This window comes from Pseudoduganella sp., assembly GCF_041914865.1.
In the GTDB taxonomy this organism is placed as follows: domain Bacteria; phylum Pseudomonadota; class Gammaproteobacteria; order Burkholderiales; family Burkholderiaceae_D; genus Rugamonas.
Genome location: NZ_JAYSCO010000048.1, coordinates 1 through 42692 on the forward strand (window position 1 = coordinate 1; position 42692 = coordinate 42692).

Genomic DNA, 42692 nt, shown 5'->3' on the forward strand with positions numbered 1-42692 from the left:
GCGCGGCCGATGGTCTGGATCAGGGAGCGCTCGGAGCGCAGGAAGCCTTCCTTGTCGGCGTCCAGGATCGCCACCAGCGACACTTCGGGCAAGTCCAGGCCCTCGCGCAGCAGGTTGATGCCGACCAGCACGTCGAAGGTGCCGATGCGCAGGTCGCGCAGGATTTCCACGCGCTCCACGGTATCCACATCGCTGTGCAGGTAGCGCACCTTGATGCCGTGGTCGCCCAGGTATTCGGTCAGCTGCTCGGCCATGCGCTTGGTCAGCGTGGTGACCAGCACCCGCTCGTCTTTTGCGATGCGGTCGTTGATTTCGCCCAGCAGGTCGTCAACCTGGGTGCGGGCCGGGCGCACGATCACTTGCGGGTCCACCAGGCCGGTTGGGCGCACCACCTGCTCGACCACGGCGCCGGCGTTCTTCTTTTCGTATTCCGCCGGGGTGGCGGAGACGAAGATGGTCTGCCGCATCTTGGATTCAAACTCCTCGAACTTGAGCGGGCGGTTGTCCAGCGCCGACGGCAGGCGGAAGCCGTAGTCGACCAGGTTGGTCTTGCGCGAGCGGTCGCCGTTATACATGGCCGACAGCTGGCCGATCAGCACGTGCGACTCGTCCAGGAACATCAGCGCATCGCGCGGCAGGTAGTCGACCAGGGTCGGCGGCGGTTCGCCGGCCTTGGCGCCGGACAGGTGGCGCGAGTAGTTCTCGATGCCCTTGGTGAAGCCGACCTCGGACATCATCTCCAGGTCGAAGCGGGTGCGCTGCTCCAGGCGCTGCTCCTCGATCAGCTTGTTCTCGCGGCGGAAGAAATCGAGGCGTTCGCGCAGCTCTTCCTTGATGGTCTCGATGGCGCGCAGCACGGTGGCGCGCGGCGTCACATAGTGCGAACCCGGGTAGACGGTGAAGCGCGGGATCTTTTGCTTGACCTTGCCGGTCAGCGGGTCGAACAGCTGGATGCTTTCCAGTTCGTCGTCGAACATTTCCAGGCGCACCGCCAGGTCGGCGTGTTCGGCCGGGAAGATGTCGATGGTGTCGCCACGCACGCGGAAGGTGCCGCGGCCGAAGTCCATTTCGTTGCGCGTGTACTGCATCTGGATCAGGCGCGCGATCACGTCGCGCTGTGAGACGCGGTCCTTGGCGCGCAAGGTCAGGATCATCTGGTGGTATTCGTTCGGGTTACCGATACCGTAGATGGCCGAGACGGTGGCCACGATCACCACGTCGCGCCGCTCCATCAGCGATTTGGTGCAGGACAGGCGCATTTGCTCGATGTGCTCATTGATGGACGAGTCCTTTTCAATGAACAGGTCGCGCTGCGGCACATAGGCTTCCGGCTGGTAGTAGTCGTAGTAGGAAACGAAGTATTCGACCGCGTTTTCCGGGAAGAACTCACGGAATTCGGAATACAGCTGCGCCGCCAGCGTCTTGTTCGGCGCGAACACAATGGCCGGGCGGCCCATGCGTGCGATCACGTTGGCCATGGTGTAGGTCTTGCCCGAGCCGGTCACGCCCAGCAAGGTCTGGAACGACAGGCCGTCCTCGATCCCCTCGCACAAGCCGTCGATAGCGGTGGGCTGGTCGCCGGCAGGCGGGAAGGGCTGGTGCAGGCGGTACGGCGAGTCCGGGAAAGTGATGACAGTCGGCGCCGCAGCGCCGGAATTTTGCGAATCAGACATGAATGCAGACCTTTGATAGAATATGCGATTGTCGGTGGCCCTGACCGGATATTCTTCGGGTGCCGGCAAGCTTCTGCATCGCCCCGCTCCCAAACGTAAATAATCTAATCATGACGAACCCTTCCGTTTTCAGCGCCATCGAAATGGCCCCGCGCGACCCGATCCTCGGCATCACCGAAGCCTTTAATGCAGACACTAACCCAGCGAAGATTAACCTGGGCGTAGGCGTCTATTATGACGACAATGGCAAAGTGCCGCTGCTCAAGTGCGTAGAAAAAGCGGAAGCAATCCTGATCGAACAGCACGCCCCGCGTACCTACCTGCCGATCGAAGGCCTGGCTGCTTACGACAAGGCTGTGCAAGAGCTGGTATTTGGCGCCGACAGCGCCGTAATTCAAGAGAAGCGTGCCGTGACCGTGCAGGCTCTGGGCGGCACCGGTGCCCTGAAGCTGGGCGCTGACTTCCTGAAGCGTTTTTCCCCGAATTCCGAGGTTTACATCAGCAACCCAAGCTGGGAGAACCACCGCGCGCTGTTCGAAAGCGCCGGCTTCAAGGTCAACAACTACGCCTACTACGACGAAACCACCCACGGCGTGAACTTCCCGGCCATGCTGGCTGCGCTGAAAGCCATGCCGCGCGGCGCCATCGTGGTGCTGCACGCCTGCTGCCACAATCCGACCGGCGCCGACCTGACCCAGGCGCAATGGGATGAGGTGATTGCTGCCGTGGTCGCGGGCGGCCTGGTGCCGTTCCTGGATATGGCCTACCAGGGCTTCGGCGCCGGCATCGCGGAAGATGGCGCCGTGGTGCGCCGCTTCGCCGCCACCGGCGTGGCGCTGCTGGTGTCGAACTCCTTCTCCAAATCCTTCTCGCTGTACGGCGAGCGTGTGGGCGCCCTGAGCGTGGTGGCGGCATCGGCCGACGAAGCGGCGCGCCTGCTGTCGCAGCTGAAGCGCGTGGTGCGCACCAACTACTCCAACCCACCGATCCACGGCGGCAAGGTCATTGCAACCGCGCTGTCCACCCCGGAACTGCGCCAGCTGTGGGAAGACGAACTGGCCGGCATGCGCGTGCGAATCAAGGAAATGCGCGAAGCCTTCGTGCAGAAGCTGAAAGCCAAGGCCCCGGGCCATGACTTCGACTTCGTGCGTGAACAGGTTGGCATGTTCTCCTACTCCGGCCTGACCAAAGAGCAGGTGGCCAAGCTGCGCGAACAGTCGATCTACGCGGTGGATACTGGCCGTATCTGCGTGGCGGCACTGAATTCGAAGAATATCGATGTAGTAGTTGACGCCATCGCCAAGGTTCTGTAATATCTTGGTCTCTGATCGCAACGCGGTCAGAAATGATCCCTGATAGCTCAGTCGGTAGAGCGACGGACTGTTAATCCGCAGGTCCCTGGTTCGAGTCCAGGTCGGGGAGCCAGAATATAGAAAAGCCCAACCACCACCGGTTGGGCTTTTTGTTTTTCACGGCGCATAAACAGTTGAAGTGTCGGAAAACTTTACAGTCCTGCGGGCAAGGTGTTTTGCCTATCGGAATAAGTAGTTGATTTCATTCACTATTGGCCTGTGAGTTTTTGGTTGGCATGATGTTTGCTTCTTGGTTAACTTTCAAAATGTAACCATGGAATCACGCATGCAAGTCCAAAAGTTTCTTCGCACCATCACTTTCTTCGCAGCTTTCGCTGCCGCCAGCCTGGCCCAGGCAGGCGTAGTGACCATCCACTCGAGCGCCAACAGCATTGGCGGCGGCACTGCGCTGAACACCGGCATCGAACTGGAAGCCGGCCAGCACATGAATATTTCGGTCGATCCATCCCAGCTCTGGAATTTTAGCCATGGCAACGCCGGCTACTTCAGCAACGCTGATGGCAAGGACGGCTGGTACATGCAGGTGCAGAACGCGGACGGCAGCGATTTCAATGCCCGTATCGGTAGCCTGGTTGGCAAAATCGGCGACGGCAACTACTTCACCATCGGCACCAAGTTCGATGGCTATGCCAACGCCAGCGGCAAGCTGAACCTGTACTACTGGGATTCCGATGCATGGAACAACGTCGGCCAAGTCAACGCCAGCGTGAACGTACCTGAGCCAGGCTCGATCGTTCTGCTCGGCCTGGGCCTGCTGGCGCTGGCACGCACCCGCCGCCGCGCCTGATCCGGCGGCCTCTTGCAAAAGCCCAACCGTTGCCGGTTGGGCTTTTTTACGTCTGCCGCGCGCCCGCCTTGCAGCAGCACCAGGCGGGTCACGCGGCCATCCGCGCCGTGTTCAAAGCGGATATCTGCCTCCATCACCCTGGCAAGAAGCAGCTGCCCCGTTTGCGGGAAAATCTCGGCTGGTTCCTGGCCCGTGGCCTGGGCAAAGTACTTGCCATCCTGGGCCGAGATCGCGGGGATGAAGCCAGGCGCCAGTCCGTAGCGGCCGGTGCAGGGGGGGGCGCACGCCGGGGCGCCCACGCCACCACAGGGTGCTGCTACGGATTGCCGGCGCCGATAAGCGGGTAGGGCGTTTCCGGCCCCGAGCCCGTGACCACCATGCTGTCCACTTTCCCTCCCTGCGTTTTCCTGAAGCGAACTTCCACCAAGGTATTGGGGATGAAGAAGGCGTCGCTCGCATAAGGCGTGATTTCGTGGCGATCCCCGCCGGTCTGCTGCATATACAGCCGCTTGCCTTCGCGGATGACCTGGCGATTGGTCTTGCTGTCCACCATGTAGGTGCCAACCATGGCGTCGAGTGCCTGTTCGCTCAACTGGATTGCCTCGCGCTCGGGGAAGGGCTTGCCGATGGCCATGGCGGCGACCTTGTGGGCAACGAAATCGGCATCGGCGATGCCGTCGTCGCTATTGGTCAGTACGGCGACAAAGACGCGCTCCTCGGGCAGGCGAATCGCATGGGTGGCAAAGCCGTTGATGCCGCCGCCGTGTTCAATCGCGGTGCTGCCGCGCAGGGTGGTGATTTCCCAGCCATAGCCATAGCCGGTCGCGTTGCCGTTGGCCAGCACGTAGGGTGTGAATGCGCGCTGCCAGCTTCGCTCCTGCAGCAGGCGGGACTGGCTGATGGCCTGGTCCCAGCGGGCCAGGTCGTCGACGGTGGAGACCAGCGAGCCGGCGGCATAGGGTTGGGTCATGCTGAGCGGCGCGGCGGGGCCAAACTTGCCTTCTTCATGGCTGTGGCCGCTGGCCTGGACGACCGCGTTGCGCTGGTGGCCTTCATAAGCGGTGTGCCGCATGCCCAGCGGTGTGAAGATGTGCTGGGCAAGGAAACTGGCATAAGTCTGCCCCGACACCCGTTCGATGATGGCGCCGAGCAGGAAATAGCCTGAATTATTGTAGGCAAACTGTTCGCCCGGCGCGAATTCGAGCGGCATGTCTTTAAAGCTGGCGATCATCTCGTCCACCGTCATGTCCCTGGCCATATTGCCCAGGTAGCTGAGTTGTTCGGTGTAGCAGGGGATGCCGGAGGTATGCGTCAGCAAATGCTCGATGGTGATGCGTTTGCCTTTGTCCGGGAAAGCGGGCAGGTATTGGCGGATGTCGTCACTGGTCTCGAGTTTGCCTTGCTCGGCCAGCAGCAGGATGGCGGCGGCAGTGAATTGCTTGGTGATGGAACCGAGACGGAAGGCCATGTCCGGGGTGGCCGGCTTGTGGGTCGCAAAATCGGCCAGGCCGTAGCCTTGGCGGAACACCGTCTGGCCGTCTATGGCAACGATGATGGCGGCGCCAGGCGCGTCGTCCTGGAACAGCGGACGGACGCTTGCGTCGACCATGCTGCCCAGGCGGGCAGCGAATGCCGGCAGCGCAGCGGTGGCGGGAAGAGTGGCGTGATGGGGCGGCATGGTGAACCTCGTTGTTTGCAAAATCGCAACATAACGATAGCAGATTGTCTTTTAGGCAGGCTTAAGAAAAGCTAAAGCATGCAAATTCATGCAAATTCTTCAATATTCCACTTCCAAGTCTTGCATGAATGACCAAGAATACGGTCATTCAGTTACTTTTTGGAAAGGTTGTCATGAATTTCGGCGAAAAGCTCAAGCAATTGCGTACCGAGCGCGGGCAGACGCAGCCGCAGTTTGCGGAAGCACTCGGGATCGAACAGTCCTATCTTTCGAAACTGGAAAACGATAAGTCGGTGCCATCGGCGGAGATGTTTTCCACCATTGTCGCCGGCCTCGGCATGGATGCGGCGAGCTTCCTGAAAGACCTGCACCAGGAGGTATTGGAGACGACTTTGCGCCATATCCCGGCAGTTGCCCAGTTCACAACCCAGGCCGTGGCCCAGCAGGCCGACCACTCGCGCCGCTGGCTGGTCGGCTCGGCGCTGGCCTGGATTCTCGGGTTTGCGCTGATGCTGGCGGCCAACGACGGCATCTTCTTCCCGAACCGGGTGTATCACTACACGTCGCCCGGCGTGATCCAGGCGGGCGAGGCGGAGAACATCTTCGACACCTTCGAAGAGATCCTCAGCTTGCGCCAGACCGCCAACCTCATCACACGCGAAGAGTTTGCCAAAACCATGGCCGACTTCAAGGCGCAGCGCGTACGCCCAATGAATGTCGAGACGACCGAGAACCGCGGCCAGTTTTACTTCGCCAGGGCGGACGGTGGCCAGCGCCGCTTCAGCCTGGTCCGTTATGAACACGTTGCCGCCACCGGCAACCGCATCCTGCAGTTTATCGGCGCCGTCATTTTCGCTGCCGGCTTCGTCGGGATGTTCACCGAATGGCGCTTGCGCCGCCTGAAAAACAAACGCAAAACCCCCTGACCACTATAAAGAGGAGATTCATATGTCGCAGATCCGCACCTTCCTGTCCGGCGCCACCACCATGGCAGCCGCCCTGGCCGCCGTGTTTGCCCTGACTGCCGCCAAGACTGAAAAGAAGGAGACTTTTGACGAAATTACGGTTGGACGCATCAATATCGTCGAGCCGGACGGCACCAAGCGCATCGTCATTTCGAACAAGGCCCAGTTCCCAGGCGACTTCAAGGAAGGCAAAGAGGGCGCGCGGCCGGATCGGCGTTCCTTCGCTGGCATGCTGTTCATTAATGAGGAAGGCACGGAAAACGGCGGCCTGATCCAGAAGGGCAGCATCACGGCCGATGGCAAAGTGTCGTCCGGCCTGTCGCTGACGTTCGACCGTTTCCGCCAGGACCAGACCCTGCAACTGCTCACCAACGACAGCGCGGCCCACCAGATGACCGGCATCAAGATCAACGACGTGCCGAACTTCAAGGTCAGCTCGCTGGAGGATGTGACGCGTTTCACCGAGGAGGCGCGCAAGCTGCCTGAGGCGGAGCGCGAGGCCTTCTACAACAAGCTCAACGACGAAGGCCGCCTGAGTGCCAACCGCATCTGGCTGGGCAACACGCGCGACAAAGGTTCGTCGCTGCAGCTGAAGGATGCCAAAGGCCGCGTGCGCATGATGCTGCTGGTGTCGGCGGACGGCAAATCGCAGATCCAGATGCTGGACGAACACGGCAAAGTGGTGAAATCAATCGAATCCGCAACCGTCAATTAAGCGCCCGCCGCAGCTTGCCGCCCGCCGCGCCTGCGCCCGGCGGCCCACGCCCGCGCCACCGAAAGGCGCAAAGTGTTAAAAACGCATTGGACTGCCATCCGCCTGCTGTGGCGGCAACAGCATATTGCCACTTTACATTTTTGCTTTTGCCACGGGATAAGTTATTCTTTGGATATTCCGGCTTTTTTGTGGCCTGGACGATCAATTGCGGAGCTATTTTTATAATGATTACAAAAGAAGAGCGGGTGGTGTACGGTACCGAAGACCTGCTGACAACCCTTTGCTCATCGGTCACGCGGGTGCTGAACGTGGCATCGCAAAGCCGGATCACGTATTCGGCCATGGTCCAGCGTATTACCAAAATCGGACTGAAACCTGATATCGGCTGCTTCGTGCTGTTCGATGGCGGCTTTACCGGCCTGGTAGTACTGAACTTCTCGGCCGAAGCGGCCATGGAAATCTACGAGCGCTACATGCTGAGCATGGGCATGCCGAAGTCCGAGCTGGCCAGCTCCTTCACGTCCGACGAAGTGTCGAACATCATGGGCGAGCTGATGAACCAGATCGTGGGCGACTTCACCGGTAAAGTACGCAGCGAGCTGCACACCAACATTACCCAGAACCAGCCGAAAATGCTGGTGCTGAACAAGCAGGTGATGCTGAGCGTGGATACCCCGCTGGACCGCCCGGAAATGCGCCGCGTGTCCTTCTTCACCGAACGCAACAACATCTTCTACCTGGAACTGGCGATCGACCGCACCGAGTTTATTAAACTGCACGATTTTGAGAAGTCGGAAGATATCGATCCGGATGCGCTGCTGGAGCGCGAGCAGGCCGCCAAGCCAGCGGATGCGCCAGCCGAAGCGATCTCGTCGGACGACGCCGATGAGCTGCTGAAGTCCCTTGGCATGTAAGATACAGAGGGGTTTGCAAATTTTGGAACGGCAGATATAATATTGCCTCTTTTCCCTGATAGCTCAGTCGGTAGAGCGACGGACTGTTAATCCGCAGGTCCCTGGTTCGAGTCCAGGTCGGGGAGCCAGAATACTGAAAAGCCCAGCCTTTACCGGTTGGGCTTTTTGCATTGCGAGGTAGGAAAATGGAAAACAGCGATCAGCGCTATATGGTCCAGCAGGACAAAATCAAGGAACCGAACAAGCCGCCGGTGTTTGCGCGGGTCATGCGCAGCAAGGAGGGCGTGTTTGAAGGCGTCTCCTTCATCAAGAACAAGGAAAAGGCTTCCATCCTGACGATGGCGCAAGCAAAAGAAGCGGTGGCATGGGCGGTGAAGAAGAAATCGGCTGCCCATGAGTACGCGACGAAAATTATCCCGGCCGATCAATAAACTGGGAATTGCAATTCGCGGAGTTGGCCGCTATACTCACGCCTCTTTTCCCTGATAGCTCAGTCGGTAGAGCGACGGACTGTTAATCCGCAGGTCCCTGGTTCGAGTCCAGGTCGGGGAGCCAGAATTCTGCAGCATGCCAAGAACCCAGCCCTAACCCGGTTGGGTTTTTTGCATTTTGGGGGCGAGGCCGTCGGCAGGCAGGCGTGGCAGGGGCTACCGCTTCCATTCGTCAGGGCGGCGTCAACCTACTCGCATGCTAGAATGGCCGTCGATTGGAGTAAAGCATGGCTAAGAAAAAAGAAGAGTTGGATCCTGAAACGCTGGAACTGATCCAGTGGTGTATCGAAGTGGAAGGTTTCCTGGTCAAGGGCGGCGCCACGGTGGAGCAGGCGCAGGACCATATTGAAGAACAGATTGAGTGGTTCACGGACCTGTTCTACGACGGTTTAACGCCGGAAGAAGCCGCTAAAGAAGCCTTGGCATAAGGTTTCGTCGCAAATCGTTTGCAAGGCAGGCGCCGCAGAGGCGAAAATGCTTGCCATGCAGACAATCCTCCCATTTTCCCGATTCCCCTTGCGGCGCATGGCCATTGACGGCCTGTATGTCGCCCTGTTCAACGTCATGTGCGCGGTGCTGATCACCTATGTGTTCGGCAGCGGCCGCATGTTCGGCGTCAATCTCGTCGTTTCCATGTGCATCGGCTTGTCCACCTGGCTGCTGATCGACCTGGCGCGCTTCTCGTTATGGGGCGAGCAGGGGAAAACCAACTGGCTGCTGTTCCTGCCGGTGCTGGCGGGCGGGATCGTTGCCGGCGTGTTTGTCGGTTCACACCTGGCGGCCTGGCTGCTTGGGTTCAAAGTCAACATCATGGGTTCGCTCAGTGGCCAGCGCGGTGTCAGCGCTTTGCTGTTCACGGTGTTCGCGACCGGGGTGGCGACCTTGTTCTTCGCCGGGCGGGACCGGCTGCTGCAGGCGCGCGCCGAGGCGGCGATGGAGAAGGCGCGGGCGGAGGCAGTCCAGCGCCAGGCCTTGCAGGCGCAGTTGCAGCGGCTGCAGGCGCAGATCGAGCCGCATATGCTGTTCAATACCCTGGCCAACCTGCAGGGGCTGATTGCGCTGGATCCGGCGCGCGCGCAGGCCATGCTGGACCAGTTGATCACCTACCTGCGTGCGACCCTGAGCGCGGCGCGGGCCGAGCGCACGACGCTGGGGCAGGAGTTTGCGCTGCTCGATGCTTACCTGGGCTTGATGTCGGTGCGCATGGGAGCGCGCTTGAGCTACGGGCTGGATATGCCGGATGCCTTGCGCAATCTGGAGCTGCCGCCGATGCTGCTGCAGCCGCTGGTGGAGAACGCCATCGCGCACGGACTGGAGCCGAATGTGGCGGGTGGCCATGTGCAGGTGTCGGCACGCGCGCTGGATGGTGCGCTTGAACTGCTGGTGTCCGACACGGGGCGCGGGCTGGATGCCGGTCCGGGCAAGCCGGGCACGGGGCTCGGCCTGGCCAATATCCGCGAGCGCTTGCGTGGCCTGTACGGCGAGCGTGCTTCCTTTTCCCTCGATGCCGCGCCACAGGGCGCGGTGGCCCGCATCGTTTTGCCTGCTTGATTATGACGACTGTACTGATTGCTGAAGACGAACCTATCCTGGCTGCCACGCTGGCGGCGGCATTGCAGCGCCAGTGGCCCGGCCTGGACATCGTTGCCAATTGCGGCAACGGCATCGAGGCGCTTCAGCAGGCGCTGGCTTTGCAGCCGGAGGTGCTGTTCCTCGATATCAAAATGCCGGGCAAGTCCGGCCTGGAAGTGGCGGAGGAGCTGGCGGAGGCCTGGCCCGGCCCGGCGCCGTTCCCGCAAATTGTGTTCGTGACTGCTTACGACGAGTTCGCGGTGCAGGCATTCGAGCGCGAGGCGGCGGACTATGTGTTGAAGCCCGTTAGCGATGCCCGCCTGGCGCGCACGGTGGCGCGTCTGCAGCAGCGGTTGCAGGACAAGCCGGCGGCGGGCGCCGGCTCGCTGGAGACGCTGGCGGCGCAGTTGCGCGCACTGGGCGTGCCGATGGCGGCGCCGGCTGCGCAGCGCCTGAGCGTGATCCGGGCGGCGGTGGGCAACCAGGTACGCATGGTGCCGGTGGCGGATGTGGTGTACTTCGAGGCGGCGGACAAGTATGTGAATGTGGTGACGGCGGACAGCGAGGTGTTGATCCGTATGAGCCTGAAGGAGCTGTTGCCGCAGCTGGATGAGCAGCTGTTCTGGCAGGTGCATCGCGGCACCATCGTCAATTCCTCCTGCGTGCTGAGTGCTGTGCGCGAGGAGGGCGGCAAGATGTCGCTGGCCCTGCGCGGGCGCACGGAGAAGCTGCGCGTGTCGCCACTCTACGCGCACCTGTTCCGGCAGATGTAAGGTCAGAAGCCGCGCTGGATGCTGGCCAGGGCAGTGTCCTGCATATAGCGGCCGGCCAGCCCGCCGTAGCGGCGATAACTGGCCGCCAAAGTCCAGGGGCCGCTCTTCCAGCTGGCCGAGAGCGTGCCGATACGGCTGCCCGTCTGCGGCTGCCAGAGCAGGTCGGCGGCCACTTCCACGTCATCAAAATACTGTGCGGCGCGCAGCATGCGGTTGCGTTGCTGGCCGGGGCCGGCGCTGCGGTCGGTCCACATTTCGCCAATGATGGATAGTTTGCTTTCCGTGGTCCAGGTGAAACCGGCCAGCGCTTTGCCGCCATGCGCCGGGCGCTGTTGCCAGAGCAGGGAGGCGTGCAGTTCCAGCCCGTCGCTGGCGACTTGCGAGAAGGACGCGCCGGCTTCCATGACATTGCGGCGCGACAGGCGCAACACGGCATACTCGTCGCGCGCGCCGCGCTGGCGGTAATGGCGGATGGCGATGGCTTCATCGTCGCGCGCCTGGTCGGCGCGGCCGCGCGTGGGATTGGCCCAGGCGAAGGTGGTGGCGCTGTCGCTGTCGAAACGCTCCCAGGCAAGCATGGGGATGCCTTCCAGCGCCAGTGGGATGAGGGCGCGGCGGTCTTCGCGCTGCACCACGTCCAGCGGACGGAAGGCGTAGCCCACGTCCCAGCTCATGACCTTCTTGCCGACGGTGAGGAAGCCGCCGGCGAAGGCGCGGTCGTAGGTGAGTTCATTCAGGCGCGGGCGGATGCCGCCGCCGTCGATGCGGGTGGCGGTGAGCACGCTGCGCAGCGGGCCGTCGGCCCAACGCAATTCGCCGGCCTGCAGCGACTGGCTGCCGAACTGGGCGCGCACGCTGGCGGCCAGTTCGCCTGCTTGTGCGGCGGGCTGCAGGGCCAGCGCGGCGAACAGCGCTGCGGCGGCCCGGGCTGGCTTATGGTGCGGCATCGGAGCGGCTCAGGAACATCGGGTTGAACAACTCGTCGCCGAACTGGCGCGGCTTGCTGGACAGGGTGGTGATGACGGTTTCGCGTCCCGTCTGGATCTCGTCCAGCAGCACCATGCGGTCCTGGCTGAAGCGCGCCTGCTTCAGGCGCTTGCTGGAGCTGGCGTACAGGTCGGCGTGCAGCGGCCGGTAGTCGGCTTTGGCGACGTGCAGCACCAGGCGCTGGTAGCTCAGGCTCTTGCGCGTGGCGGCCAGCTCCAGTTCGAGGCAGGGCACGCCGTCGACCTCGACTTCACGCGCGATGCTGCCTTTGTAGTCGCCGGACCAGGTCATGTTGGCGATGTCGCCGGTGGAGGCGTCGCCCAGCAGCTTTTGCAGCGGCGTGATGCGGATCGGCCGGGCGCTGCCGGGCAGCAGCAGCCAGAAGTCGTCGCCCGACATCAGCACCTTCTGCCCGGTCTCGCCGGGGGAGCGGAACAGCACCAGCGATTTGCCGCCTGGGCGGATCAGCACCTGGTAGCGTTTTTCCTTATCCAGCTTGCCGTCCTTGAAGGTTTGCACCAGCGTCTCGAGTTGCGATGAGCCGTCGCGCAGGCGGTAGGTGTCGGCTTTGCGCAGGATAGCGTCGACATCCTGCGCGGCGGCAGCGCCGCAGGCGGCCAGCAACAGGGCCGCGATCGTGGTTTTAAACATGGGCGAGGGCCTCTACGACAGGTTGGTTGGCGGCCTTGCGGCTGACGAGCAGCGAGGCCAGGGCGGCGAGCGCGGTGACAGCCAGTGCGGCAGCCGCGTACATGGCGGGCGATACGGTGACGACCAGGGGATAGCCGCCGGTGCGTCCGGGTGGCGGCGGCATCTGGATGCCGAGACGGACCAGCGCCAGGGCGACGCCTGCCGCCAACGCCATGCCCAGCACGGCGCCGCCACTACCGAGCACCATGCCTTCCAGCGTGAACAGGCGGGTGACTTCGCCGGGCGTGGTCCCCATGGCGCGCAGGGTGCCGATCTCGCGCGTGCGTTCCAGCACCGCCATCGACTGGGTGTTGGTGATGGCGAACAGCACGATCACCAGCACGATCACGCCGAGGAAGCCGAAGATGCGGTTGTACAGGCCTTTGACGCTCTGGTAGAACACGGCCTGCTCCAGCCAGGAGCGGATTTCCAGCCGGCCGGCGTACTGGCGCCGCCAGGCTTCGCCCACGGCGTCGCTGTGTTCCAGCTCGTCGAGGTAGACGCTGAGGTAGCTGACTTTATCGGTGACCAGCAGCTCCTGCGCGGTCGCCAGGTCAACCATGGCGAGCCGTTTGTCGATGTCGGCGATGCCGCTGCTGACGATGCCGGTGACGGTGACGTCGATGGCGTTCAGGCTGCCGGCGGTGGTGGTGGACATGAGCGTGAGCGAGCTGCCCGGCCTGGCGTTCAGGATGCGCGCCAGGCCTTTGCCGAGGACGATGCCGGGACCATGCGCCGGGGCGGTGCCGGTGCTGCCGCCGTCGTCGAGCAGGGCGCCTTCCTCCACCTTCATGAACGGGCCTTTGACGAGGAACTCCTGGCGTGCATCGACGCCGGTGCCGAGGAAAATTTCGCTCTTGTCGCCATTGCTCACCAGGCCGGAGAACTGCAGGCGCGGCAGCACGCGCGTTACCTGCGGCTGCGCCAGCAGCTCGCGCGTGAGCGCGGCGCGGCCGGACAAGCCGTGCTCCAGCGGCATATTGTCGATGCCGTCGAACTGGCCGGGCGCGGCCAGCACCAGGTGGCCGGTATCGCGCGCGCTGGCCTGCGCCAGCGATTCGTAGGTGTGCAGGGCAAAGCCGCCGCCCAGCAAGGCCGCTGCGGTGCCGGTGGCGGCGATGGCCAGCGTGACCAGGGAACGGCGCCGGTTGCGCATGGCGTTGCGGCAGGCCAGGGCGAGCCATTTGAAGTCAATGCGCATGGACGCCTCCGTGCAGTACGCCGTCATCCAGCAGCAGCGAACGGTCGCAGTGCGGCAGCATGCGCTCGTCGTGGGTGGCGACCAGGAAGGTGGTGCCGTCGTTGTGCGCCAGGGTGCGCATCAGGCTGACGATCTGGGCGGCGGTGTGGGCGTCGAGGTTGGCGGTCGGTTCGTCGGCAATGACCAGGCGCGGGCGCTTGACCACGGCGCGGGCGATGGCGACGCGCTGGCGCTGGCCGCCGGACAGCTGGTCCGGCTTGTGCCCGCCCAGGCCTTGCAGGCCGACGCGTTCCAGGGCTTCCCGCACGCGCTGGCGGCGCTCGGCGGCGGTCACGCCCAGCAGGTAGAGCGGGTAGTCGATGTTGTCGTGCGCCGTCATGACCGGCACCAGGTTGAAGCCCTGGAACACGAAGCCGATGGCCTGGCGCCGCAGTTGCGTACGGCGCGCCTCGTCGCCGGCCGGCAGCGGCTCGCCGTCGAATAGCAGTTCGCCGCCGTCGGCCTTGTCCAGCAGGCCGCACAGGTTGAGCAGGGTGCTTTTGCCGCTGCCCGAGGGGCCCGTGATGGCGGCGATTTCGCCGCGCACCAGGGCCAGGTCGACCGACTTCAGGGCGCGGATCACATTGCCGCCGAGGGCGTAGGATTTGCTGGCGCCTTGCAGCGACAGCAGCGGTTCGGCCGCCTTCATTGGCCCAGCTCCTTCAGGCGGGCGGCGGCTTTGGCGACGTGCGGGGTGGTGGCCTGGGTCGCTACCACCTGGCGCAGGTAGCCGATTTCGTCGGTGCTGCGCTTCTCGTCTGCGGCGACGCGTGCGGCCAGGCTGAACAGGTTGGCGCGCACCGGGGCCGGCGCCTGGGCCAGCGCTTGCGAGTCGAGCGCTGCTTGCAGGGCGCGCTTGCCGCCGCTGCGGCGGTTCATGAAATCGGGCAGGGCGAGCAGGGTGTTGGCTGCGACCAGGCGGGTTTCGATGCTGGCAGGGGTGCCGGCCAGCAGTTGCGTGTCGTGTTCGGGCGCCAGCAGCGAGAGGGCCTTTTCAATCAAGTCGGCGCCTTTTTCGGTGAACTTCATTTTGTCCCACGGCATCAAGGCGTCGCGCCCGCGCAGGGTCAGGCCGGCGCCCTGGTAGGCCAGGTAGACCGGGTTGCCGGGCTGGCTGCCGGCCAGCTTCTCGAAGGACTCGATTGCCGCATCGCGCGCAGCCGCATCGCCGCCGGCGCCGGCAACGAATTGCTGGCGCGCGGCGCTGAACACGCTGGTGTCGGGGGTGGCGGCAGCCCAGGTGGCGCCGCAGGCAAGGGCAAGGGTGAGGGAAAGGATGGCGTGCTGCATGGTGTGCTCCGTAGTCGTTGTTGATGGTGCAAGACTACGAAGCCGGCGCCAGTGGCGCTATGGCGATGCGACGAAACCGGTGCTGGGCGGCGCGAAACTGGGCGGCGCGGGCATAAAAAAGCCCGGCAAGGCCGGGCTGTTGGGCTTACTCGTCGCAGAGCGCCGCGTTCATTCGCCAAGGCCGGTCTGGCCGGCGTGGTACACCATGGATGCGCCGCCGACCGGCGTGCCCGCAGCGTTGAGCTGTGCCACGTTGATGGTGAACTGCTCCCCGGCGGCGGCGCTGGCCGGGATGGTAGTGCGCAGGGCCAGCGGATACATCATGGCCGGCTCTTTCTCCATGGTGATCTTGACCACGGAGTTGCGGATCTCGACGTAGCGCTTGCCGTTGCGCAGCACGACGTCGCCGCCTTCCACGCTGATGTTGCCCAGGGTGCGTTTCGGCAGGCAGTCGAAATGGGAGCCTTTGCTGAGCGTCAGGATGCCGCAGCAGCAGCCGAAGCGGGTCTTGACCTTGGTGTCGTGCAGGAAGACCAGGCCGCAATCCTTGTCCATATCGTCCTGCCCATGACCGTGGCCCTGGTCGGGCGCCGGATCGACCTGGTTCTCGAAGTCGATGGCCGGGAAGGCCGCACCGTCTTCGTCCAGCGACAGGGTGAGCGGCATGTCGTGCGGCAGGCGGCTGCGGTCAATCGCCAGCGTCATGCGCGTTTCGCGGTTGTAGCGGCTGCCGGCCACGAAGGGGAAGTTGGCGCTGGCGCCGGCCAGCACGTCGATCACGCTCAGGTTGCGCTGCGCCAGGTTGTTCAGGCGGGCGCTGATCGGATCGCCCGTCAGCGGGGCGGTGGCGAAGGCGTAGTCGTTGTCGGAGTTGACCACGGCCAGCAGGCAGGGGTGCCAGGGGTGGTCGGTCTGCCAGCCGTACAGCGATTCCACCTGCGAGGCTTCGATGCGGAACTTGGCCATGACCGTGGCGCCAGCCGGCACGCTGGCGAAGCTGGTGGTGATACCGGTCGGGCTGACGTGGGTGGCGTCCACGGTGGTCCAATCGGGCGGGTAGACGAACTGCAGCCCGGCGTACGGCATGATGCGGGTGCTGACGGTGACGTTGCGTGCGTCGCGCGCGCCGTTGTTGGTGACGCGCACGTAGATATAGTTGGCCTGGCCGCGCTCCACGTTTTTCGACTGCAGCGGGTCGCTCGGGATGAAGACATTGTCGTCGTTGATGCGCACCACGATGTCGGAGAAGTCCCAGAAATTGCCGCCGGTGAAGGGCTCGGCGCCGGTGTCGGCCGGGGCGTCCTTGATCATCACGTCCGCCTCGTCGAGGGCGCGGAAGACGTTGATGCGGCCGTAGCCCATCTCCTGGTTCCAGCTGCCGTTCGGGTAGCCCGCCGTGCCGGCATAGGCCACCGCGCCGACCTTCTGCGCCGTGCGTTCGATGTGGGCGCGCACCTGCACATTGTTCAGCGTTGGGTAGACGCTGCGGATCAGGGCCGCCAGGCCGGCCACGTGCGGCGTGGCGGAGGAGGTGCCGTTGAACAGCAGGTCGTAGTCGCCCGGCTCATAGCCGCCGCCGCCCTGGATGTCGGTAGTGGGGATATGCACGCCGGGCGAAACCACCGAGATCTGCGGGCCGAAGTTGGAGCCCCACGCTTCGCCGTCCGGGCTGAGCGGGGTCTTGCGGTTGTCGATTTCATCCGATGCGCCGACCGCGATCACCAGCGGATTGGTGGCGGGGTAGGTGATGGGGCCGTTGTAGTTGTGGGTGGCGACGCACATCACCAGGTCGTTGTTGAAGGCGTTCTGGATGGCCGGGTCGATGATGGCCGGGCTCCAGGCGTTCCAGCCGAAGCTCATGCTGATCACGGTGGCGCCGTTGGCAGTAGCGTAGTTGATGCCGTTGGCCACCTCGACATCGGTCCAGGCGTCGAAGGCAACCGGCAGGATGCGCGCATCGCCCGCCACGCCGGTGACGCCGGTGCCGTTGTTGTAGGTGGCGGCCACGATGCCGGCGCAGGCCGTGCCGTGGTTGCCGGTGGGCGAGCCGTCGCCGCTCATGGTGCCGAGGTTGATGCCGTTGGCGGAAAAGCGCAGGTCGGGGTGGGTCAGGTCGCAGCCTTCGTCCAGCACGCATACGACGGCGGTGGCGATGCCGGTGGTAATGTCCCAGCCGGTGGTGCCGGCGCCGCCGGCTTCAATGCGCGTCATGTCCCACTGCTGCGGGAACAGCGTGTCGTTGGGGGCGATCGAGGTCGGCGTCAGCAGCGGCATGGTCTCGAACTGGAAATCGGCGATCGGCGCGTTCGGCATCTGGCGCAGGCGCTCGCGCAGCTGGTAGGCGTTGATTTCCTTGACGTTGGCGATCTGGAAGTAGCGGTGGCCGTTCAGGTAGCGCGATTTTTCCGCCACTTCCTGGATCATCGGCTCGGCCGCGCCTTTCGTGCCCAGGCCTTCCGGCAGCTTGAGGGCGTTCTCGCGCGGCTGGCGCAGCTTGATCACTGCGACGTGCGGCAGCGGTGCGGCCAGGCCGCGCCGGCCGCGCTGGCCGGCCATGCGGTAGATCGGGCCGATCCAGTCCAGGCCCTGCGCGGCGCCGGCTTCCTCGATCCTGGCCAGGTGGCCGTCGTCCAGCGGGCGGCGCGACTGCACGAAAAAGCGCGTCCTGGTGTGGTTGACGCGCTCGCCGGGCACCATGCCCTCGTCGGCTTCGTCTTCCAGGAACAGCTCCAGGCTATGCAGGAATGCTTCGACGGCGCTGCGCTCTTTCGCCTGCTTGAAGGCGAGCAGCAGGCGCGTGCGGTCCAGCACCAGGGTGGCGCCGGACGGGTGGTTCATTTCTTGCGGGAAGTTCTTCATGATGGCTCCTAGCGGATTCGGGGAAGTCCCCCTTTTGTTGCGGGGCTCAGGCCAGTCTAGGAGGCTTATTTGATCTGGTTTTGACCTGCGTCTATCATGCGCCATATACCAACCGGGAGACCTATGAAAACCTTGACCGCCACCGTGGCCGCGCTCGCCATGTTCGCCGCCCAGCCTGCTTCTGCACTGGACCAGTCCGCCTCCGTCAAAGTCACCAGCCTGCTGAAATCGAATGCCAGCTGGAACGGCGCGCCGCTGGCCTGGCCGGCGGGGCAGGCCGAAGTCACCGCTTTGCAGATCGAAATCGCCGCCGGCGCGGAAACCGGCTGGCATATGCATCCGGTGCCGTCCTTTGCCTATGTGCTGGAGGGTGAACTGGAAGTGGGGCTGAAAGACGGCTCGCTGAAGCGCTTTGCGGCGGGCCAGGCGCTGGCGGAAGTGGTGGGCACCATGCATAACGGGCGCAATGTGGGCAGCGGCCCGGTGAAGCTGGTGGTGTTCTATGTGGGCGCTGCTGGTAGCACACTCACAATCAAGTAGTAGTGCTGAAATCTTATAGTGGGTATATAATGCGCGCTATTTTCGCGGCTACAGACCGCGTCCTGTGGGGGGGAATAAGGAGACAACCATCACATCACCCACAAGGAAAGAACATGATGAAGTTGTCCAAGATGCATAAGCGTCTTCTGGCAATCGGCGCCACCGTGCCGATGGCCGCCCTGGCCCAGGAAGCAACCCAGGCCCCAGCTGGCCAGCTGGAAGTAGTGACCGTGACCGCACAGCGCCGCGCAGAAAATATCCGCGAAGTGCCGGTTTCCGTGTCCATGATCAAGGACGAAAAGCTGGACATCCTGCTGTCCGGCGGCCAGGACATCCGCGTCCTGGCGGGCAAGACCCCATCGCTGAACGTCGAGTCGTCGACCGGCCGTGTATTCCCGCGTTTCTACATCCGTGGCTACGGTAACGCCGACTTCGCCGTGTTCGCATCGCAGCCAGTTTCCCTGATTTACGACGACGTGGTGCAGGAGAACCCGATCCTGAAGGGTTACCCGATGTTCGACCTGGCCAACGTGGAAGTGCTGCGCGGCCCGCAAGGCACCCTGTTCGGCCGTAACACCCCGGCCGGCGTGGTCAAGTTCGAATCGGCCAAGCCAAGCCTGCGCGGCGTGGAAGGCTTCTACAACGTTTCCTACGCAACCGACGCCACCGTCAACCTGGAAGCAGCCGCCAACGTGCCGCTGTCGAAAGAGTGGGCCCTGCGCGTGTCGACCCTGCGCCAGCACCGCGACGACTTCGTGGACAACACCTACACCGGCGAGAAGAACGCGCTGGAAGGCTACAACGAGCACGCCGAACGCGTGCAGGTGCTGTACCAGCCGAACGGCGTGTTCAACGCCCTGTTCAACGTGCACCAGCGCCAGACCACCGGCAGCTCGCGTCTGTTCCGCGCCAACATCATCAAGAAGGGTTCCAATACCTTCGTCGACGGCTTCGATCCGGACAAGATCGCCATCAACGCGCGTGAAGACCAGGAACTGAAGACCCAGGGCGCCAACGTGCGCATGAGCTGGGACCTGGGCGCGCACAAGCTGTACTCGATCACCGGTTACGAGACCGTGGCCAAGTACAACTCGCGCGGCGACATCGACGGCGGCAACCCGACCAACGCGCCAGCAGTGCCGTTCCAGGTGGCGACCGGCTCCTTCGTGCCGGACATCAAGCAGTACTCGCAGGAGTTCCGCGTTGAATCGAAATACACCGGCCCGCTGAACTGGCAGGCGGGCGTGTACTACTTCGACGAGAAGGCAGTGGCAGGCCAGGACAACTTCAATGTTGCCGGCGACCGCACCTCGCGCGTGAAGTCGCAGCAGAAGAACGAAGCGTATGCGCTGTTCGGCTCCGTGAACTACGCCGTGAACGATGCGTTCACCGTGCGCGGCGGCCTGCGCTACACCGACGACAAGAAGGACTTCGACGTGCTGGAAACCACCGGCACCGTGCTGGTCGGCCCGAAGAGCGCCAACCTGGCCAAGGACAAGTTCAACTGGGACCTGAGCGGCACCTATAAGCTGAACAAGGACGTCAGCGTGTACGCGCGCTACGCCACCGGCTTCCGCGCGCCGTCGATCGCCGCCCCTTCGACTTCCGTGCCGATCAGCGTGGCCGATGCTGAAACCATCACCTCGATCGAAGCCGGCGTGAAAGCCGACCTGTGGAACCGCCGCGCACGCGCTTCCCTGAGCGTGTACGACTACGACGTGAAGAACCAGCAGCTGACCGTGGTCGGCGGCAATTCCAACGTCACCAAGCTGATCAACGCTGCCAAGACCAAGGGCCGCGGCATTGAAGGCGAGATCGAAGGTTTCGTGACCAACGACTTCAAGGTCTCCGCCAGCGCGTCGTACAACTTCACCGAGATCCGCGATCCATCGCTGTCGCTGAACAAGTGCCCAAGCTGCACCATCCTGGACCCGATCAACGGTGCCGGCCGCGTGGTCATCGACGGCAATGCACTGCCGCAGGCGCCGAAGTGGATCATCAACCTGAACGCCCGCTACAACTACCCGCTGGCCGACGGCAACCTGTTCGTGCTGACCGACTGGTCGTACCGTTCGAAGGTGAACTTCTTCCTGTACGAAGCAGTTGAATTCACCGGCGCACCGCTGACCGAAGGCGGCCTGCGCGTGGGCTACAACTGGGCCGGCGGCAAGTATGAAGTGGCGGCCTTCGCACGCAACATCGCCGACCAGCGCCGCATCACCGGCGCCATCGACTTCAACAACCTGACTGGCTTCATCAACGAGCCACGTCAGTTTGGCGTGCAGTTCAAAGGCTCGTTCTAAACTTTTTCGGGGCTGACCCTTGTCAGCCCCGAAATCGGTGGCTATAATACGGCCTCTTTTCCCTGATAGCTCAGTCGGTAGAGCGACGGACTGTTAATCCGCAGGTCCCTGGTTCGAGTCCAGGTCGGGGAGCCAGAACACTGAGAAGGGCCCCGCGAGAAATCGCGGGGCCCTTTTCTTTTGCCTGGGGCGCCAGCTGGCAATGGGTGTAGACTTGACAGCCAAGGAGGAGGGCGCCATGAAAGCTTGGATCCTGGCCGTTCTAGCGGCTACCACCCTGGCAGGATGCAGCACCCCGCAACACCAGCCGCCCGGCGAAAACCATGTCTACGACAAGGGGCCGCAGCCGGGGCAGCAGCAACCCTTCATCTGCCGCACCGAGGAATCCGGGCTGGGACAGCCTCTGGTCGACAACCAGCAGGGCATCGGCCACCCGGTGCGCGATGCCGGCGGTGGGGTGATCGGCTATAGCAGCCAGTGCGCCATCCGGCCGCGCATCCAGCATTTCTACTTCACCGGGACTGAATTCAAGCCTTGGGCGCCCGGCGGCGACAAGGCGCTGCCGGCGGACGTGCAGACGATTACCGTGAACGGTGCTGCCGTTCCTTTCGTGGTGCGGGTGGAGGTGGGCACCATCAACCGCTTTATCTATACGATTGCGATGCTGGAACGAGCGGCGTGGAACCGCAAGCTGGTGTACTGGATGCGCGGCGGCGTTGGCATCGGCCACCAGCAGGGCACGGCGATGTGGATGAACAATGGCTTGAACGGTTCGGAGAAAAAGCTGATGCCCAGGCTGCTGGCCGAGGGCTATGCGGTGGCCAGTTCGTCCGGCAACCAGACCGGGGTCCACTACCATATGCGGCTGGCGGAGGAGACGGCGGCCCAGACCAAGGCGCACTTTGTCGCGACCTATGGCCAGCCGCTGTACACAGTCGCCATCGGCGGCTCGGGCGGCGCGGTGCAGCAGTTCTTGTTTGCTCAGAACCGGCCGGGGATTTTCGATGCGGGCATTCCGGTGCAGCCTTACCCGGACATGGTGACGCAGTCGATCCCGATTTCCGACTGCCCCTTGCTGGGGCAGTACTTCCGCGACGAGGTGGCGCGCAATCCGTCTTCGCGCTGGGCTGTCTGGAGCGCCCAGTCGCTGGTGCAGGGCATGAACGCCAGCGATACCGCGCGCAACCCGATCACCGGCAAGGCGGGCAGTACGGAATGCATCAACGGCTGGCGCTTCGCCATGCCGACGGTGCTGAATCCGCGCTATCGCGACGCGCGATTCGACAAGGCGCTTGAGTTCTACGGCTACCGCAAGGATGCGCTGGACAAGGTCAAATGGACGCATTGGAATGACCTGGAGGATGTGTACGGCGTGGATGCCGAAGGCTATGCGCCAATCCCGATCGATAATGTGGGCGTGCAATACGGCCTGGCCGCGCTGGCGGCGGGCAAGCTGGATGCCGCCGAATTCCTGCAGCTGAACGCTTGCGTGGGCAGCTGGAAGGAGCAGCGCGATTTTGTGCCATGGAAGGCGGACAGCGATCCCTTCGATTCGGCCAATATGCAGCGCAGTGCGAGCTGCCGCGATCCGGCCGGCATGCCGGCGCCGCGCCGCGCGGGGGAACAGAAGGCGATCCGCGCCGCATTTGACTCCGGCCATGTCTTCAGCGGTAAACGCCTCGGCATGCCGGTGGTGACCGTGCTGCCGTACCTGGAGGCCGAGCTGGACATGCACAATGCGCGCCAGCCGTTCTCGGTGCGTGCGCGCCTGCTGGCTGCCAATCCAGCCGAGGCCAGGCGCCAGGTGATCTGGTTCGCGCGCGCCGACACCGATTTGACAGGGCAGGTGATGCAGGCGCTAGCGGTGCTCGACCAGTACCTGTCCAGCGGCAGCGCGCCGGCGGAATTTGCCGACCGCTGCGTGGATAGCGCCGGCAAAGTGATCGGTACCGGGCCGGAAGCCTGGAACGGGATCCTGGATGGCGGCAAGCCGGGAGTCTGCACGCAAGCCTTTCCCATCCATGGCAGTCCGCGCATGGTGGCCGGCGATTCGATCCGTGGCGACACCTTCAAATGCCGCCTGAAGCCATTGGCGACGGCCTTTGCGGATGGGACTTATGGACCGGCTGTGCGCTTCACGGACGCGCAGAAAGCCTGGCTGGCACGCATCTTCCCGCAGGGGGTGTGCGATTACAATAACGGGCTATGAAGATCCCACCATTGAAATACCTTGTCCCCGGCGCGGTTGCGGGGCTGCTGCTGGCGTATACCGGCATCGGCTTCCTGGCTGTGCCGGCGATCGTGAAGTCGCAGGCCAGCCAGATGGCAGCGGAAAAACTGCACCGCCAGCTGAGCATCGAAGAAGTCACGTTCAACCCGTTCACCCTGAGCGCCTCCGTGCGCGGCCTGCGGCTGATGGAGCCGGATGGCGCCACCGTCTTTGCCAGCTTCGAGCGCCTGGCGGCCGACCTGTCCTGGCAATCGGTGGCGCGCCTGGCGCCGGTGGTGCAGGAAGTGCGCCTGGGCCGGCCCTACGTCCACCTGTCGCGCAACGAGGCGAACAAGTACAACATCGACGATATCCTGCAGCTGGTTGCCAGCCAGCCGCCGTCGCCGGAGCCAGCACGCTTTTCGGTGAACAATATCCAGGTGGAAGAGGGCAGCCTGTCGTTCGAGGACAAGCCGGCCGGCGTAACGCATAAGGTGCAGGAACTGAAACTGGGCTTGCCTTTCGTTTCTTCGCTGCCGGCGGATGTGACGATTTTTGTGGAGCCGCTGTTCAGCGCGAACGTCAACGGCGCGCCGCTGCTGCTGAAGGGGAAGGCGCGGCCATTCGCAGAGCCGAAGGATTATGCGCTGGACCTCAAGCTGGATAAGGTGGACCTGACGAGCTACCTGGGCTATCTGCCGTTCAAGCCGGGCTTCCGCCTGCCGTCGGCGCAGCTGGAGGCGCAGCTGAATTTGACCGTGGTGCAGCCGAAGGACAAGCCGGCATCGCTGATGCTGGGCGGTGAAGCCAGCCTGACTGGCGTGCAGTTGCAGCAGCTGGACGGCAAGCAGGTGGCCAAGCTCGATGCATTGAAAGTCAGGCTGGCCAAGCTGGACTTGCTGGCCCAGCGCTACGAGATCGCGCAGCTTGACCTGGATGGCCTGGAGCTCGATGTCCTGCGCAACAAGGACGGGCAGCTGAACCTGGACCAGCTGGTGCCGGCTCCCGCGCCGGCCGCGGCCCCAGCTCCGGCCCCGGCACCCGCCCCGGCCCCGGTCCCGGCGGCGACGACCGGCCCGGTGGTGGTGCTCAAGGAGCTGAACCTGTCCAAAGCAGCCTTACGTTACGCGGACGAGACGCCGCAGGCGGCCCTGCGCGCCAACCTTGCCAAGTTCGGCTTGCGCGTGCAGGACATTGCCTTTGATGGCGCCAAGCGTACGCTGGATATCGCAGCGGTGACTTCCGGCAGCGCGGAGATCGACGTCCACCAGGGCAAAACCAGCGGCAAGGCCGCACCGGCCAAGCCAGCCGCCACGGGCAAGGATGAAGCGCCGCTGCAGATCAAGCTGGGCAAGCTGGCGATCAGCGAGTGGTCGGCCAGGGTGCGCGAAGACTTCCACGACGAGCCGACGGTGTTCAAGCTGTCGCCTTTGTCGCTGTCGATGGACGGCTACTCCAACGCCCCCGGCGCTGCGGCGGAGGTGGCGCTGAGCACCGGCATCAACAAAGGGCAGCTCGATATCAAGGGCCAGCTGGCGCCGGCGCCGTTCAAGGCCGACCTGGCGCTGGACCTGAAGAACTTTGACCTGCTGCCGCTGCAGCCGTATGTGACGGACTATGTGAACCTGCGCCTGGTGCAGGCCGCTGTGAGCAGCAAGGCCCGCCTGCAGCTGGAGACCGGCAAGGATGGCGCGGTAAGCGGCGGCTTCAAGGGCGACGTCAGCGTGAACCGTCTGTCCACGGTCGATAAAACCAGCGCAAATGATTTCCTGAGCTGGAAGTCGCTGGCTTTCGGCGGCATGGACGTGAATTTCAAGCCGTTTGGATTGAGTATCGAGCGCGTCGCACTGGACGATTTTTTTGCGCGTGTGATCATTGACCCGAACGGCCGCATCAATGTGCAGGACGTGGTGCGCAAGGAGGGAGAGGAAGGCAAGAGCCTGACGGAGGCCGGGGCACGCGCCCAGGCGGCGAAGGATGCGAAAGCGGGCAAGGGGACGCAGCCGGGTGAGGCGCCGAAGCCAGGCGAGACGCGGCTCGCGCAGGCGCCCGCCAAGCCGGCCGAACCGCTGCCGCCGATCCGCATCGGCAAACTGGTGCTGTCGGGAGGGCGGGTGCGCTTCACCGACAACTTCATCAAGCCTAATTACACAGCTAACCTGAAGGACCTGGCGGGAACCGTCAATCGCCTGTCATCGGACCCGGCGCACGATGCCACCGTCGATTTGCGCGGCCATGTGAGCGGGGCGCCGCTGCTGATCGCCGGCCGCGTCCATCCGTTGAAGCAGGAGCTGTCGCTTGACCTGCGCGCCGATGTGCGCGGCATGGAGCTGTCGCAGCTGTCCGCCTATTCGGACAAGTACGTCGGCTACGGCATCGAAAAAGGCAAGATGACGTTTGAAGTGGCCTACCAGCTGGAGAACCGCCAGCTGAAAGCCGAGAACCGGCTGGTGCTCGACCAGCTCACTTTCGGCAAGGAGAGCACCAATCCGGAGGCGACCAGGCTGCCGGTGCAACTGGCGGTGGCGCTGCTCAGCGACCGCAATGGGGTGATCGACATCAACGTGCCGATTGGCGGCTCGCTGGACGACCCGCAGTTCTCGCTGGGCGGGATCATCCTCAAGGTGATCGGCAATGCCATCATGAAAACCGTGACCGCACCATTTGCCCTGATCGGATCCCTGTTCGGCGGCGGCGAGGAACTGTCGATGCTGGAGTTTGACAAGGGCCGCGCTGTGCTGCTGCCGGCATCCGAGAACAAGCTGAAATCGCTGGCCAAGGCGCTGACCGAGCGTCCCGGACTGAAGCTGGACATCACCGGCCGCTTCGACGAGGAAGCGGAGACCGATGCGCTCAAACGCGTAGCGCTGGAACGCAAGCTGCGCCAGCTCAAGACGCGCGACCTGCAGGCGCGCGGTGCGGCCCTGCCGGAAGGCGGCGTGGTGGTCGCCAGGGAGGAGCAGGCGGCCTTGCTGGCGCGCGCGTACAAGGACGAGACCTTCGCCAAGCCGCGCAATGCACTGGGCATGGTCAAATCGCTGCCGCAGGAGGAGATGGAGAAGCTCATGCTGGCTAACATCCGCTTCGAGCAGGATGACTTCATCACGCTCGGCAACCGCCGCGCGCAGGCCGCCAAGGACTGGCTGGTGGGGCCGGGCCAGGTGGCGCCTGAGCGCATCTTCCTCGTGGCGCCGAAGGCCGGCGCGCCCGCCCGCGTCGATTTCGCGCTGCGTTAGGGAGGCCGCATGCTGCTGGAGCTGGATGGCGCCTTCCTGCACTACGCGCTGATCGATGGCGATGGGCGCAAGCCCTTGCTGGTGTTCCTGCACGAGGGCCTGGGCTGCACAGCGATGTGGAAGGGCTTTCCGGAGCGTTTGTGCGCGCAGACCGGCTGCGCGGGCCTGGTGTATGACCGCATCGGCTACGGGCTGTCTTCCCCGTCCGGCGCGCCGCGCAGCATCCATTACCTGCACCAGTCCGCGCTGCACGAGTTGCCTGCCTTGCTGCAGCGCGTGGCGCCGGGGCGCGAGCATATCGTCATCGGCCATTCGGATGGCGGCAGCATCGCCCTGATCTACGCCGCCGGCCGCCCGGCGGGCCTGCGTGCAGTCGTCACCGCAGCGGCCCACGTGTTCGTGGAGGAGATCACGCTGGAGGGCGTCCGCGAAGCAGTGCAGGCCCATGCAGCCGGCAAACTGCGCGGGCTGGCGCGCTACCACGGCGACAAGGCGGCACAGGTGTTTTCCGCCTGGGCCGATACGTGGCTGGCGCCGCCCTTCCGCTACTGGAACATCGAGTACCTGCTGCCGTCGATTGCCTGCCCGCTGCTGGCAGTGCAGGGCGCAGACGACCAGTACGGCTCCGGCGCCCAGCTCGGCGCCATCGAGCGCGCGGTGCCGGGGGCGCGGCAATTGCTGCTGCCGGGCTGCGGACATAGTCCCCACCTGGAACAGCCGGAAAGCACGCTGCAGGCCATGGCGGCCTTCATCAATCCTTTGGCGGCGGGCTGACGGGCGGCTTCTGCGGCTTGGCGTGTTTGAGCATTGCGGTCAGCAGGGTCACGTCTTCATCGTTCTCCACTGGTGCCGCGCTGCGCTGCGGCGTGACGGCCGCTGGCGCCCCGCGCCGGGCAAGCTTCGCCGGCTCCCGGGCTGCCGCAGCGGCCGGCCGTGCCGTACCCGTTTGGGGTGGCGTGCTGGCTGCGTGTGCCGGCGCGGCTGGCGGGGGAACAGGCGGTTCCACCTGGCTGACGATTGTCGCCGCCACAGGTTGGGGGATGTCAACGCGTTCGCGCGGTGCCGGACCGGGAGCGGTCGGCGCTGCCATCTCGCCGGGGGGCGGCTGTTTGTGCGCGCTTCCCAGCCACACCCAGGCCACGGCGCACAAGGACAGCAATCCCCCCGCCACGACCAATCTCGATCGCAGTGTCGCGCCCAGGCGCCAGCTGCGCGCCGGCGTCGGCAAGCTGCCGCCGTGCGCCAGGCGCGCCAGGATGCGATAGCTGTCATCCCGTTGCGCAGGTCCCGCAAACAAATCTGGCTGCATAAGCCCTCCCAAAGCTTGATTTCCGTCGACCCGCAAGCGCGCGGGCCAGCCTAGGATGGAAGTGTCGCGCGCCGCATGCGCTTTCGTATTGATGGAACGCACCATGTTGCTATTTTTCGTGGCGATTCTCTTTACCGGGGCCGTCGCAGCCGGCTGGCTGTTGCTGTTTCCACCCAAGCGCAAGCCTGGCCCACGCCAGCGGCGCCACTTCCTGATCGGCGCGGGCGCCCTGGCCCTGGCAGGAATGCCGCCGCTGCTGGTGCGCCTGATGCGTCCGCAGCAGATGCTGCCGGCCTTCGAAGCCAGCGCACGCCCCGTCGACCCGCAGATTGAAGCACTGCTGCAAGGCGAGCAGCTGGTGCCACCGCCGCCCTTGCCGCCGCTGGCCTTCTCCACGGCAGAGGTGGAGCTGCTGCGTCCCATGCTGTCCCTGGCGGACCGCGACTGGCAGCGCCTGGAGCCGGATTTCGCGCGCCGGCTGCTGCTGGTGTTTAACCTGATGCGCGAACGCCACGGATACGACATGGCGCTGCTGGAGGGCTACCGCAGCCCCGAGCGGCAGGATAGCCTGGCCGCAGCGGGAAGCCACGTCAGTAACGCGCGCGCCTTCCAGAGCTATCACCAGTTCGGGCTGGCCGCCGATTGCGCCTTTGTGCGCGATGGCCGCCTGGTGATCAGCGAACGCGATCCCTGGGCCATGCGCGGCTACCAGCTGTATGGCGAAGTGGCTGAATCGCTTGGCATGGTGTGGGGCGGCCGCTGGACGATGATGGATTTCGGCCACACCGAATTGCGCAAACGCGACGCCAGGACTTGAGGCGGCTCAAGGGCAAGCGTCCAGCTTGATGGCAACATCGGCCAACCTGCCTCCTTTTTTCTGCCCATCATGCTGCAACGAATCTGGTACGCGCTCACCGACCGCCGCCTGCTGAACATCCTGGCCTTGCTGCTGCTGGCCGGAGTGCTGTTCCTTGGCGCCGAACTACTGCAGCTGGCCCTGATCTGGGCTATCGGGGCGCTGCTGGCGATCGCGCTGCTGGCGCTGGCGATATGGTGGCTGAGGCGCTATCACGCCGAACGGCAGCAGGCCGTCCCTGCGCCCGAGCCGGCACCTGCCGAAGCGCGCGCGCAAGCGGACCTGGAGGCGGTGCGCAGCGCCATGCTGGAGGCGCTGGGGACGATCAGGAATTCGCGCCTGGGCCGCGCCTCGGGCGCGCGTGCGCTCTATGCGCTGCCGTGGTACATGGTGATCGGCAATCCGGCCGCAGGGAAGAGCAGTGCAATCACCCAATCGGGCCTGCAGTTCCCGGTGGCCGGGGCAAAGGCGATCCAGGGCGTGGGCGGCACCCGCCACTGCGACTGGTTCTTCGCCGCCGAAGGCATCCTGCTCGACACCGCAGGCCGCTACGCGGTGCAGGACAGCGACCGCAGTGAATGGCATGGCTTCTTGGGACTGCTGAAGAAGCATCGGCCGCGCGCGCCGGTCAACGGCATCATCATTGCCGTCAGCATCGCCGAACTGCGCGGCGAGGATCCGGAAGCCGTGCTCCAGCTGGCGCGCAGCCTGCGCCAGCGCGTGCAGGACCTGATCGAGCGGCTGGAAGTGTTTGCCCCGGTGTATGTCATGTTCACCAAGGCGGACCTGATTGCGGGCTTCGGCGAGTTCTTCGCCGACGCGGAAGCGGCGGAGCGCGAGCGTGCCTGGGGCGCCACCATGCCGTACAAGCACAACTCGGGCAGCCGCGACTTGCTGGCCTTCTTCGAGCAAAGCTTCGACGAGCTGTGCGAAGGGCTGCAGGAGATGGCCATCGCTACCATGACGCAGCGCCGGCGCGAGCTGGTTCCCGCCGGCGTGCATACCTTCCCGCAGGAGTTCGCGGCGCTGCGCGCGCCGCTCAAAGCCTTCCTCGCCACACTGTTCGAAGACAACCCGTTCCAGTTCCGTCCCGTGTTCCGCGGCTATTACTTCACCAGCGCGCTGCAGGAGGGGCAGCCATCGTGCGCGCAATCGCTGCATGTGGCGCGGCGCTTCGGCCTGATCCGCCCGGCCGAAGCAGCGGCGCGGGTCGCCGCCCAGGCCGGGTATTTCCTGCCCAAGCTGTTCCGCGAGGTGATCTTCGCCGACAAGGACCTGGTGACGCGCTACGCGAGCCGCAGGCAGCGCCTGCTGCGCATGGGCGGCTGCGCGGCCGCCGTCCTGCTGCTGGGGGCAAGCCTGGGCGCATGGACCTGGTCGTATTCCGGCAACGCCCAGCTGGTGGCCAACGCTGGCGCGGACCTGGACAAGGCTGTCAAGCTGCAGGCGCTGCGGCCGGACCTGCAGGCGCGCCTGGAAGCCCTGCAGCTGCTGCAGGACCGCATTGAGCAGCTGGAGCGGCTGGACCGGCATACGCCGTGGCAGCTGGGCATGGGGCTGTACCAGGGCGAAGCGCTGGGCCGCAAGCTGCGCAGCGAGTACTTCAAGGGCATGGCGGAGATCCTGCTCAAGCCGGTGGCGGGCAGCATCGAATCGCAGTTGTATGCCATGGGCCGGCGCGAGGCCGGCAGCGTGGAGGATTCCTATAACGCGCTCAAAGCCTACCTGATGCTGGCCGATAAGTCGCACGTGGAAACCGGCCACCTGGGCGACCAGTTGACGCGCCACTGGCGCGGCTGGCTGGAGACCAATCGCGGCGCCATGCCGCGCGAAGAACTGCTGCGGCGCGCCGAAGGGCTGCTGGCGTTCTTCCTGGCCCAGGTGAACGATCCCGCCTGGCCGCGCATCGAACCCAAGCTGGCGCTGGTGGACTCCGCGCGCGAGCAGCTGCGGCAAGTGGTGCGCGGCATGACCGCGCGCGAGCGGGTGTACGCCGAGATCAAGGCGCGCGCCAGTACGCGCTACCCGGCCATGACGGTGGCGCGCATGGTCGGCGAGCAGGACCGAGAGCTGGTGCAGGGCAGCCACGCGGTATCGGGCGCCTTCACGCGCGAAGCGTGGGAAGGCTATGTGCGCGGCGCGATCCGCGATGCCGCCAACAGCACCCTGCAATCGAGCGACTGGGTGCTGAAGACCGCCGAGCGCAACGACCTGACGCTGGAGGGTAGCCCAGAGCAGGTGCAGAAGGCGCTGACGGAAAGCTACAAGGCGGAGTACAGCAAGGAGTGGCTTCGCTTCCTGCAAGGGGTGGTGGTGGCCGGCATGCCGGACTTCCCGCGCATGGTCGAGGCGATGAACCGGCTGGGCGATCCCGCCATGTCGCCCCTGCTCAAGGTCTGGAGCGGCGTGGCGACGCAAACTGGCTGGGACAATCCGGCCCTGCTGAACAGCGCCATGCAGCAGGCCGACCCCGGCCTGGCGCAGTGGTTCAAGGCACGCTTGTTCGAGCGCGCCCCGAGCGGCAGTGCGGCCGTCGTCAATGCGGCGCTGCCGCAGGCGGCCGGCACGCTGGGCCGCGACTTCGCCCCGATCGCCGGCCTGGTGGCCAGCCGCGACAAGGATGGCTCGCTGCTGCGCGCCTACCTGGACAACCTGTCGCGCCTGCGGGCGCGCCTGAACGCCATCCGCAACCAGGGCGACCCCGGCCCCGGCGCGCGCCAGCTGATGCAGCAGACGCTGGAGGGCAGCGGCTCCGAGCTGGCCGACGCCTTGCGCCATGTCGACGAACAGATGATGGCCGGACTGGGCGATGCGCAACGGCAGGCGGTGCGGCCTTTGCTGGTGCGGCCGCTGCTGCAGGTGTTCGCGGGGCTGGTGGGGCCGGCCGAGGCGGAGATCAACAAGACCTGGCAGGCGCAGGTCTTCGAGCCCTTCAACCGCACGCTGGCGGCCAAGTTCCCCTTCGCGCCGGCCGGCAGCGCCGAGGCCAGCGCCGCCGAAATCGGGCAGGTGTTCGGGCCGGAAGGGGCGATCGCCAAGTTTGTCGCCGCATCGCTCGGCCCCCTGGTGGTGCGGCGCGGCGATGTGCTGGCGCCGCGCACCTGGGGCGATATCGGCATCACGATCCCGGCGCCGACCCTGCAGCGCTTTCCATCCTGGATGGCGCCGCTCGCCGCAGGCGGCGTGGCGGCCAGCACGCAGACCGTGTTCCAGCTGTTGCCGTATCCCGCCATGGGGCTGGCGGAGTATTCGCTGGAGATCGACGGCCAGGTGCTGCGCTTCCGCAATGGCGTGCAGCAATGGACGAATATGGTGTATCCGGGGCCGCAGGGCACGAGCGGCGTGCGCATCAGCGGCGTGACGCCGGACGGCAAGGCGATTGAGCTGTTCAGCGAGGCGGGGCCGGCCGGCTTGCGCCGCATGATCGATTCAGCAGCGCGCAAGCGCAAGGAGGAGGGCGTGCATGAACTTCGCTGGAGCAGCGGCAGCGCTGCCGTCGTGGTGGACTTGCGCATCACCAGTGCGCCCGGCAGCAGGCCGGAGGAGCGCGGTTTCCACGGCATGCGCCTGCCGCAAAGCGTGGCGGGCAAGGGAGGCATGCCATGACAGCCGGCGCACACGCCACGCAGCGCATCGCCTATTTCGGCAAGCTGCCCGGCCACGGCGACTTTGTGCGCTCGGCGGGCGACCAGGTGCTGGTGGAACTGACGGACCAGTGGCTGGCCAGCGTAATGCAGCGCCTGTCGGCCAACCCGCGCTGGCGCCAGCATTACGACGCCTGCCCGCCACTCGACTTCGCCTTCCTCGGCACGCGTACGCGGCAGGTGGTCAGCGGCCACCTGCTGGCCAGCCGCGACCAGTCGGCGCGCCGTTTCCCCTTTGCCTGCATGGCCGTGCACCAGGTCGCGGAGCCGCGCAGCTTCCTGCCGTGCAGCCCGCTGGCGCTGGCGCCGGCCTGGGCGCTGCTGGCGTCGGCGGCGGCCGCCGCACAGCCGGGCGACAGCAAACTGCCGCCCGCGCTGCCGGACCTGCCGGCGGCGCGCACCGCGCTGGACGATTACTTCGCCGTCGCTTCGGTGGCATCGCTGCAGGCGCAGTTGGACGGCGTGCCGGTGCGGCGCCTGTTGCTGGCGCTGGGACAGCTGCTGGCGCCGCTGCGCAACGGCGCGCCGCCGCCATCGCGCTGCCTGGCCTTGCCGTTGCCGCTGGACGCGACGCTGCGCGCGCCGGTGGCCGCATTCTGGATGACGCTGGCCGCACCGCTGCTGGCGCGGCACGACCTGGAGCTGGCGCTGTTCATGGCGCCGCTCGGCGGGCGTCCGGCATTGGTGCTGGGGCTGGACGGCGCCAACCCGGCCAGCCTGCAGGCGGTGATCGATCCGGAGGCGGCGCCCGGCGCCATGGTGCTGCTGGCCGACAGCGCGTGGGTGGAAGGCACGCTGGCCAGCGCGCCCGCGCTGCAGCGCCTGTCGGCCTGCCTGGAGCAGGGGCAGCTCGGCTTGCCATCCGCCATCCAGCTGTATTGCGAAACTTTTTGCTGAGCGGGAGCCTGCCATGCGCATGCTTGCATTGATTTTCGGCCTGGCGTGCGCGCAAGCGGCGGCGCAGGCAGGACCGGTGGTGGCATCGGGCACGGTGCCGGACGAGGCGACCAAGGCTGCCATCCTGCAGCGCCTGCGCGCGCTGTACGGCGCCGGGCAGGTGGTGGACCAGGTTGCGGTGGGCAATGTGGTGGCGCCGCCCAACTGGGGCAGCCATATGCAAAAGCTGCTCGGCGAGCCGCTCAAGCAGGTGCGCAGCGGCCAGCTGACGGTGGAGGGCAACCGGGTCGGCATCCGCGGCGACGTGGCGAATGAGGCCATGCGCCAGCAGGTGGCCAGCGACCTGGCCACCAGCCTCAATCCGACCTACACCATCAGCAACGGCTTGCGCGTCAACGCGCCGGCGCAGAAACTGCTCGATACGGCGCTGGCGAAACGCATCATCGAGTTCGAAAGCGGGCAGGCGGTGATACGGCCGTCCGGCATCCAGATCCTGGACGAGATGGCGGCGGCCATGGCGCAGATCAGCGGCCGCCGGGTGGAAGTGATCGGCCATACCGACAATACCGGCGCGCGCGAGGCCAACCTGGCCCTCAGCCTGGCGCGCGCCGGCGCGGTGCGCAGCTACCTGGCGGGCAAGGGCATTGCCGCGGCCAGCATCGCGGTCGCCGGGGCCGGGCCCGACCAGCCGGTGGCCGACAACAGCAGCGCGGAAGGGCGGGCGCGCAACCGCCGCATTGAATTCCGCGTGCTGGACTGACGGCGGCTAGGGCAGCGTGACGCTCAGGGTGGCCGGCCGCGCCGGCGGCTTGACCACGTCGTGGTAGGCGGCCAGGGTGGCGCTGGTGGAGCTGTCCAGCGTGAGCCGCATGGCGCCGAACGCCAGTGCCGCGGCCAGGGTGAAGACGCCGGCGGCGATCCAGTAAGGTGTGTTCGATTGCAGTTTGTGGGCGATGTTGTCGGGCCGGGCGGCGCGCGGCGCGAATCCTTTTCCCTTGCCTTGCAGGTGGGCGATCTCGTCGCCCAGGCGCGCCGCCAGGTAGGACAGGCGGTCGGCACCCTCCAGCGCGTAGCGCCCGCGAAAGCCGAGCAGCAGGCACATATGGAAGACCTGCAGCGCCTGCAGCCGCTCGCCGCCTTTCAGGCGCAATTGTTCCAGCTTGTCGAAGAAGTGTTCGCCGGCCAGCTGGTCGCCGAACAGCAGCAGCTGGAGCGGGCGGCGCTCCCAGGCATCGCGCAGCGGGAAGGCCGAGGCCAGGATGATTTCGTCAAGCGCCGCGCAGAACGCATACTTGGCATCCTCGATGTCGTCCACGGCGATGCGCTGGGCGCGCGCTTCGTTGCTGACGGCGTCGAGGAAGGTGCGGATGGCGGCGCCAAACTCCGCTTCCGCCGGCGGTGCGCTGCCATGGCGCAGCATAGACAGCATGTGGAAGCCCTCGTGCATCAGTTCCACCAGGCTCGGGATGCGTTGCTGCGGCGCCGCCGCGCGGCGTTCAACGAACTGGCTCATGCTGTCACCACCAGGAGTTCGAGCCGCAGGTCCTTGATCCCTGCCGGCACGTAGATGGAAATGGATTGCGCCTTGATCATCTGTTCGTACAGCACGCCGCGGTTCTCAAGGGCGAAATAGAAGGTGTCCGGCCGCACCGGTATGGCGGACGGCACCTGCGCCGCGTGCAGCAGCTTCACGCCGGGCATGGCCGACAGCACGCATTGCTCCACGTCGTCGGGCGCGCCGACTTTCACGCGCAGCGGCACCGCATCGACCAGCTCCAGGGCCGGCATGGCGGCGGCGATCGCCAGGTACAGTGCGGCGCCTGCGCCGATCTTGCCCGAATCGAGCTTGCCGGTATGGTAGCCGGGCTTCTCCTCATTCAGGGCGATTGCGAAGTAGCGGGCCGAGATAACGGTGTCGAGCAGTTCGCGGATCAAGCCATCGAGCTGCAGGAAGGACGGCCCGGGCGCGCCGTGCTCGTAGGCCGGGAGGCTGCCAAGGTGCACCAGCCGCGAATACGTCATCAGCCCGCCGGCCAGTCCCAGCATGGCCTGGTAGAGCCGTTCCGGATGCAGCCCCGGGTGGCGCAGGAAGTGCAGCAGCGTGGCGGCGGCGGTGGAAACCGTGTGCAGCAGCCAGAAGGAGGATACATCGCCGCTGCGGTACTCGATGACATTGCGGCTTGGCTCGCGCATATGGCCCTGCAGCGCATTGCTCTTGGCCTGCAGGGCGTCCATCAGCTGCTCCAGCAGCAGCTTGAGGCGCGGCGTGGCGCCGATCGACAGCGATGGCGGCATGAATGCCGGGTCGATCTCGAAGCTGCCGGACACCACGCGCCGCAGGTGGAGCAGGGGGAAGCAGTCATAGGCGCCACGCGGCTCGAGGTCCGATACCAGGCGCACCTGCTTGCGCAGGTAGGTCAGGCCAGCCGGCAAGGCATCGCTGAACAGGTCCGCCGTTTCGCGCTCGGACTGGGCGAAGCGGTCGGCGTCGTGCGCTGGCATGGCCGCGTAGTAGGTCACCTGCTGCACCTCGGGCGGCAAGGCTTCCAGGTCGACCGCCGGCGGCAGCGGATCGCTGCCCGGCGCGTCGAACATGCCGCCCTCGCGGAACAGGGCCTGCAGCGCAAGCACGCGCAGTTTGCCGTTGGCCAGCGCCGCGCTGTCCCATTCCAGCAGCTGCACGCCCCACAGCATCGGCTGCGCCGCCAGCGCCGTCGCGTGCAGGCGCGCTTCGTGATAGCGGTCTTGCTGCTGGAAGTGCTGCGGGCGCAGGAAAAGTCCTTCGCTCCAAAGTATTTTCGCCGGTAAGGCCATGCCGTTCTCCTCGTGTCCAGGCTTCCATTAAAGCCGCCGCGCAACCGGTCATGTTTGCGCCCGCGCAAACAGCGGCGCCGCCAAAGCCGCGGGCTTTGAGACAACGCAAGGGCATGCCGGCCAAGGTATCCAATAATGGCCTTCACTTTGCGGAAGGAGAGGACCATGCGCAAATCCCTGACGGCAGTACTGATTGGCGCGGCCACGCTGGCCGGCTGCGCGACCGATTCACCCCTGCAGCGCGGCGATAAAGCCGGCCTGCAAACCCTGGAGAGCATGCTGGCGGACGCCGACCGCGCGGCGGCGGCCGGCCAGCATGACAAGTCGCAGGCCGTACTGAAGGCCGCGGCGGCCAGCTATCCGGCCGAGAAGGCGCCGTGGCTGCAGATGGCGCAGACGCGCTTCGACCGCGCCAACTACAGCGAGGCCATCGTGCAGGCGCAGGAGGTGCTGCAGCGCGATCCTGCCGACAAGCAGGCGCACAGCATCATTGCCGTCAGCGGCCTGCGGCTGTCGACCCGATCGCTGGCGGAATTGAGCCAGCAAAGCAATCTTGGCGGCTCGGTGCGCAGCGAAGCGCAGGAACTGGCGCGCATGCTGCGCACCACGCTGGGCGAAGACGTGCTGGTGCCGGTGGCTGGCGCGAACAAGGCGCCGCGCAAAGTGGCGCCGCCGATCAAGCTGCCAGTGCCGCGCAGCGCGCCAAACCCGTCCACCGCTGCCGATCCTTTCGGCGCACTCAAATAAGGAGCAATCAATGGCTAACCGTGACAGCGTGCAAAAGCGCCTGGCCAAGGTCCGTCCACCGCGCGTGCAGATGACGTACGACGTTGAAGTCGGCGACGCGATGGAAAACAAGGAGCTGCCCTTCGTGGTCGGCGTCATGGGCGATTTCGGCGGCAATCCGGATGCGCCGCAGAAGCGCCTGAAGGAGCGCAACTTCGTCAACATCGACAGCGGCAACTTCGACGAAGTGCTGGCCGGGGTCAATCCGGTGCTGCGCTTTGCGGCGCCCAACCGGCTGGGCGGCGAGGGCGAGTTCCCGGTGGAGCTGCGTTTCGCGTCGATGCAGGACTTCCGGCCGGAGGCCATCGTGCGCCAGGTCGAACCGCTGGGCAAACTGCTCGAGGCGCGCAGCAAGCTGGCCGACCTGCGCAACAAGCTGGCCGGCAACGACCGGCTGGAAGACCTGCTGACCGACGTGCTGCAGAACACCGAAAACCTGGCGGCCCTGGCGCCCAAGGAGGACTGACATGACAGCGCAAGCAATGGCCGCAGCGCCGGCATTGGCGGAGCAGGGCGACCTGCTGGACCGCATCGTCGAAGAGAGCAAGGTCGCCAAGTCGAGCAGCGAGCATGAACGGGCGCGCGACATCATCGGCGAGCTGGCGCGCCAGGTGATGCAGGGCACGGTGCAGATGTCGCATAACCTGTCGGCCACCATCGATGCCCGGGTGGCGGAGCTGGACCGCATCATCTCCGAGCAGCTCAGCGCCATCATGCACACGCCGGCCTTCCAGAAGCTCGAGCAAAGCTGGACCGGCCTGCATTACCTGGTGCGCAGCACCGCCACCGGACCTGCGCTGAAAGTGCGCCTGCTGAATGTCAGCAAGCGCGAGCTGGTGCGCGACTTCCAGAGCGCGCTGGAATTCGACCAGAGCGCCGTGTTCAAGAAGGTGTACGAAGAGGAGTTCGGCACCTTTGGCGGCTCGCCGTATGCCGCCCTGCTGGGCGACTTCGAAATCTCGCGCCAGCCGGAGGACATCTACTTCATCGAGCAGATGTCGCATGTCGCAGCGGCGGCACACGCCCCTTTCATCAGCGCCGCCTCGCCGGAGCTGTTCGGGTTGGAAAGCTACGGCGACCTGGGCAAGCCGCGCGACCTGGCCAAGGTGTTCGACACGGTCGAATACGCGAAATGGAAGGCCTTCCGCGAATCGGAAGACGCGCGCTATGTCGGCCTGACCCTGCCGCGCTTCCTGGGCCGCCTGCCGTTCAACCCGGTCGATGGCACCACGGTGGAGGGCTTCAACTTTGTCGAGGACGTGGATGGCCGCGACCACCACAAGTACCTGTGGTGCAACGCCGCCTACGCCTTCGGTGCGCGCCTGACCAAGGCGCACGAGGAGTTCGGCTGGTGCGCCGCCATTCGCGGCGTGGAAGGCGGCGGCCTGGTGGACGACCTGCCGACCCACACCTTCAAGACCGACGAAGGCGAGGTGGCGTTGAAGTGCCCGACCGAGGTGGCCATCACCGACCGCCGCGAGAAGGAGCTGAGCGACCTTGGATTCATCTCCCTGGTGCACTGCAAGAACACCGCCTACGCCGCCTTCTTCGGCGCGCAGTCGGCGCAGAAGTCACGCCGCTACAGTTCGGAGGCGGCCAACGCCAACGCCGTGCTGTCGTCGCAACTGCAGTACATCTTCGCCGTGTCGCGCATCGCGCACTACATGAAGGCCATGATGCGCGACAAGATCGGCAGTTTCGCCGCCGCCTCCAACGTGGAGGACTTCCTGAACCGCTGGCTGATGAAGTACGTGCTGCTGGACGATAACGCCAGCCAGGAGCAGAAGGCCCAGTTCCCGTTGCGCGAAGCCTCGGTGCAGGTGAGCGAAGTGCCGGGCCGGCCCGGCGTGTTCCGCGCGGTGAGCTTCCTGCGCCCGCATTTCCAGCTCGACGAGCTGACCGTTTCCCTCCGCCTCGTGGCGGAACTGCCGCAAACCACCAACCACTGATAAGGAGTATTGCGATGGCAATTGACGTATACCTGCAAATCGACGGCATCAAGGGGGAGTCGACCGACGATCGCCACAAGGACTGGATCGAGTGCAAGTCGGTCAGCTGGGGCGTGGAGCAGCCGCGTTCCGCCACGTCCTCCACCGGCGGCGGCCACACGGCGGAGCGTTGCGAGCACCGCGACATCGTGATCACCAAACTGGCCGACCTGGCCTCGCCCATCCTGCTGCAGACCTGCGCCGCCGGCCGCACCATCCCCAAGGCCCGGCTGGAATTCATGCGCGCCGACGCGCAGGGCGAGCGGGTCAAGTATTTCGAGATCGAGCTGGACAACGTCCTGATCGGCGCCGTGTCGCCGGCCGTGAACGAGGGCGACATCCTGACCGAGGAAGTGGGCTTCAAGTTCTCCAAAGTGCGCTGGAAGTACACCCAGCAGCGTATCTCGGGCGGCATCGGCGGCAACACGTCGGGCGGCTGGGATCTGGCAGCGAACCGGATCGCCTGATTTTGGAGGGAGTTGCGGCTGCGGCGTGTGAGCGTTGCAGCCGCTTTTTTATGCGGAGGTGCGGAAATGGACGGATGCAGGCCGGGCTTGTTCGACCGCTTGCTGGGGAATCATCGCGGCGCGCGGTTCCTGTCGCAGGAGCAGCTCAAGGAAAGCGTGGCGCGCGACCTGGAAATGCTGCTCAACACGCGCACAGCCTTGCCGCAGGAGGCGCTGGCGGCCTATCCCGAGTGCGCGCGTTCGATCCTCAACTTTGGCCTGGCGGATTTCGCCGGGCTGTCGCACAGCAGCAGCGCGGACCGGGCGCGCATCTGCGCCAGCGTGCGCCTGGCCGTCGAGCGGCACGAACCGCGCCTGCGCGGCGTGCAGGTGTCGCTGGCACCGTCCAGCGGCACCGTCAACCGCATCGACATCGTCATCGTCGGCGTGCTGCAAGGGCATGGCGCGGAGGAGGCGGTCAGCTTCAGCGCCGCGCTGCAACCGTCATCGCTGCAATATTCCATCAAGCGCGGAGCCATCGCATGAGCATTCAACTGAAGACACTGATCGGAAAACTGAACGGCGCCTGCCGTGGCGCCGCCACCCGCGCTGCCAATATCGCCATCGGCATGGGCCATGGCGAGGTCGATGTGGAGCACCTGCTGCTGGCCATGCTGGAGCAGCAGGAGGGCGACCTGTGCACCATTGCGCGGCGCTGCGATGTCAGCCCGACGGCGCTGGAGGCCGACCTGCGGCGCGAGCTGGCCGGCGTGCACATTGCCGCGGCCCGGGTGCCGGTCTTTGCACGGCGCCTGCAACTGATGCTGGAACACGCCTGGCTGATTGCCTCGCTGGCGCTGCCGCAGCCGGACCAGGTGCGCGGCGGCCACCTGTTGCTGGCGCTCCTGACCGAGGCGGAGCTGTCGCAGCAGGCGGCGCGCGTCTCCGGCCTGTTCGCGCGCTTCCCGGTGGACGGTCTGAAGCACCGCCTTGAGAAATATGTGGCGGGTTCGGCGGAGGCCGCACCGGCAATGCCCGCCACGCCCGCCGTGGCCGACTCGCGCGACGCGCCGGCAGCTGCGAATGCGCCGGCGCTGGCGCAATACACCGTCAACCTGTGCCAGCTGGCGCGCGACGGCAAGCTGGACCCGGTCATCGGGCGCGCCGCGGAGGTGCGGCAGCTGATGGACATCCTGCTGCGGCGGCGCCAGAACAACCCGATCCTGACGGGCGAGGCGGGCGTCGGCAAGACCGCCGTGGTGGAAGGACTGGCGCTGCGCATCGCCGCCGGCGAGGTGCCGCCCCCGCTGGCGAACGTGGCGATCCATGCGCTCGACCTGGCGCTGCTGCAGGCCGGCGCCAGCGTGCGCGGCGAGTTCGAGGCGCGCCTGAAGAATGTGATCGACGAGGTGCGCCGCAGCCCGCATCCGGTGGTGCTGTTCATCGACGAGGCACACAGCATGATCGGCGCCGGCGGCGCGGCCGGGCAGGGAGATGCCGCCAACCTGCTCAAGCCGGCCCTGGCGCGCGGCGAGCTGCGCACCATCGCCGCCACCACCTGGAGCGAGTACAAGCGTTATTTCGAGAAGGACGCCGCGCTGGCGCGCCGCTTCCAGGTGGTCAAGGTGGAGGAGCCGGACGAGGACAAGGCGGCAGCCATGCTGCGCGCCATGGTGCCGTTGATGGAGGCGCACTTCGGCGTGCGCGTGCGCGACGATGCGGTGACGGCGGCGGTGCGCCTGTCGCACCGCTACATCAACAGCCGCCAGTTGCCGGACAAGGCGGTCGGCGTGCTGGACACCGCCTGCGCGCGCGTGGCGCTGGGCCAGTGCGCGGCGCCCGCCATGCTGGAGGATGCGGCCTGCCAGATCGAGCGCCTGTCGGCGCAGATTGCGGCCCTGGAGCGCGATGCGGCCAGCGCGGCGGGCGCGGGCGACGGCGCACCGTCAGCGTTGCCGGCCCTGCGCGATGAGCGCGGCAGCCTGCAGGCCTGGCATGGCGAGCTGGCTGCGCGGCATGAGCGCGAGCGCGAACTGTGCGCCCGCGTTGCCGCGCTGCGGCGTGACGGCGCCGGCGAGGCGGCGGCGGCCGCCCAGGCCGAGCTGCAGGCGCTGCAGCGCGAGCAGCCGATGGTGCCGCTGGAGGTAGACCGCCATGTGGTGGCCGGCGTCGTGGCGGCATGGACCGGCATCCCGGTCGGCCGCATGCTGCGCGACGAGATCCGCACGGTGCAGCAGCTCAAGCCTGCGCTGGAATCGCGCGTGCTGGGCCAGGCGCATGCGGTGGAGGCTATCGTGCAGCGCATGCGCACCGCGCGCGCCGGGCTGGACGATCCGCGCAAGCCGAAGGGCGTGTTCCTGCTGACAGGCCCGTCCGGCGTGGGCAAGACCGAAACCGCGCTGGCCCTGGCGGACCTGCTGTATGGGGGCGAGCGCAAGCTGGTCACCATCAACATGAGCGAATACCAGGAGCCGCACAGCGTGGCCGGCCTGAAAGGCTCGCCGCCCGGCTACGTCGGCTACGGCGAGGGCGGGGTGCTGACCGAGGCGGTACGGCGCTGCCCCTACTGCGTGGTGCTGCTGGACGAAGCCGACAAGGCGCATCCGGACGTGCTGGAGCTGTTCTACCAGGTGTTCGACCGCGGCATGCTGGAAGACGCGGAAGGCCAGCTGGTCGACTTCAGCAACACCGTCATCATCCTGACGTCCAACCTGGGATCGGGCGCCATCATGCAGGCTTGCCTGAACCGCGCGAACGGCGCGCTGCCGACGCCGGAAGAACTGGACGCCCTGCTGCGGCCGCAACTGGTGCGGCACTTCAAACCGGCCTTCCTGGGCCGCTTGCAAGTGGTGCCGTACTACCCGATCTCCGACGAGGCGCTGGCCCAGGTCATCGCACTGAAGCTGGGTCGGATCGGCCAACGCATCGCCGAGAACCACCATGCGGAATTCTGCTGGGACGACGCGCTGGTGCAGGCGGTGCTGGCGCGCTGCACCGAGACCGATTCCGGCGCGCGCAATATCGACAACATCCTGCACGGCAGCCTGCTGCCCAGCGTTGCCGACGTGCTGCTGGCGCGCATGGCGGACGGCGCGCCGGTCAGCAAGGTCAAGGCCGGCGTCACGCGCCAGGGGCAGTTCCGCATCACCACCAAATAGGAGGGCCTATGTTCACGAACGAGGATTTGCTGGTGCCGCTGGGCGAGAACCACCCATGCGGCGAGGATGTGTCGTTTGATGCCTGCATGGACGCGATCGCCGCCGCGCGGCGGCACGACGATCCCACGCTGGAGCAGGGCGAGTGGGCGACGCCGCTGCACAGCGCCGACTGGCCGCTGGTGGCCAGCCGCTGCGCCGAACTGCTGCGCACGCGCAGCAAGGACCTGCGGCTGGCCGTCTGGCTGGCGGAGGCGCGCGCCCACACCCACCAGCTGCGCGGCCTGGGCGATGGCTTCATGCTGCTGGCCGGCCTGTGCGAGCGGTACTGGGAGCATGTGCACCCGTTGCCGGAGGGCGGCGAACAGGAACTGCGCACCGGTAACCTGGCCTGGCTGCTGGGGCGCACGCCGGCCCTGCTGGCGGCGATGCCGGCGCCGGCCGATGCGGCGGCGGCCTGGCAGGACGCGCAGTACTGCGCCGACGCGCTGCAGGCGCTGCA

36 protein-coding genes and 4 tRNA genes are annotated in these 42692 nt (G+C 65.8%); 29 read left to right on the top strand and 11 right to left on the bottom strand.

Going from position 1 to position 42692, the window contains the following annotated elements; genetic code table 11:
• Positions 1 to 1673 (bottom strand): excinuclease ABC subunit UvrB (uvrB, locus tag ACE3TQ_RS19525; protein WP_374584078.1); only part of this gene is annotated, 1673 nt, incomplete at its 3' end.
• A 110-nt stretch (positions 1674 to 1783) separates the two neighbouring features.
• Between uvrB and ACE3TQ_RS19530 the strand changes: the two genes are divergently transcribed.
• The 3 genes from ACE3TQ_RS19530 (at position 1784) to ACE3TQ_RS19540 (ending at position 3833) form a co-directional block, all read left to right on the top strand.
• Complete coding sequence (locus tag ACE3TQ_RS19530; protein ID WP_374584080.1) at positions 1784 to 2986, top strand: aromatic amino acid transaminase; 1203 nt, start codon at positions 1784 to 1786, stop codon at positions 2984 to 2986.
• 36 nt (positions 2987 to 3022) lie between these two features.
• Positions 3023 to 3098 (top strand) — tRNA-Asn (locus ACE3TQ_RS19535).
• A 213-nt stretch (positions 3099 to 3311) separates the two neighbouring features.
• On the top strand, positions 3312 to 3833 hold the full coding sequence (locus ACE3TQ_RS19540; RefSeq protein WP_374584082.1) for a PEP-CTERM sorting domain-containing protein: 522 nt from the start codon (positions 3312 to 3314) through the stop codon (positions 3831 to 3833).
• Positions 3834 to 4149: 316 nt separating this feature from the next.
• On the opposite strand, the gene ACE3TQ_RS19545 is transcribed toward ACE3TQ_RS19540, so the two are convergent.
• Positions 4150 to 5511 carry a serine hydrolase domain-containing protein gene (locus ACE3TQ_RS19545; protein ID WP_374584083.1) on the bottom strand — a complete coding sequence of 454 codons (1362 nt, stop codon included), beginning with the start codon at positions 5509 to 5511 and terminating at the stop codon, positions 4150 to 4152.
• A gap of 128 nt (positions 5512 to 5639) precedes the next feature.
• Here ACE3TQ_RS19545 and ACE3TQ_RS19550 point away from each other — a divergent pair, with 128 nt between their 5' ends.
• The 9 genes from ACE3TQ_RS19550 (at position 5640) to ACE3TQ_RS19590 (ending at position 10941) form a co-directional block, all read left to right on the top strand.
• Positions 5640 to 6437 carry a helix-turn-helix domain-containing protein gene (locus ACE3TQ_RS19550; RefSeq protein ID WP_374584085.1) on the top strand — a complete coding sequence of 266 codons (798 nt, stop codon included), beginning with the start codon at positions 5640 to 5642 and terminating at the stop codon, positions 6435 to 6437.
• A 22-nt stretch (positions 6438 to 6459) separates the two neighbouring features.
• A complete protein-coding gene (locus tag ACE3TQ_RS19555) occupies positions 6460 to 7191 on the top strand; it encodes a hypothetical protein (RefSeq protein WP_374584087.1) in 732 nt (243 codons plus the stop codon).
• 224 nt (positions 7192 to 7415) lie between these two features.
• Entirely contained in the window at positions 7416 to 8105 is a 690-nt protein-coding gene (locus ACE3TQ_RS19560) for a DUF3334 family protein (RefSeq protein WP_374584089.1), read from the top strand.
• Between the two features lie 52 nt (positions 8106 to 8157).
• Positions 8158 to 8233: transfer RNA gene (locus tag ACE3TQ_RS19565), tRNA-Asn, on the top strand.
• Between the two features lie 57 nt (positions 8234 to 8290).
• Positions 8291 to 8536, top strand: coding sequence for a hypothetical protein (locus tag ACE3TQ_RS19570; protein ID WP_374584091.1), 246 nt, complete (start codon positions 8291 to 8293; stop codon positions 8534 to 8536).
• 48 nt (positions 8537 to 8584) lie between these two features.
• Positions 8585 to 8660, top strand: a tRNA-Asn gene (locus ACE3TQ_RS19575).
• A gap of 163 nt (positions 8661 to 8823) precedes the next feature.
• On the top strand, positions 8824 to 9024 hold the full coding sequence (locus tag ACE3TQ_RS19580) for a hypothetical protein (RefSeq protein ID WP_057259495.1): 201 nt from the start codon (positions 8824 to 8826) through the stop codon (positions 9022 to 9024).
• A gap of 55 nt (positions 9025 to 9079) precedes the next feature.
• The gene (locus ACE3TQ_RS19585) at positions 9080 to 10147 is read left to right on the top strand and encodes a sensor histidine kinase (protein WP_374584094.1); all 1068 of its coding nucleotides are present in this window, start codon (positions 9080 to 9082) and stop codon (positions 10145 to 10147) included.
• A gap of 2 nt (positions 10148 to 10149) precedes the next feature.
• Positions 10150 to 10941 carry a LytR/AlgR family response regulator transcription factor gene (locus ACE3TQ_RS19590; protein ID WP_374584096.1) on the top strand — a complete coding sequence of 264 codons (792 nt, stop codon included), beginning with the start codon at positions 10150 to 10152 and terminating at the stop codon, positions 10939 to 10941.
• 2 nt (positions 10942 to 10943) lie between these two features.
• Here the strand turns inward: ACE3TQ_RS19590 and ACE3TQ_RS19595 are convergent, their stop codons facing one another.
• The 6 genes from ACE3TQ_RS19595 to ACE3TQ_RS19620 form a co-directional block, all read right to left on the bottom strand.
• A complete protein-coding gene (locus ACE3TQ_RS19595) occupies positions 10944 to 11888 on the bottom strand; it encodes a hypothetical protein (protein WP_374584098.1) in 945 nt (314 codons plus the stop codon).
• Positions 11875 to 12579, bottom strand: a complete 705-nt coding sequence (locus ACE3TQ_RS19600) for an outer membrane lipoprotein-sorting protein (RefSeq protein WP_374584100.1) — start codon at positions 12577 to 12579, stop codon at positions 11875 to 11877. Before ACE3TQ_RS19600 ends, ACE3TQ_RS19595 begins: the two co-directional genes overlap by 14 nt.
• Entirely contained in the window at positions 12572 to 13819 is a 1248-nt protein-coding gene (locus ACE3TQ_RS19605; RefSeq protein ID WP_374584102.1) for an ABC transporter permease, read from the bottom strand. The genes ACE3TQ_RS19600 and ACE3TQ_RS19605 overlap by 8 nt, the downstream gene beginning before the upstream one ends.
• A complete protein-coding gene (locus tag ACE3TQ_RS19610; RefSeq protein WP_374584105.1) occupies positions 13809 to 14507 on the bottom strand; it encodes an ABC transporter ATP-binding protein in 699 nt (232 codons plus the stop codon). Before ACE3TQ_RS19610 ends, ACE3TQ_RS19605 begins: the two co-directional genes overlap by 11 nt.
• On the bottom strand, positions 14504 to 15148 hold the full coding sequence (locus ACE3TQ_RS19615; RefSeq protein ID WP_374584107.1) for a hypothetical protein: 645 nt from the start codon (positions 15146 to 15148) through the stop codon (positions 14504 to 14506). Before ACE3TQ_RS19615 ends, ACE3TQ_RS19610 begins: the two co-directional genes overlap by 4 nt.
• A gap of 168 nt (positions 15149 to 15316) precedes the next feature.
• Positions 15317 to 18007 (bottom strand): S8 family serine peptidase, encoded by a 2691-nt coding sequence (locus ACE3TQ_RS19620; protein ID WP_374584109.1) that lies wholly within the window; start codon positions 18005 to 18007, stop codon positions 15317 to 15319.
• Between the two features lie 123 nt (positions 18008 to 18130).
• Between ACE3TQ_RS19620 and ACE3TQ_RS19625 the strand changes: the two genes are divergently transcribed.
• The 6 genes from ACE3TQ_RS19625 (at position 18131) to ACE3TQ_RS19650 (ending at position 27069) form a co-directional block, all read left to right on the top strand.
• Entirely contained in the window at positions 18131 to 18547 is a 417-nt protein-coding gene (locus ACE3TQ_RS19625; protein ID WP_374584111.1) for a cupin domain-containing protein, read from the top strand.
• Positions 18548 to 18660: 113 nt separating this feature from the next.
• Positions 18661 to 20850, top strand: a complete 2190-nt coding sequence (locus ACE3TQ_RS19630) for a TonB-dependent receptor (protein WP_374584113.1) — start codon at positions 18661 to 18663, stop codon at positions 20848 to 20850.
• Positions 20851 to 20909: 59 nt separating this feature from the next.
• A tRNA-Asn gene (locus tag ACE3TQ_RS19635) sits at positions 20910 to 20985 on the top strand.
• A gap of 103 nt (positions 20986 to 21088) precedes the next feature.
• A complete protein-coding gene (locus ACE3TQ_RS19640; RefSeq protein ID WP_374584115.1) occupies positions 21089 to 23059 on the top strand; it encodes a DUF6351 family protein in 1971 nt (656 codons plus the stop codon).
• An 11-nt stretch (positions 23060 to 23070) separates the two neighbouring features.
• A complete protein-coding gene (locus ACE3TQ_RS19645) occupies positions 23071 to 26295 on the top strand; it encodes a DUF748 domain-containing protein (protein WP_374584117.1) in 3225 nt (1074 codons plus the stop codon).
• A 9-nt stretch (positions 26296 to 26304) separates the two neighbouring features.
• Positions 26305 to 27069, top strand: coding sequence for an alpha/beta fold hydrolase (locus ACE3TQ_RS19650; RefSeq protein WP_374584119.1), 765 nt, complete (start codon positions 26305 to 26307; stop codon positions 27067 to 27069).
• Here ACE3TQ_RS19650 and ACE3TQ_RS19655 read toward each other — a convergent pair.
• Positions 27047 to 27604 (bottom strand): hypothetical protein, encoded by a 558-nt coding sequence (locus ACE3TQ_RS19655; protein ID WP_374584121.1) that lies wholly within the window; start codon positions 27602 to 27604, stop codon positions 27047 to 27049. The two genes, ACE3TQ_RS19650 and ACE3TQ_RS19655, sit on opposite strands and share 23 nt — an antisense overlap.
• Positions 27605 to 27707: 103 nt before the next feature.
• Between ACE3TQ_RS19655 and ACE3TQ_RS19660 the strand changes: the two genes are divergently transcribed.
• The 4 genes from ACE3TQ_RS19660 (at position 27708) to ACE3TQ_RS19675 (ending at position 33761) form a co-directional block, all read left to right on the top strand.
• A complete protein-coding gene (locus ACE3TQ_RS19660; protein WP_374584123.1) occupies positions 27708 to 28421 on the top strand; it encodes a M15 family metallopeptidase in 714 nt (237 codons plus the stop codon).
• 69 nt (positions 28422 to 28490) lie between these two features.
• Positions 28491 to 32066 (top strand): type VI secretion system membrane subunit TssM, encoded by a 3576-nt coding sequence (tssM, locus tag ACE3TQ_RS19665; RefSeq protein ID WP_374584125.1) that lies wholly within the window; start codon positions 28491 to 28493, stop codon positions 32064 to 32066.
• On the top strand, positions 32063 to 33001 hold the full coding sequence (tagF, locus tag ACE3TQ_RS19670; RefSeq protein ID WP_374584127.1) for a type VI secretion system-associated protein TagF: 939 nt from the start codon (positions 32063 to 32065) through the stop codon (positions 32999 to 33001). The genes tssM and tagF overlap by 4 nt, the downstream gene beginning before the upstream one ends.
• Before the next feature lie 13 nt (positions 33002 to 33014).
• Positions 33015 to 33761 (top strand): OmpA family protein, encoded by a 747-nt coding sequence (locus ACE3TQ_RS19675; protein ID WP_374584129.1) that lies wholly within the window; start codon positions 33015 to 33017, stop codon positions 33759 to 33761.
• A gap of 6 nt (positions 33762 to 33767) precedes the next feature.
• Here ACE3TQ_RS19675 and icmH read toward each other — a convergent pair whose 3' ends face one another.
• Positions 33768 to 34514 carry a type IVB secretion system protein IcmH/DotU gene (gene icmH / locus ACE3TQ_RS19680; RefSeq protein ID WP_374584131.1) on the bottom strand — a complete coding sequence of 249 codons (747 nt, stop codon included), beginning with the start codon at positions 34512 to 34514 and terminating at the stop codon, positions 33768 to 33770.
• Complete coding sequence (gene tssK / locus ACE3TQ_RS19685; protein WP_374584133.1) at positions 34511 to 35815, bottom strand: type VI secretion system baseplate subunit TssK; 1305 nt, start codon at positions 35813 to 35815, stop codon at positions 34511 to 34513. Before tssK ends, icmH begins: the two co-directional genes overlap by 4 nt.
• 165 nt (positions 35816 to 35980) lie before the next feature.
• On the opposite strand from tssK, the gene ACE3TQ_RS19690 reads away from it, so the two are divergent.
• The 7 genes from ACE3TQ_RS19690 to tssA form a co-directional block, all read left to right on the top strand.
• A complete protein-coding gene (locus tag ACE3TQ_RS19690) occupies positions 35981 to 36562 on the top strand; it encodes a tetratricopeptide repeat protein (RefSeq protein WP_374584135.1) in 582 nt (193 codons plus the stop codon).
• Between the two features lie 10 nt (positions 36563 to 36572).
• Entirely contained in the window at positions 36573 to 37067 is a 495-nt protein-coding gene (gene tssB, locus ACE3TQ_RS19695) for a type VI secretion system contractile sheath small subunit (protein ID WP_374584137.1), read from the top strand.
• Between the two features lies 1 nt (position 37068).
• The gene (tssC, locus tag ACE3TQ_RS19700; RefSeq protein ID WP_374584139.1) at positions 37069 to 38550 is read left to right on the top strand and encodes a type VI secretion system contractile sheath large subunit; all 1482 of its coding nucleotides are present in this window, start codon (positions 37069 to 37071) and stop codon (positions 38548 to 38550) included.
• 14 nt (positions 38551 to 38564) lie between these two features.
• On the top strand, positions 38565 to 39056 hold the full coding sequence (locus tag ACE3TQ_RS19705) for an Hcp family type VI secretion system effector (protein ID WP_374584141.1): 492 nt from the start codon (positions 38565 to 38567) through the stop codon (positions 39054 to 39056).
• A gap of 66 nt (positions 39057 to 39122) precedes the next feature.
• The gene (gene tssE, locus ACE3TQ_RS19710; protein WP_374584143.1) at positions 39123 to 39581 is read left to right on the top strand and encodes a type VI secretion system baseplate subunit TssE; all 459 of its coding nucleotides are present in this window, start codon (positions 39123 to 39125) and stop codon (positions 39579 to 39581) included.
• Positions 39578 to 42193: a type VI secretion system ATPase TssH gene (tssH, locus tag ACE3TQ_RS19715; RefSeq protein ID WP_374584145.1), complete on the top strand. Its 2616-nt coding sequence runs from the start codon at positions 39578 to 39580 to the stop codon at positions 42191 to 42193. Before tssE ends, tssH begins: the two co-directional genes overlap by 4 nt.
• Before the next feature lie 8 nt (positions 42194 to 42201).
• Positions 42202 to 42692 (top strand): type VI secretion system protein TssA (tssA, locus tag ACE3TQ_RS19720; protein WP_374584147.1); only part of this gene is annotated, 491 nt, incomplete at its 3' end.

Bases quoted from the DNA above. Each gene is read 5' to 3' on its own strand.
- ACE3TQ_RS19530 (WP_374584080.1), top strand. From the start codon at position 1,784: ATGACGAACCCTTCCGTTTTCAGCGCCATCGAAATGGCCCCGCGCGAC.
- ACE3TQ_RS19540 (WP_374584082.1), top strand. From the start codon at position 3,312: ATGCAAGTCCAAAAGTTTCTTCGCACCATCACTTTCTTCGCAGCTTTC.
- ACE3TQ_RS19545 (WP_374584083.1), bottom strand. From the start codon at position 5,511: ATGCCGCCCCATCACGCCACTCTTCCCGCCACCGCTGCGCTGCCGGCA.
- ACE3TQ_RS19550 (WP_374584085.1), top strand. From the start codon at position 5,640: ATGACCAAGAATACGGTCATTCAGTTACTTTTTGGAAAGGTTGTCATG.
- ACE3TQ_RS19555 (WP_374584087.1), top strand. From the start codon at position 6,460: ATGTCGCAGATCCGCACCTTCCTGTCCGGCGCCACCACCATGGCAGCC.
- ACE3TQ_RS19560 (WP_374584089.1), top strand. From the start codon at position 7,416: ATGATTACAAAAGAAGAGCGGGTGGTGTACGGTACCGAAGACCTGCTG.
- ACE3TQ_RS19570 (WP_374584091.1), top strand. From the start codon at position 8,291: ATGGAAAACAGCGATCAGCGCTATATGGTCCAGCAGGACAAAATCAAG.
- ACE3TQ_RS19580 (WP_057259495.1), top strand. From the start codon at position 8,824: ATGGCTAAGAAAAAAGAAGAGTTGGATCCTGAAACGCTGGAACTGATC.
- ACE3TQ_RS19585 (WP_374584094.1), top strand. From the start codon at position 9,080: ATGCAGACAATCCTCCCATTTTCCCGATTCCCCTTGCGGCGCATGGCC.
- ACE3TQ_RS19590 (WP_374584096.1), top strand. From the start codon at position 10,150: ATGACGACTGTACTGATTGCTGAAGACGAACCTATCCTGGCTGCCACG.
- ACE3TQ_RS19595 (WP_374584098.1), bottom strand. From the start codon at position 11,888: ATGCCGCACCATAAGCCAGCCCGGGCCGCCGCAGCGCTGTTCGCCGCG.
- ACE3TQ_RS19600 (WP_374584100.1), bottom strand. From the start codon at position 12,579: ATGTTTAAAACCACGATCGCGGCCCTGTTGCTGGCCGCCTGCGGCGCT.
- ACE3TQ_RS19605 (WP_374584102.1), bottom strand. From the start codon at position 13,819: ATGCGCATTGACTTCAAATGGCTCGCCCTGGCCTGCCGCAACGCCATG.
- ACE3TQ_RS19610 (WP_374584105.1), bottom strand. From the start codon at position 14,507: ATGAAGGCGGCCGAACCGCTGCTGTCGCTGCAAGGCGCCAGCAAATCC.
- ACE3TQ_RS19615 (WP_374584107.1), bottom strand. From the start codon at position 15,148: ATGCAGCACGCCATCCTTTCCCTCACCCTTGCCCTTGCCTGCGGCGCC.
- ACE3TQ_RS19620 (WP_374584109.1), bottom strand. From the start codon at position 18,007: ATGAAGAACTTCCCGCAAGAAATGAACCACCCGTCCGGCGCCACCCTG.
- ACE3TQ_RS19625 (WP_374584111.1), top strand. From the start codon at position 18,131: ATGAAAACCTTGACCGCCACCGTGGCCGCGCTCGCCATGTTCGCCGCC.
- ACE3TQ_RS19630 (WP_374584113.1), top strand. From the start codon at position 18,661: ATGATGAAGTTGTCCAAGATGCATAAGCGTCTTCTGGCAATCGGCGCC.
- ACE3TQ_RS19640 (WP_374584115.1), top strand. From the start codon at position 21,089: ATGAAAGCTTGGATCCTGGCCGTTCTAGCGGCTACCACCCTGGCAGGA.
- ACE3TQ_RS19650 (WP_374584119.1), top strand. From the start codon at position 26,305: ATGCTGCTGGAGCTGGATGGCGCCTTCCTGCACTACGCGCTGATCGAT.
- ACE3TQ_RS19655 (WP_374584121.1), bottom strand. From the start codon at position 27,604: ATGCAGCCAGATTTGTTTGCGGGACCTGCGCAACGGGATGACAGCTAT.
- ACE3TQ_RS19660 (WP_374584123.1), top strand. From the start codon at position 27,708: ATGTTGCTATTTTTCGTGGCGATTCTCTTTACCGGGGCCGTCGCAGCC.
- tssM (WP_374584125.1), top strand. From the start codon at position 28,491: ATGCTGCAACGAATCTGGTACGCGCTCACCGACCGCCGCCTGCTGAAC.
- tagF (WP_374584127.1), top strand. From the start codon at position 32,063: ATGACAGCCGGCGCACACGCCACGCAGCGCATCGCCTATTTCGGCAAG.
- ACE3TQ_RS19675 (WP_374584129.1), top strand. From the start codon at position 33,015: ATGCGCATGCTTGCATTGATTTTCGGCCTGGCGTGCGCGCAAGCGGCG.
- icmH (WP_374584131.1), bottom strand. From the start codon at position 34,514: ATGAGCCAGTTCGTTGAACGCCGCGCGGCGGCGCCGCAGCAACGCATC.
- tssK (WP_374584133.1), bottom strand. From the start codon at position 35,815: ATGGCCTTACCGGCGAAAATACTTTGGAGCGAAGGACTTTTCCTGCGC.
- ACE3TQ_RS19690 (WP_374584135.1), top strand. From the start codon at position 35,981: ATGCGCAAATCCCTGACGGCAGTACTGATTGGCGCGGCCACGCTGGCC.
- tssB (WP_374584137.1), top strand. From the start codon at position 36,573: ATGGCTAACCGTGACAGCGTGCAAAAGCGCCTGGCCAAGGTCCGTCCA.
- tssC (WP_374584139.1), top strand. From the start codon at position 37,069: ATGACAGCGCAAGCAATGGCCGCAGCGCCGGCATTGGCGGAGCAGGGC.
- ACE3TQ_RS19705 (WP_374584141.1), top strand. From the start codon at position 38,565: ATGGCAATTGACGTATACCTGCAAATCGACGGCATCAAGGGGGAGTCG.
- tssE (WP_374584143.1), top strand. From the start codon at position 39,123: ATGGACGGATGCAGGCCGGGCTTGTTCGACCGCTTGCTGGGGAATCAT.
- tssH (WP_374584145.1), top strand. From the start codon at position 39,578: ATGAGCATTCAACTGAAGACACTGATCGGAAAACTGAACGGCGCCTGC.